The sequence below is a fragment of the Pseudomonas sp. Tn43 genome (assembly GCF_014192635.1).
In the GTDB taxonomy this organism is placed as follows: Bacteria; Pseudomonadota; Gammaproteobacteria; order Pseudomonadales; family Pseudomonadaceae; genus Aquipseudomonas.
This window is the reverse complement of record NZ_JACHYG010000016.1, coordinates 1-56,650: the sequence shown is the minus strand read 5'-3', so window position 1 is coordinate 56,650 and position 56,650 is coordinate 1. Positions and strand designations below refer to the sequence as shown.

At 58.9% G+C, this 56,650-nt stretch carries 51 protein-coding genes, 2 tRNA genes and 2 pseudogenes (1 of these 55 cut by a window edge); 30 read left to right on the top strand and 25 right to left on the bottom strand.

Going from position 1 to position 56,650, the window contains the following annotated elements:
* Window positions 1-329 carry the beginning of a TIGR01777 family oxidoreductase gene (locus FHW68_RS25245; protein ID WP_183683646.1) on the bottom strand. It extends 580 nt beyond the left edge of the window, so 329 of the gene's 909 nt are visible here — the first part of the coding sequence; the start codon lies at window positions 327-329; its stop codon lies off the left edge, out of view.
* A gap of 196 nt (window positions 330-525) precedes the next feature.
* Here FHW68_RS25245 and FHW68_RS25240 point away from each other — a divergent pair, with 196 nt between their 5' ends.
* From FHW68_RS25240 to FHW68_RS25215, 6 genes are all read left to right on the top strand, one after another.
* The gene (locus tag FHW68_RS25240) at window positions 526-1,512 is read left to right on the top strand and encodes an NAD(P)/FAD-dependent oxidoreductase (RefSeq protein WP_095630753.1); all 987 of its coding nucleotides are present in this window, start codon (window positions 526-528) and stop codon (window positions 1,510-1,512) included.
* Between the two features lie 142 nt (window positions 1,513-1,654).
* On the top strand, window positions 1,655-2,614 hold the full coding sequence (locus tag FHW68_RS25235) for a DUF523 and DUF1722 domain-containing protein (RefSeq protein WP_183683644.1): 960 nt from the start codon (window positions 1,655-1,657) through the stop codon (window positions 2,612-2,614).
* Window positions 2,614-3,555: a MerR family transcriptional regulator gene (locus FHW68_RS25230; protein ID WP_095630755.1), complete on the top strand. Its 942-nt coding sequence runs from the start codon at window positions 2,614-2,616 to the stop codon at window positions 3,553-3,555. The genes FHW68_RS25235 and FHW68_RS25230 overlap by 1 nt, the downstream gene beginning before the upstream one ends.
* 34 nt (window positions 3,556-3,589) lie before the next feature.
* The gene (gene phrB / locus FHW68_RS25225; protein ID WP_095630756.1) at window positions 3,590-5,038 is read left to right on the top strand and encodes a deoxyribodipyrimidine photo-lyase; all 1,449 of its coding nucleotides are present in this window, start codon (window positions 3,590-3,592) and stop codon (window positions 5,036-5,038) included.
* A 55-nt stretch (window positions 5,039-5,093) separates the two neighbouring features.
* Window positions 5,094-5,870 carry an SDR family oxidoreductase gene (locus FHW68_RS25220; RefSeq protein WP_183683642.1) on the top strand — a complete coding sequence of 259 codons (777 nt, stop codon included), beginning with the start codon at window positions 5,094-5,096 and terminating at the stop codon, window positions 5,868-5,870.
* Window positions 5,871-5,930: 60 nt separating this feature from the next.
* On the top strand, window positions 5,931-6,236 hold the full coding sequence (locus FHW68_RS25215) for a YkgJ family cysteine cluster protein (RefSeq protein ID WP_095630758.1): 306 nt from the start codon (window positions 5,931-5,933) through the stop codon (window positions 6,234-6,236).
* A gap of 185 nt (window positions 6,237-6,421) precedes the next feature.
* Here the strand turns inward: FHW68_RS25215 and FHW68_RS25210 are convergent, their stop codons facing one another.
* The 6 genes from FHW68_RS25210 to hemA form a co-directional block, all read right to left on the bottom strand.
* Window positions 6,422-6,940, bottom strand: coding sequence for an acyloxyacyl hydrolase (locus FHW68_RS25210; RefSeq protein ID WP_095630759.1), 519 nt, complete (start codon window positions 6,938-6,940; stop codon window positions 6,422-6,424).
* A 121-nt stretch (window positions 6,941-7,061) separates the two neighbouring features.
* Window positions 7,062-7,853, bottom strand: coding sequence for a glutamate racemase (gene murI, locus FHW68_RS25205; RefSeq protein ID WP_183683640.1), 792 nt, complete (start codon window positions 7,851-7,853; stop codon window positions 7,062-7,064).
* Window positions 7,846-8,601: a molybdopterin-synthase adenylyltransferase MoeB gene (locus FHW68_RS25200; protein ID WP_183683638.1), complete on the bottom strand. Its 756-nt coding sequence runs from the start codon at window positions 8,599-8,601 to the stop codon at window positions 7,846-7,848. The genes murI and FHW68_RS25200 overlap by 8 nt, the downstream gene beginning before the upstream one ends.
* Window positions 8,595-9,425, bottom strand: a complete 831-nt coding sequence (gene prmC, locus FHW68_RS25195) for a peptide chain release factor N(5)-glutamine methyltransferase (protein ID WP_183683636.1) — start codon at window positions 9,423-9,425, stop codon at window positions 8,595-8,597. Before prmC ends, FHW68_RS25200 begins: the two co-directional genes overlap by 7 nt.
* The gene (gene prfA, locus FHW68_RS25190) at window positions 9,426-10,508 is read right to left on the bottom strand and encodes a peptide chain release factor 1 (RefSeq protein WP_183683634.1); all 1,083 of its coding nucleotides are present in this window, start codon (window positions 10,506-10,508) and stop codon (window positions 9,426-9,428) included.
* Window positions 10,505-11,794 (bottom strand): glutamyl-tRNA reductase, encoded by a 1,290-nt coding sequence (gene hemA, locus FHW68_RS25185; protein WP_183683632.1) that lies wholly within the window; start codon window positions 11,792-11,794, stop codon window positions 10,505-10,507. Before hemA ends, prfA begins: the two co-directional genes overlap by 4 nt.
* A 234-nt stretch (window positions 11,795-12,028) precedes the next feature.
* On the opposite strand from hemA, the gene FHW68_RS25180 reads away from it, so the two are divergent.
* The 10 genes from FHW68_RS25180 to FHW68_RS25135 all read left to right on the top strand — a co-directional run bounded on the left by FHW68_RS25180 (window position 12,029) and on the right by FHW68_RS25135 (window position 20,692).
* On the top strand, window positions 12,029-13,753 hold the full coding sequence (locus FHW68_RS25180) for a tetratricopeptide repeat protein (RefSeq protein ID WP_183683630.1): 1,725 nt from the start codon (window positions 12,029-12,031) through the stop codon (window positions 13,751-13,753).
* Window positions 13,754-13,757: 4 nt separating this feature from the next.
* Entirely contained in the window at window positions 13,758-14,375 is a 618-nt protein-coding gene (gene lolB, locus FHW68_RS25175; RefSeq protein ID WP_095630766.1) for a lipoprotein insertase outer membrane protein LolB, read from the top strand.
* A gap of 2 nt (window positions 14,376-14,377) precedes the next feature.
* Window positions 14,378-15,229 carry a 4-(cytidine 5'-diphospho)-2-C-methyl-D-erythritol kinase gene (gene ispE / locus FHW68_RS25170; protein WP_183683628.1) on the top strand — a complete coding sequence of 284 codons (852 nt, stop codon included), beginning with the start codon at window positions 14,378-14,380 and terminating at the stop codon, window positions 15,227-15,229.
* A 37-nt stretch (window positions 15,230-15,266) separates the two neighbouring features.
* Window positions 15,267-15,341: transfer RNA gene (locus FHW68_RS25165), tRNA-Gln, on the top strand.
* Between the two features lie 46 nt (window positions 15,342-15,387).
* Window positions 15,388-16,329 (top strand): ribose-phosphate pyrophosphokinase, encoded by a 942-nt coding sequence (locus FHW68_RS25160; RefSeq protein WP_003171603.1) that lies wholly within the window; start codon window positions 15,388-15,390, stop codon window positions 16,327-16,329.
* A gap of 142 nt (window positions 16,330-16,471) precedes the next feature.
* A complete protein-coding gene (locus tag FHW68_RS25155; RefSeq protein ID WP_095630768.1) occupies window positions 16,472-17,071 on the top strand; it encodes a 50S ribosomal protein L25/general stress protein Ctc in 600 nt (199 codons plus the stop codon).
* Window positions 17,072-17,239: 168 nt separating this feature from the next.
* Window positions 17,240-17,824, top strand: a complete 585-nt coding sequence (gene pth / locus FHW68_RS25150; RefSeq protein ID WP_095630769.1) for an aminoacyl-tRNA hydrolase — start codon at window positions 17,240-17,242, stop codon at window positions 17,822-17,824.
* A gap of 23 nt (window positions 17,825-17,847) precedes the next feature.
* Entirely contained in the window at window positions 17,848-18,948 is a 1,101-nt protein-coding gene (ychF, locus tag FHW68_RS25145; RefSeq protein WP_095630770.1) for a redox-regulated ATPase YchF, read from the top strand.
* Between the two features lie 182 nt (window positions 18,949-19,130).
* Window positions 19,131-19,295 (top strand): hypothetical protein, encoded by a 165-nt coding sequence (locus FHW68_RS25140; RefSeq protein WP_183683626.1) that lies wholly within the window; start codon window positions 19,131-19,133, stop codon window positions 19,293-19,295.
* A complete protein-coding gene (locus tag FHW68_RS25135) occupies window positions 19,292-20,692 on the top strand; it encodes a PLP-dependent aminotransferase family protein (RefSeq protein ID WP_371916195.1) in 1,401 nt (466 codons plus the stop codon). Before FHW68_RS25140 ends, FHW68_RS25135 begins: the two co-directional genes overlap by 4 nt.
* On the opposite strand, the gene panB is transcribed toward FHW68_RS25135, so the two are convergent.
* The 9 genes from panB to FHW68_RS25090 all read right to left on the bottom strand — a co-directional run bounded on the left by panB (window position 20,693) and on the right by FHW68_RS25090 (window position 30,561).
* Window positions 20,693-21,514: a 3-methyl-2-oxobutanoate hydroxymethyltransferase gene (gene panB, locus FHW68_RS25130; RefSeq protein WP_095630772.1), complete on the bottom strand. Its 822-nt coding sequence runs from the start codon at window positions 21,512-21,514 to the stop codon at window positions 20,693-20,695. It lies immediately after the preceding gene.
* Between the two features lie 49 nt (window positions 21,515-21,563).
* Complete coding sequence (locus tag FHW68_RS25125) at window positions 21,564-22,817, bottom strand: ATP-grasp domain-containing protein (RefSeq protein WP_183683625.1); 1,254 nt, start codon at window positions 22,815-22,817, stop codon at window positions 21,564-21,566.
* Window positions 22,798-24,054 (bottom strand): methylaspartate mutase, encoded by a 1,257-nt coding sequence (locus tag FHW68_RS25120; RefSeq protein ID WP_095630774.1) that lies wholly within the window; start codon window positions 24,052-24,054, stop codon window positions 22,798-22,800. The genes FHW68_RS25125 and FHW68_RS25120 overlap by 20 nt, the downstream gene beginning before the upstream one ends.
* 3 nt (window positions 24,055-24,057) lie before the next feature.
* Window positions 24,058-25,554 (bottom strand): hypothetical protein, encoded by a 1,497-nt coding sequence (locus FHW68_RS25115; RefSeq protein ID WP_183683623.1) that lies wholly within the window; start codon window positions 25,552-25,554, stop codon window positions 24,058-24,060.
* Window positions 25,551-26,789: an acetyl-CoA carboxylase biotin carboxylase subunit family protein gene (locus FHW68_RS25110; protein ID WP_095630776.1), complete on the bottom strand. Its 1,239-nt coding sequence runs from the start codon at window positions 26,787-26,789 to the stop codon at window positions 25,551-25,553. The genes FHW68_RS25115 and FHW68_RS25110 overlap by 4 nt, the downstream gene beginning before the upstream one ends.
* 37 nt (window positions 26,790-26,826) lie before the next feature.
* Window positions 26,827-27,282 (bottom strand): cobalamin B12-binding domain-containing protein, encoded by a 456-nt coding sequence (locus FHW68_RS25105; RefSeq protein WP_183683621.1) that lies wholly within the window; start codon window positions 27,280-27,282, stop codon window positions 26,827-26,829.
* A complete protein-coding gene (locus FHW68_RS25100; protein ID WP_183683619.1) occupies window positions 27,279-28,502 on the bottom strand; it encodes an MFS transporter in 1,224 nt (407 codons plus the stop codon). Before FHW68_RS25100 ends, FHW68_RS25105 begins: the two co-directional genes overlap by 4 nt.
* Window positions 28,495-29,565, bottom strand: coding sequence for an LLM class flavin-dependent oxidoreductase (locus FHW68_RS25095; RefSeq protein ID WP_095630779.1), 1,071 nt, complete (start codon window positions 29,563-29,565; stop codon window positions 28,495-28,497). Before FHW68_RS25095 ends, FHW68_RS25100 begins: the two co-directional genes overlap by 8 nt.
* 66 nt (window positions 29,566-29,631) lie before the next feature.
* A complete protein-coding gene (locus FHW68_RS25090; RefSeq protein WP_095630780.1) occupies window positions 29,632-30,561 on the bottom strand; it encodes an asparagine synthetase A in 930 nt (309 codons plus the stop codon).
* A gap of 246 nt (window positions 30,562-30,807) precedes the next feature.
* Between FHW68_RS25090 and FHW68_RS25085 the strand changes: the two genes are divergently transcribed.
* The 3 genes from FHW68_RS25085 to FHW68_RS25075 all read left to right on the top strand — a co-directional run bounded on the left by FHW68_RS25085 (window position 30,808) and on the right by FHW68_RS25075 (window position 35,021).
* Window positions 30,808-32,121, top strand: a complete 1,314-nt coding sequence (locus FHW68_RS25085; RefSeq protein WP_183683617.1) for an MFS transporter — start codon at window positions 30,808-30,810, stop codon at window positions 32,119-32,121.
* Between the two features lie 60 nt (window positions 32,122-32,181).
* Window positions 32,182-33,585 (top strand): amidase, encoded by a 1,404-nt coding sequence (locus tag FHW68_RS25080; protein ID WP_183683615.1) that lies wholly within the window; start codon window positions 32,182-32,184, stop codon window positions 33,583-33,585.
* 98 nt (window positions 33,586-33,683) lie between these two features.
* Window positions 33,684-35,021 (top strand): OprD family outer membrane porin, encoded by a 1,338-nt coding sequence (locus FHW68_RS25075; RefSeq protein WP_409258785.1) that lies wholly within the window; start codon window positions 33,684-33,686, stop codon window positions 35,019-35,021.
* Window positions 35,022-35,112: 91 nt separating this feature from the next.
* On the opposite strand, the gene FHW68_RS25070 is transcribed toward FHW68_RS25075, so the two are convergent.
* Window positions 35,113-36,330: an MFS transporter gene (locus FHW68_RS25070; protein WP_183683611.1), complete on the bottom strand. Its 1,218-nt coding sequence runs from the start codon at window positions 36,328-36,330 to the stop codon at window positions 35,113-35,115.
* A gap of 322 nt (window positions 36,331-36,652) precedes the next feature.
* Between FHW68_RS25070 and FHW68_RS25065 the strand changes: the two genes are divergently transcribed.
* From FHW68_RS25065 to FHW68_RS25045, 5 genes are all read left to right on the top strand, one after another.
* The gene (locus FHW68_RS25065) at window positions 36,653-38,710 is read left to right on the top strand and encodes a methyl-accepting chemotaxis protein (RefSeq protein ID WP_095630785.1); all 2,058 of its coding nucleotides are present in this window, start codon (window positions 36,653-36,655) and stop codon (window positions 38,708-38,710) included.
* 115 nt (window positions 38,711-38,825) lie between these two features.
* Window positions 38,826-38,902, top strand: a tRNA-Met gene (locus tag FHW68_RS25060).
* A 150-nt stretch (window positions 38,903-39,052) separates the two neighbouring features.
* Window positions 39,053-40,897 (top strand): gamma-glutamyltransferase, encoded by a 1,845-nt coding sequence (gene ggt, locus FHW68_RS25055; RefSeq protein WP_183683609.1) that lies wholly within the window; start codon window positions 39,053-39,055, stop codon window positions 40,895-40,897.
* A 270-nt stretch (window positions 40,898-41,167) separates the two neighbouring features.
* On the top strand, window positions 41,168-41,470 hold the full coding sequence (locus FHW68_RS25050) for a type II toxin-antitoxin system HigB family toxin (RefSeq protein ID WP_095630787.1): 303 nt from the start codon (window positions 41,168-41,170) through the stop codon (window positions 41,468-41,470).
* Window positions 41,471-41,473: 3 nt separating this feature from the next.
* Entirely contained in the window at window positions 41,474-41,845 is a 372-nt protein-coding gene (locus FHW68_RS25045) for a type II toxin-antitoxin system HigA family antitoxin (protein WP_095630788.1), read from the top strand.
* A 35-nt stretch (window positions 41,846-41,880) separates the two neighbouring features.
* Here FHW68_RS25045 and FHW68_RS27610 read toward each other — a convergent pair.
* Together FHW68_RS27610 and FHW68_RS27605 are read right to left on the bottom strand one after the other, a co-directional pair.
* Window positions 41,881-42,312, bottom strand: a pseudogene (locus FHW68_RS27610) (methyl-accepting chemotaxis protein); the annotation flags it as partial.
* Window positions 42,313-42,420: 108 nt separating this feature from the next.
* Window positions 42,421-43,107, bottom strand: a pseudogene (locus tag FHW68_RS27605) (PAS domain-containing protein); the annotation flags it as partial.
* A 313-nt stretch (window positions 43,108-43,420) separates the two neighbouring features.
* Between FHW68_RS27605 and FHW68_RS25035 the strand changes: the two are divergent.
* Window positions 43,421-44,593 carry a hypothetical protein gene (locus FHW68_RS25035; protein WP_183683605.1) on the top strand — a complete coding sequence of 391 codons (1,173 nt, stop codon included), beginning with the start codon at window positions 43,421-43,423 and terminating at the stop codon, window positions 44,591-44,593.
* A gap of 180 nt (window positions 44,594-44,773) precedes the next feature.
* Entirely contained in the window at window positions 44,774-45,286 is a 513-nt protein-coding gene (locus tag FHW68_RS25030) for an SET domain-containing protein-lysine N-methyltransferase (protein ID WP_183683603.1), read from the top strand.
* A gap of 19 nt (window positions 45,287-45,305) precedes the next feature.
* Here the strand turns inward: FHW68_RS25030 and can are convergent, their stop codons facing one another.
* Window positions 45,306-45,950 (bottom strand): carbonate dehydratase, encoded by a 645-nt coding sequence (gene can, locus FHW68_RS25025; RefSeq protein WP_183683601.1) that lies wholly within the window; start codon window positions 45,948-45,950, stop codon window positions 45,306-45,308.
* A gap of 175 nt (window positions 45,951-46,125) precedes the next feature.
* Between can and FHW68_RS25020 the strand changes: the two genes are divergently transcribed.
* Entirely contained in the window at window positions 46,126-46,530 is a 405-nt protein-coding gene (locus FHW68_RS25020) for a serine kinase/phosphatase (protein ID WP_095630793.1), read from the top strand.
* A gap of 54 nt (window positions 46,531-46,584) precedes the next feature.
* Here the strand turns inward: FHW68_RS25020 and rimI are convergent, their stop codons facing one another.
* Window positions 46,585-47,037, bottom strand: a complete 453-nt coding sequence (gene rimI, locus FHW68_RS25015) for a ribosomal protein S18-alanine N-acetyltransferase (protein WP_095630794.1) — start codon at window positions 47,035-47,037, stop codon at window positions 46,585-46,587.
* Entirely contained in the window at window positions 47,030-47,770 is a 741-nt protein-coding gene (locus FHW68_RS25010) for an energy transducer TonB (protein WP_183683658.1), read from the bottom strand. The genes rimI and FHW68_RS25010 overlap by 8 nt, the downstream gene beginning before the upstream one ends.
* Before the next feature lie 206 nt (window positions 47,771-47,976).
* Between FHW68_RS25010 and mksB the strand changes: the two genes are divergently transcribed.
* Genes mksB through mksF form a run of 3 tightly spaced genes read left to right on the top strand, consistent with a single transcriptional unit; the run spans window position 47,977 to window position 52,782 of the window.
* Window positions 47,977-49,254, top strand: a complete 1,278-nt coding sequence (gene mksB, locus FHW68_RS25005; protein WP_168185053.1) for an Mks condensin complex protein MksB — start codon at window positions 47,977-47,979, stop codon at window positions 49,252-49,254.
* Window positions 49,244-49,945: an Mks condensin complex protein MksE gene (gene mksE / locus FHW68_RS25000; protein WP_095630797.1), complete on the top strand. Its 702-nt coding sequence runs from the start codon at window positions 49,244-49,246 to the stop codon at window positions 49,943-49,945. Before mksB ends, mksE begins: the two co-directional genes overlap by 11 nt.
* Window positions 49,942-52,782 carry an Mks condensin complex protein MksF gene (mksF, locus tag FHW68_RS24995; protein ID WP_095630798.1) on the top strand — a complete coding sequence of 947 codons (2,841 nt, stop codon included), beginning with the start codon at window positions 49,942-49,944 and terminating at the stop codon, window positions 52,780-52,782. The genes mksE and mksF overlap by 4 nt, the downstream gene beginning before the upstream one ends.
* Window positions 52,783-52,896: 114 nt before the next feature.
* On the opposite strand, the gene FHW68_RS24990 is transcribed toward mksF, so the two are convergent.
* The 3 genes from FHW68_RS24990 to FHW68_RS24980 are packed head-to-tail and all read right to left on the bottom strand — an operon-like array spanning window position 52,897 to window position 56,462.
* Window positions 52,897-55,200: a PqiB family protein gene (locus FHW68_RS24990; protein ID WP_095630799.1), complete on the bottom strand. Its 2,304-nt coding sequence runs from the start codon at window positions 55,198-55,200 to the stop codon at window positions 52,897-52,899.
* Window positions 55,193-55,816: a paraquat-inducible protein A gene (locus FHW68_RS24985; RefSeq protein WP_095630800.1), complete on the bottom strand. Its 624-nt coding sequence runs from the start codon at window positions 55,814-55,816 to the stop codon at window positions 55,193-55,195. The genes FHW68_RS24990 and FHW68_RS24985 overlap by 8 nt, the downstream gene beginning before the upstream one ends.
* Window positions 55,803-56,462: a paraquat-inducible protein A gene (locus tag FHW68_RS24980; RefSeq protein WP_095630801.1), complete on the bottom strand. Its 660-nt coding sequence runs from the start codon at window positions 56,460-56,462 to the stop codon at window positions 55,803-55,805. The genes FHW68_RS24985 and FHW68_RS24980 overlap by 14 nt, the downstream gene beginning before the upstream one ends.
* Window positions 56,463-56,650: the final 188 nt, after the last annotated feature.

Sequence of the window (56,650 nt, the reverse complement as noted above, 5' to 3'; positions counted from 1 at the left end):
GAAATCAATATCTGCGGTTTCTGCTCGCGACTTTCGAGCCAGGCCAGTAAAGTTTCAGTCAGGGTGATTCGGCTGCTCCACAACAACGCCTTGCGTTTGTGCGTCCAGAGCCGATCGGCAATCGGTGCCCCCGCAAGGTTGATAATGGCATCCACCGGCTCTTGACCCACGTCCTCAAGCCGTGCGATTCCACGTACTTGAGCGCCACAGACTTGAGCGACTTTGGCAGGCGTGCGACTCCACACCGTCAGGTGATGCCCCTGACTCAACCAGTGTCGGCAGAGTTGACGTCCTATCAAACCAGTACCGCCGGTCAGCAATATGTGCATGACTTCTTCCTCGCGTGGCGTTTTACCCGGATCACTAGTCTATTTTTATAAGCAGGGATCTTTTGAATCGGACAGGCTCTGTGCTTAACAATAGGCCAAGCTGCCAGAACGAGAACGCTAAAAGTTATACCAAAAAACAATATTGTACAGGTTTGAACCACGGCGTAGTCTGTACAGACAGGTAAACGAGGCCCCTATGACTGTACCTATCGCAATCATCGGCACCGGCATCGCCGGACTCTCAGCCGCCCAGGCCCTGACGGAGGCCGGGCATGTCGTTCAGCTTTTCGATAAGAGCCGCGGCAGTGGCGGACGCATGTCGAGCAAGCGCAGCGATGCGGGTGCTCTGGACTTGGGTGCGCAATATTTCACTGCTCGCGATCGCCGCTTCGTCACCGAAGTCCAGCGCTGGCAAACCAACGGCTGGGTCGCCGTATGGACGCCGCAGCTCTATACCTTTCACGGCGGCCAGCTCAGACCTTCGCCAGACGAACAGACACGCTGGGTGGGCACGCCACGCATGAGCGCGATCACACGCGGCCTGCTGGGCAAACTGGATGTGCAGTTCGCTTGCCGCATCACCGAGGTCTATCGCGGTGAAGAACACTGGCATCTGCAAGACGCCGACGGCTTCACTCACGGCCCGTTCAGCCATGTCGTCATTGCCACGCCAGCCCCTCAGGCAACCGCGCTGCTGGCCACCGCACCGAAACTCGCCGGTGCCGCCGCCGGGGTGAAAATGGAACCCACCTGGGCTGTCGCCCTGGCGTTTGACACCCCACTGGAAACCTCCATCGAAGGTTGCTTCGTGCAGGACAGCCCACTGGACTGGCTCGCGCGCAACCGCAGCAAACCGGGACGCGACACCACCCTTGATACTTGGGTGCTGCATGCCACCAGTGCCTGGAGCCGGCAACATATCGACCTGCCCAAGGATGCCGTGATCGAGCAATTGCACGGTGCCTTCGCCGAATTGCTGAACGACGCCATGCCTGCTCCCACCTTCAGCCTCGCTCACCGCTGGCTGTACGCCCGGCCTGCCAGCAGCCATGAATGGGGGGCGTTGGCCGATGCCAATTTGGGCTTGTATGTATGCGGTGACTGGTGCCTGTCCGGCCGTGTCGAAGGTGCCTGGCTCAGTGGTCAGGAAGCAGCTCGCCGGCTGCATGAACACCTGCAATGACTTGAATCGCTGCTGTCGACGCGGGCAGCAGCCTCACAAAAAAACTTATACAAAAACTTTGACTTGTACACCTTTGAATCTATGATGAAGTCATGTTGTACAGATCCAATAATCTGTACAGGTCTGGATTCGAGGCGCTCCCATGTCCCCTGCAGCCATGAAACCCAAAATCGCCATCAGCGCCTGCCTGATGGGGGCCGAAGTGCGTTACAACGGCGGGCACAAGGCGTCACCTCTGTGTAGCCGCATCCTCTCTGACTATTTCGATTTCGTCCCGTTGTGCCCGGAAGTCGCCATTGGCCTGGGTATCCCTCGCGAACCGATCCGCCTGGTCGGCAACCCCGAGCAGCCGGAGGCTGTCGGCACCGTCCACCCTGAGATCAACGTCACCCGACCTCTGGCCGAGTACGGTCAAAAAATGGCACTGGAACTGGATGACATCTGCGGCTATATCTTCATGCAGAAATCCCCTTCGTGCGGGCTGGAGCGGGTCAAGGTCTACCACGCCAACGGCGCGCCAGTGGACGGCGGTAGCCGTGGTATCTACGCACAAGCCTTCTGCGCATCACATTCTGATTTACCGGTGGAAGAAGACGGCCGCCTCAACGACCCGGTGCTGCGGGAAAACTTTCTCACCCGCGTGTTCGCTTACAGCGCCTGGCAACAATTGCTGCAGACGGGCCTGACCCGGCGCGACCTCATTGACTTTCACTCACGCTACAAATACCTGCTGATGGCCCACAACCCGGTGCAATACAAAACCCTGGGCAACTTGCTGGGCAACATGGGACAAACCGACCCGCAAGTGATCGGCCCGCGCTATTTCAGCGAGCTGATGAAAGCCCTGAAAAAGTGCGCCACGCGCCGCACCCACACTAACGTACTGCAACACCTCAGCGGTTATCTCAAACAGGCCATCAGCCCTGAAGACAAACAGGAAGTGCAGCACGTCATCGGCCAATATCGCCGGGGTATCGTGCCGCTGGTGGTGCCATTGATGTTGCTCAAACACTACTTTCGCCAATACCCGGATCCGTACATTGCGCAACAGGTTTACCTGCAACCGCACCCGGAAAACCTCAGCCTGCGAAACGCGATTTAATGAAAAATCCACCGGACACCAGCGCTAAAGAAGACCTGGGCAGCGACTTCAAGAAGGCCCTGGACGCCGGTTGGCTGCCCATTCGTGAAGTGTCCCGGCAGACCGGCGTCAATGCTGTGACCTTGCGCGCCTGGGAACGGCGCTATGGGCTGATCGTGCCTCAACGTACGCCCAAGGGGCACCGTCTGTTCTGCCCCGAACATGTGCAACGAATCCTGACGATACTTACCTGGCTCAATCGCGGCGTGGCGGTCAGCCAGGTCAAACAATTGCTCGACACGCCTCAGGGGCTTACCGACCCCATCGGCAACGATTGGCTGATGCTGCGCCAGTCATTGCTGCAAGCGGTCACTCAGCTGGCCGAACGCACCCTCGATGACACGGTAAATCAAGCGATGGCGTTGTATCCGCCACGCACCTTGTGTGAACAATTGTTGATGCCATTGCTGGCGGATCTGGAGCAACGCTGGCAAGGCCAGTTCGGCGCGCAAATGGAGCGGGTGTTTGTTTACTCCTGGTTGCGCAGCAAATTCGGCGCAAGGATCTACCATAACAATCGTCAGTTGCGCACCGCGCCGCTGTTGCTGATCAATCAGTCGGATCTGCCGCTTGAGCCTTATCTGTGGCTCACCGCCTGGCTGATCAGCAGCGTCGATTGCCCGGTGGAAGTCTTCGACTGGCCGCTCCCCGCTGGCGAACTGGCACTGGCGGTCGATCACCTGCAAGCCCGTGGTGTACTGCTGTATTCCAGCAAAGCCATGAACCTTGCGCATTTGATGAAACTATTGAGTGGCGTCAGCTGCCCAAAAATGATTGCCGGATCAACGGTGTGCATTCACCACGCCGAGTTATCCGCAAGAACTGCCGCCATTGCTGACTTGTCCCTGGCCGAAGATCCATTGTCGGCCCATCAGGGCCTGATTCAGCGCGGGCTCATTTAATGGCGTATTTTTCAGTGATCGTGCGGGTACCACCATGCAATTGATCTGGCTGCGCAGTGACTTGCGTCTACACGACAACACCGCCCTCGCGGCCGCCGCAGCCCGCGGCCCAAGCGTGGCGGTGTATTTGCTGAGTCCGCAGCAATGGCTGGCCCATGACGACGCGCCGTGCAAAGTGGATTTCTGGCTGCGTAACCTTGGCGAGTTACGTCATGCGCTGGACGCCCTGAACATCCCGCTGCTGATTCGCAAGGCATCCCGCTGGGATGACGCACCCAAGGTGTTGCTCGAGCTGTGCCAGCAATTGAAAATCGACGCAGTGCACGCCAACGAGGAATACGGCGTTCATGAAACCCGTCGCGATGCGGCGGTGGCCCAAGCGCTGAAAGCCCAAGGCATCGACTTTTACAGCTATCTTGATCAATTGCTGCTCAAGCCCGGCACGGTGCTGACCAGAACCGGCACGTATTTCCAGGTCTTCAGCCAATTCCGCAAGGTCTGTTACGAACGTTTGCATGCTTCATTGCCACCGTTGATTTCGGCCCCTTCCATGCAGGCTCCGCTGGGAATCGCCAGCGACGAAGCGCCCTCGCGCGTCGATGGTTTCGACACGCCCAGCGACAGCTTGCGTGCGCTCTGGCCAGCCGGCGAAACCGAAGCCCGACGCCGTCTCGAGACTTTTGTCGACACACGGATCGACGATTACCACAACGAGCGGGATTTCCCGGCCAAACCCGGCACCAGCCAGCTCTCGGCCTATCTCACCGCCGGGGTCATCTCCCCTCGTCAGTGTTTGCACGCCGCACTGCAAAGCAATCAGGGCGAGTTCGAAAGCGGCAAAGTCGGTGTCGTCACCTGGATCAACGAGTTGCTGTGGCGCGAATTCTATAAACACATTCTGGTGGGCTACCCACGCGTTTCCCGGCACCGCGCCTTTCGCCCGGAAACCGAAGCCCTGGCCTGGCGTGATGCTCCGCAAGACCTGCAGGCCTGGCAGCAAGGCCGTACCGGCCTGCCGATCATTGATGCAGCCATGCGCCAATTGCTGGAAACCGGCTGGATGCACAACCGCTTGCGCATGGTAGTGGCAATGTTCCTCACCAAAAACCTGCTGATCGACTGGCGTGAAGGCGAGCGATTCTTCATGCGGCATCTGATTGACGGCGATCTGGCGGCGAACAACGGTGGCTGGCAGTGGAGTTCGTCCACCGGCACCGATTCGGTGCCCTACTTCCGCATTTTCAACCCACTGAGCCAGTCGGAAAAGTTCGACGCCGAAGGGGTTTTCATCAAGCATTGGTTGCCACAGATCAATGGAATGAACAAAAAAGACCTGCACAATCGCGCGAGACAACACGGATTATTCGACGTGACGGATTATCCATCGCCGATTGTCAACCTGAGCACTTCCCGCGAACGGGCCTTGGCCGCTTTCAAGAACCTGCCGTCGCGACAGGGTTTATCGCCGCCGGAATCACTTTGATACCGCAGTTTTACGTATGAACACGGAATTGAATCAGGAAGATAGGGAGATTGAGATGAGCCGTACACCTCCAAGGCGATACTGGTTGACCGGCGCCAGCAACGGTATCGGGACCGCGCTGGCCGAAGAAATACTCAAAACCGGTGCCCACCTGGCCGTCAGCTCCCGCTCATTGGCGCCCTTGAAAGCCTTGTCTCAGCGTTATCCAGGCCAAGTGCTGGTGGTTGCCGGCGATTTGACCAACAGCCAACAGGTGCGCGAAATCGGCGAGCAGATTGCCAGGCAATGGGGCTCTCTGGATACCATGATCCTCAACGCGGGGACCTGCGAATACGTCGACGTCAATCAGCTCGACTCATCAATCATCGAGCACATCGTGCGCACCAACCTGCTTGCCAGCAGCTATTGCAGCGAAGTCGCTCGCCCTCTATTGCGAGCAGGCACTGCGCCGCATCTGGTGGCCCTGGCCAGTTCAGTGACCTACCTGCCCTTGCCCCAGGCCGAGGCCTATGGCGATTCAAAACCCGGATTGCGTCAGCTTTTCGAATCCTTGCGCAATGACATGGCGTCGGAAAACATCGAAATGACCATCGTCAGCCCAGGCTTTATGGATACCCCCCTGAAAACTGACGTTCCACAATACCTCGACTGGTCGGCGAACAAAGCTGCGCGGCGTCTGTTCGACCTGCTCAAGGATCGTCCACAGGAACTCCCTTTACCGGAGCTGCTCATGCCTGTCCTCTGGCCTCTGCCGCCAAATCCCGGCCAGAGGGGGCTGGAAATCGGCAAACGCAGGGAGCGAAGCAATCCGCCAAGCGAAGATCTGCCGTAAAGCCTGAGCGTCCGTCAGGGCTTTCACACAGTGTGACCCCACTGGCTTACACTGCGCGCCATGAAAACCATTCCCCACAAGCAAATCGCCGAACCGGTGGTCACCTGTTCGACTTGCGCGGCCTGCTGCTGTCAGCTTGAGGTCATGTTGATCACCGACACCGGCGTGCCCGAGCGTTACATCGATACCGACGACTGGGGTGGGGAAGTCATGCTGCGACTGGATGACGGTTGGTGCGCCGCGCTGGATCGCGACAGCATGATGTGCACCATCTACGAAAAACGTCCGCTGATCTGCCGGGAATTCGAAATGGGCGCACCGGAATGCATCACCGAACGCCAGGGGATTGCGACGGCGTATCGGTGACGACCAAATCACCCGATACCTATGTGGAAGCGACCTGTGGCGAGGGGGCTTGCCCCCGTTCGGCTGCGAAGCAGTCGTAAATCCTTTACATGCGGTTTAACTTTGAAATGCCGGGGTCGCTTCGCAACCCAACGGGGGCAAGCCCCCTCGCCACAGGTTGTCCCAACATTTAAAACATCGCGGGCTTACAACGGCATCGTGTAATGCAGCGAGTAACTCTCTACGCCATCGTTCGGGCTGCTGATCCCTGCATTGGAATAGTGCGTGGCGCGAACCCCGACCTCATGTCCACCGGTAAAGCGCAGACCAAACCCGAAACGGTCTTCGAACTGAAAGGCACTGCCCAGCTTGTTGTCTTCGACCTCAGTGTTGGCGAACACTGCGATACCGATACCCGCTTCAATGTAGGGTTTGATGGTCTGACCGGCAAACTCGTACACCAGCACCGGCGAGAACGACACACTGTGATTGCTCGACGTTTCATCCCCCTCCCAGTAGGTGTAAGCGCCGCTCCAATAACCGGTCAAGCGACCTATATCGCTTTGCAGCCAACTCTTGTCCCAGTCGAATTGCATGCCCAGTCGGTAAGTCATGGTCGAATCGCTGGTCTGGCCGACCGCGAATTCCACCCCTGCTGCCTGTGCGGTAAAACTGTGCCCCATCAATGCGGTCGCAATCGCGGCCAAGCAGAATAGTCGCTTCATTAGAAACATCCTTTTCCGAAACAATTTCGTATGGTTTTTCAGGCTGTCCAACAGACAAAGCTATAGAAGTTGAAGCTTGATCGGAAGTTCAGCTCAATTATTCGTGTCATCACTTTTTTGTCTACAAGTCGAAGCTTTGCACAACACCCGTCGAATGCCACAAAACCGGCAAGATATTTCTGAAATGTTCCGGATCCGCACTCGACCAGAACCGGGCAGCGCGAGCAGGTCCCTCGGCCAGCAACTCACGCTCGGCCAACAATCGTTGAAGCTGCCGCGCCACAGCGGCACCGGTATCGATCAGGCTGATGTTCTGGGGGAGCAGCTGCTTAAGCAGAGGCTTTAGGAAAGGATAATGCGTGCAGCCAAGAATGATCGTATCTGCACCTTCAGCTAGCAGCGGATCGACATACCCTTGCAGCAACTGACGCAATGTATCGCTGTGCAAATCGCCATTTTCAATCAGCTCCACCAGCCCGGGGCATGGCTGGGTGATGACTCGCACATCGGCGGCGAAACGGTCGAGCAAGGCGGCAAACTTCGCGCTCTGTAACGTGCCAGTGGTGGCGAGTACACCCACTACGCCACTGCGCGTCGCCGCAGCCGCCGGCTTGACCGCAGGCTCCATGCCGACGATGGGCCACTCGGGGAAATCACGCCGCAAGTCCGTAACCCCCGCAACGGTCGCGGTATTGCAAGCGAGCACCAGTGCCTTGGCGCCCTGCTGCTGAAAGAACTGCGCCATGACACTGCAACGCTGACGGATGAATGCCGGGGTTTTCTCGCCGTAGGGAATATTCCCGCAATCACCGAGGTACAACAGAGATTCGTTGGGCAACAACTGCTGGATCTCGGCCAGTACGGAGAGCCCACCGACGCCGGAATCGAATACAGCAATCGGCGCTTCACGCATGGCTTGACCCGCAGACACTGCAGCCCGGATCACGCTTGACCCGCAATTCACGGAAGCGCGAGCCCAAGGCATCGATCAACAACAGACGCCCCACCAGTGGCTCGCCAAACCCTGCCAGCAATTTCAGCGCTTCGAGGGCTTGCAGGCTACCGACCAGGCCCACCAGCGGGCCAAGGACGCCGGCCTCGCTGCAAGTCAGCTCGGCTTCGCTGCCGTGCCCATATAAACAGTGGTAGCACGGGCTTTCCGGACGACGGGGGTCGAAGACCGACAATTGCCCTTCCAGCCGAATCGCCGCGCCGCTGACCAGCGGTTTGCGCGCCGCCACACACGCGGCATTGACTGCTTCACGGGTGGAAAAGTTATCGGAACAGTCCAGCACCAGATCCACCGCCGCCACGGCTGCCGCCAGGGAATCTTCATCGAGGGCGATGCGATGGGCGATCAGCTGAATCTCTGGATTGATCGCAGTCAGGCGTCGGATCGCCGAATCGACTTTGCTCAAGCCGACGCTGTCGGTGTCGTGAATGATCTGGCGTTGCAGGTTGGTCAGGTCGACCGTATCGAAATCCGCCAGATGCAACTCACCGACACCGGCCGCCGCCAGGTACAGCGCCACCGGAGAGCCAAGACCGCCAAGACCGATAATCAGGACACGGCTTTCCTTGAGCCGTAACTGGCCGTCGATGTCGACGTGTTGCAGCAGAATCTGCCGGCTATAGCGCAGTAATTCCTGATCATTCAGCACGGCAAGCGCCCCAGACTGATACGTTCGTGACCGCCCAGATCGGTGCGGCTGTGGACCTCTTCAAAGCCACGGGTCAGCAGCAAATCGCGCACGGCTTCGGCTTGATCGTAACCATGCTCGAGCATCAACCAGCCACCCGCCTCAAGATGATCCGGTGCCTGATCGACGATCAGACGCAAATCGTCGAGCCCATCGACGCCAGCCACCAGGGCACTGGCTGGCTCGAAGCGCACGTCGCCCTGCGCCAGATGCGGATCGGTCGAAGCAATGTAAGGCGGGTTGCTGATGATCAATTCAAAGCGTTGGCCGTCCAAAGCGCTGAACCAATGACTGCTCAGCACCGTGGCGTTGTTCAGATGCAACCGTTGACGATTGCGCTCGGCCAGGGCTACGGCTTCCAGTACGCGATCCACGGCGGTAACTTTCCAGGCCGGACGCTCGCTGGCCAACGCCAGGGCAATGGCCCCGCTGCCGGTGCCCAGATCAAGAACCCTGGCCGGGGTCGCCGGCAACAACTGCAACGCGGTTTCTACCAGCAGTTCGGTGTCGGGACGCGGAATCAGCGTGTGGGGCGCGACCTCCAGGTCGAGCTTCCAGAAGCCCTGCTGCCCCAGAATGTAAGCCACTGGCTCACCACTACGGCGGCGTTGCAGGTACTCGGCAAATTTCAGTGCCGCTTCGCTCGGAACGATACGCTCAGGCCAGGTGTGCAGAAAGCTGCGGGATTTACCCAAGGCAGCCGCCAGCAGCAATTCGGCATCCAGACGCGCGGTAGGCGAGTCGGGCAAATCAGCGGCGCGCAACAAACTGGCAATGATCGTCATTTACTCACCTATCGCTGCCAATTGGTCGGCCTGATATTCAGCCAGCAGCGGTTCAATCACCGCCTCCACGCCACCGGCGAGAATTTCGTCGAGCGAATACAGCGTCAGGTTGACCCGGTGGTCGGTGACCCGGCCCTGGGCAAAGTTATAGGTGCGAATCCGTTCGGAACGGTCACCGGAACCTACCAGCAATTTACGCTCGCTCGCGATAGCGTTCGCGGCGGCGCTGGTCTGCTGGTCGTTGAGTTTGGCCGACAGCCAGGACATCGCCCGGGCGCGGTTCTTGTGCTGGGAACGCTCTTCCTGGCACTCGACGACAATACCGGACGGCAAGTGCGTGATGCGGATTGCCGAGTCGGTCTTGTTGACGTGCTGACCACCGGCGCCGGAGGAGCGATAGGTGTCGATCCGCAGGTCTGCCGGGTTGATCTCGATCGCTTCCTGCTCGTCCGGCTCGGGCAACACGGCCACGGTGCAGGCCGAGGTGTGGATGCGGCCTTGGGATTCAGTGGCCGGAACCCGCTGTACGCGATGGGCGCCGGATTCGAATTTCAGCTTGCCGTAGACGTTCTCGCCTTCGACACGGGCAATGACTTCTTTATAGCCACCGTGTTCGCCCTCGTTCTCCGACAGGATTTCTACCCGCCAACCACGCCGTTCGGCATAACGCGAATACATGCGGAACAGATCGCCGGAGAAAATCGCCGCTTCGTCACCGCCGGTGCCGGCACGGATTTCGAGGAACACGTTGCGCCCGTCATTCGGATCCTTGGGCAGCAGCATGCGTTGCAGGCTGGCTTCGATCTCGATCAGTTGCTCTTTGGCTTCGCGGACTTCTTCCACCGCCATTTCGCGCATGTCCGGGTCGCTGTCCTTGAGCAGTGCCTGCGCGCCTTCGAGATCGCTCTGCACTTTAAGCAGCTGTTTATAGGTGCCAACGATCGGCTCGACTTCCGCATATTCCTTGGAGTAGGTGCGGAACTTGTTTTGATCAGAAATGACTTCGCCGTCGCCAAGCAGGGCGGTCAGTTCCTCGAAGCGGTCCTGGAGGATGTCCAGCTTATTGAGCAGTGACGCTTTCATTGCGGTTTCTTATCCGAAAAGCTATCCGATGAGCCCTCACCGAGGGCAAAGAGTTCCTGGGCCATGGCCAGCGCATCGAGGCGGCCTTCGGCAGAGAGCTTTTTCAATTGCACGCTCGGGGCATGCAACAGTTTATTGGTCAAGCCGCGGGCCAACTGCACCAGCACGTCTTCGGCGCTGCTGCCATTGGCAAGCATGCGCTGGGCTTTTTGCAACTCTTCGTCGCGCAGACGCTCGCTTTGTTGACGATAGGCCTTGAGCACATCCACCGCCGCCAGTTCGCGCAGGCGAACCATGAAATCTTCGGCACCGACCGACACCATCTCTTCGGCGGCCTGGGCAGCGCCCTGACGGCTCTTGAGGTTTTCGGCGACCACCTCGTGGAGATCGTCGACGCTGTACAGGTAAACGTCGTCCAACTCGCCGACTTCCGGCTCGATATCCCGAGGAACAGCGATATCCACCATGAAAATCGGTTTGTGCTTGCGCAATTTCAAGGCACTTTCCACCGCACCTTTACCGAGAATCGGCAGCTGGCTGGCGGTGGAACTGATGACAATGTCACTGCGCACCAGCTCTGCCGGGATATCCGAAAGCAGCACGGCGTGGGCACCAAACTGCTCGGCCAGGATGCTCGCGCGCTCCAGGGTGCGGTTGGCGACCACGATTCGCTTGACCCCCAGGTCATGCAGATGGCGGGCGACCAGGGTAATGGTCTCGCCGGCGCCGATCAGCAAAGCCTGGCTGCGTTGCAAATCACTGAAAATCTGTTTCGCCAGGCTGACCGCGGCAAACGCCACCGACACCGGGTTCTCACCGATGGCGGTGTCGGTTCGCACCTGTTTGGCCGCATTGAAGGTGGCCTGGAACAGCCGCCCTAGCAGCGGTCCGATGGTGCCGGCCTCGCGAGCGACAGCGTAGGCCGATTTCATCTGACCGAGAATCTGCGGTTCACCCAACACCAGCGAGTCGAGCCCGGAGGCAACCCGCATCATGTGACGAACTGCCGCATCATCTTCATGCACATAAGCGCTCGCGCGCAGCTCATCGAGGCTCAAATGATGGTAATCAGCCAGCCAGCGCAACACGATGTCAGCCGAAAGGTGATCCTGTTCTATATACAATTCACTGCGATTGCAGGTGGAGAGGATCGCAGCTTCGCGGCTGTCGGTGAGTCGGCAGAGCTGCTGCAAGGCCTCAACCAGCTGCTCAGGAGTAAAGGCCACGCGCTCGCGGACGTCTACTGAAGCAGTCTTGTGGTTAATACCGAGTGCAAGGAAGGCCATTCAAGGTCGCTGATGGTGACGTGAAGCCGACAATTGTCCTACTTCGACAGAGCCAGAACAACCATTCGATCTCTATCGCTTATGTAGGAGCTGCCGAAGCTGCGATCCGTTCTCGTTTACCAGGGCGCCGGGCCTGCGGGGATTGCCCGTGCGGGTAAATTGGCCGGGCGGTTATGTTTGGCCCAAGGCTTGTGTCATGATGATCCGACCGCAGGTTAGTCGTCCTTTTCCTATATGAATAGATCTTCCGCGTTGCTTCTCGCTTTTGTCTTCCTCAGCGGCTGCCAGGCCTTGGCGCCCGTTTCGTCGGACGGTACGCCGCCGGTCGAAGACAGCACTCCGGCCCCTGAAAAGCCCAAGGTTTACAGCTCGTTCAGCGAAGAAACCATCTTCAGCCTGTTGAGCGCCGAACTGGCTGGCCAGCGCAATCGTTACGACATTGCTCTGGACAACTACGTGACCCAGGCCATCAATACACAGGATCCGGGCATCTCCGAGCGGGCATTTCGCATTGCCGAGTATCTGGGTGCCGATCAGGCCGCCCTCGACACCGCATTGGTCTGGGCGAAAAACGCCCCGGACGATCTCGAAGCGCAACGGGCGGCCGCTGTGCAACTGGCCCGCGCCGGGCGTTACGACGACTCCATGGTCTATATGGAGAAAGTCCTGCAAGGCAAAGGCGACACGCATTTCGATTTTCTCGCCCTGTCCGCAGCCGATACCGACCAGGAAACGCGCAACGGTCTGATGAAAGGCTTTGACCGCTTGCTGCAGCGCTATCCGCACAATAACCAGCTGATTTTTGGCAAGGCCTTGTTGCTGCAGCAGGACGGCGATGCCAAGGGTGCCCTGACCCTGCTCGAAGACAATCCGCCGGACGAGGGCGAAATAGCGCCGATCCTGCTGCGCGCGCGCTTGCTGCAGGGGCTCAACCGTGGCGATGAAGCTTTGCCGCTGTTACAAAAAAGCATCAAGAAATACCCGGAAGACAAACGCCTGCGCCTGACTTACGCACGCATGCTGGTTGAGCAGGACCGCATGGACGACGCCAAGGTCGAGTTCTCGAGCCTGGTGCAGCAATACCCCGAAGACGATGATTTGCGTTATTCCCTGGCGCTGGTCTGCCTGGAAGCCAAAGCCTGGGACGAGGCCAAAGGCTACCTGGAAGATTTGATCGCCCGGGACAGCCATGTCGACTCGGCACACTTGAACCTGGGGCGCATTGCCGAAGAGCGTAACGATCCGCAGGGCGCATTGATCGAATACGCCCAGGTCGGGCCGGGCAACGATTACCTGCCGGCGCAATTGCGTCAGGCCGATATCCTGATGAACAACGGCAAAACCGCCGAAGCCCAAAGTCGTCTGGCAGCGGAGCGCGGCGAGCAACCCGATTACGCGATCCAGTTGTATCTGATCGAAGCCGAAACCTTGTCCGCCAACAAACAGGGCGACAAGGCCTGGGCGGTCTTGCAGCAAGCCCTGCAGCAATACCCGGACGATCTGAATCTGCTGTATACCCGGGCCATGCTGGCAGAAAAACGCAATGACCTGGCGCAGATGGAAAAAGATCTGCGACTGATCATCGAGCGCGATCCAAACAACGCGATGGCGTTGAACGCCCTCGGCTATACCCTGTCCGACCGCACCACACGCTACGCCGAAGCCAAGGCCTTGATCGAACAGGCGCACCAGATCACTCCAGAAGACCCGGCAGTCCTCGACAGCCTCGGCTGGGTGAATTTCCGCCTGGGCAACCTCGATGAAGCCGAGCGCTATTTGCGCCAGGCGCTGGAACGCTTCCCCGATCAGGAAGTTGCCGCGCACCTGGGCGAAGTCCTGTGGGCCAACGGCAAACAGCGCGAAGCCAGAAAAATCTGGAGCAAGTTCCTCAAGGAACAGCCCGACAGCCCTACCCTGCGCGGCACCATCAAGCGCTTGACCGGATCAGAGACTCTTTAAGATTATGTTTTTGCGCCACCTCATTATTTTCAGCTTCATCGCCCTGCTCGCCGGTTGCGCGGGCTTCGTTGCCCGCGAATCGGTACAGGGTCAAGGCAACAAGGCCCAATGGCGCGAGCACAAACAGCAACTGACCGGCCTCGACGGCTGGCAGATCAATGGCAAAATCGGCATCCGCGCGCCAAAAGACTCCGGCAGCGGTACGTTGTTCTGGCTGCAACGCCAGGATTACTACGACATCCGCCTTTCGGGCCCGCTGGGTCGAGGCGCGGCCCGTTTGACCGGTCGTCCGGGTAAAGTTTCGCTGGAGGTAGCCAATCAGGGCCGCTATGACGCACCGACCCCGGAAGCCCTGGTTGAAGAACAACTGGGCTGGAAATTGCCGGTATCTCATCTGGCATGGTGGGTTCGCGGCCTTCCGGCCCCGGACAGCAAAAGTCGCCTGACCCTCGACATCGACAGCCGCCTGGCCAATCTCGAGCAGGATGGCTGGCAGGTCGAGTACCTCAGTTATGCCGAGCAAAATGGCTATTGGCTGCCCGAGCGGATCAAACTGCATGGCACCGACCTTGATGTCACGCTGGTGATCAAGGACTGGCAACCACGCAAGCTGGGGCAGTGAACATGACTGCACCACGCCTGACGTTGCCCTCGCCCGCCAAGCTCAACTTGATGCTGCACATCCTCGGTCGTCGCGAAGACGGTTACCACGAGTTGCAGACGATTTTTCAGTTCCTCGATTACGGTGATGAAATCAGTTTCGCTGTTCGCGACGATGGCGTGATTCGGTTACACACCGAGTTCGCCGACGTACCTCACGACAGTAACCTGATCGTCAAAGCCGCAAAAAAACTTCAGGCACAATCCGGTTGTTCACAAGGTGTCGACATCTGGATCGAAAAAATCCTGCCCATGGGCGGTGGAATCGGTGGCGGCAGTTCGAATGCTGCGACCACGTTGCTGGGCCTCAATCATCTTTGGCAACTGGGTTGGGATGAGGATCGATTGGCCGCGCTGGGACTTACGCTTGGCGCCGACGTGCCGGTTTTCGTGCGTGGCCACGCAGCTTTCGCCGAGGGCGTGGGGGAAAAACTCACCCCTGTAGAACCCGAAGAACCGTGGTATCTCGTACTGGTGCCGCAAGTATCTGTAAGTACAGCAGAAATTTTTTCAGATCCACTGTTGACACGTAACACTCCTCCCATTAAAGTGCGCCCCGTTCCCAAGGGAAACAGTCGAAATGACTGCTTGTCGGTGGTAGCAATGCGTTACCCAGAGGTACGTAACGCATTGAATTTGCTAGGTAAATTTACCGAAGCAAAACTCACCGGAACTGGAAGTTGTGTGTTTGGGGGCTTCCCAAGCAAAGCTGAAGCTGATAAAGTCTCGGCCCTTCTGACAGAGACCCTTACAGGGTTTGTAGCAAAAGGAAGCAACGTTTCGATGTTGCATCGCAAGCTGCAAAATCTGCTCTAAAAGGAATCGGGTACTGGGTACTCGTTGCAACAGATACAGGGGCGTCGCCAAGCGGTAAGGCAGCAGGTTTTGATCCTGCCATGCGTTGGTTCGAATCCAGCCGCCCCTGCCATTTTCCTATACTCATCCAGGTTACCCTCAGCCTTCAGGTACTGCGCGTGTCCAAGATGATGGTCTTTACGGGGAACGCTAACCCCGATCTGGCTCGGCGTGTTGTACGTCAGCTGCATATCCCTCTCGGTGACATCTCTGTCGGTAAGTTCTCCGACGGCGAAATTACTGCCGAGATCAATGAAAACGTTCGCGGTAAAGACGTTTTCATTATTCAGCCGACTTGCGCTCCGACCAACGATAACCTGATGGAACTGGTAGTGATGGCTGATGCCTTCCGCCGCTCCTCGGCTACTCGTATCACTGCTGTTATTCCTTACTTTGGTTATGCCCGTCAGGATCGCCGTCCGCGTTCCGCACGTGTGGCTATCAGCGCGAAAGTCGTTGCTGACATGCTTACCGTAGTCGGCATCGACCGTGTTCTCACGGTTGATTTGCATGCTGACCAGATTCAGGGCTTCTTCGATATTCCGGTAGATAACATCTACGGCTCCCCGGTATTGGTGGATGACATTGAAGATCAGCGCTTCGAAAACCTGATGATCGTGTCCCCGGACATTGGCGGCGTCGTGCGTGCACGGGCTGTTGCCAAATCCCTGGGCGTGGATCTCGGGATCATCGACAAACGCCGTGAGAAAGCCAATCACTCTGAAGTGATGCATATCATCGGTGATGTCGAAGGGCGCACCTGTATCCTGGTCGATGACATGGTCGATACCGCCGGCACTCTGTGCCACGCGGCAAAGGCCCTGAAAGAGCATGGCGCGGCCAAGGTTTTCGCCTACTGCACGCACCCTGTGCTGTCGGGTCGGGCGATCGAAAACATTGAAAATTCCGTGCTGGACGAGCTGGTGGTGACAAACACCATCCCGCTGTCCGCTGCAGCACAAGCCTGTGCGCGTATCCGTCAACTGGATATCGCACCGGTAGTTGCCGAGGCGGTCCGCCGCATCAGCAATGAAGAATCGATCAGTGCGATGTTCCGTTAAGGGCCCTGCCCTTTTCATTACATCTCGTTGACGAAAAGCGCCCCGCCCCGGCATTCCTGTCGGGGCGGGGCTTTTTTGCCCATATCGCCTTTAGCGCTGGTCGCAAACGCTGGGGCGAATGTGGTTATTTTGGAGATACAACATGAACGATTTTACTCTGAATGCTGAAGTGCGTTCCGACCTGGGGAAAGGTGCGAGCCGCCGCCTGCGTCGTCTCGCAAGCCTGGTTCCAGCTGTAGTTTACGGTGGCGACAAAGCCCCTGAATCCATCAGCATGCTGGCTAAAGAAGTTGCCAAACTGCTCGAAAACGAAGCGGCTTACAGCCACATCATCGAGCTGAACGTTGGTGGCACCAAGCAAAACGTAATCATCAAAGCTCTGCAGCGTCATCCGGCTAAAGGCCACGTGTTGCATGCTGACTTCGTACGCGTAGTAGCTGGCCAGAAACTGACCGCTATCGTTCCAGTGCACTTCATCAACGAAGCTGCGCCGGTCAAGAAAGGCGGCGAAATTTCGCACGTTGTTTCTGAAATCGAAGTTTCGTGCCTGCCGAAAGACCTGCCTGAATTCATCGAAGTTGACCTGGCTAACGCCGAAGTCGGCTCGATCATTCACTTGTCCGACCTCAAAGCCCCTAAAGGCGTTGAGTTTGTTGCTCTGGCTCACGGTAACGACCTGGCTGTTGCCAACGTTCACGCTCCACGTGTTGCTCCAGAAGCTGCAGAAGGCGCTGCAGAGTAATTTCACTCTGTACGCCGGAGTGACCGGAACATCGCGGACTAGAACGTAGCGAGAAAGCGGGCGAGAACGCGGAGTTTACATCATGGTAAATGAGCACTTGTCGTCCACTTACGCCGCACACCCTGATCGCGGCGATGTTATCCATCACTTCAAGGAAGGGCCCCTATCGTGACTGCCATCAAACTGATCGTTGGCCTGGGAAATCCAGGTGCCGAATACGAACAGACCCGGCATAACGCAGGGGCCCTTTTTGTTGAGCGCATCGCGCAAGCACAGGGCGTCAGCCTTGTGGCCGATCGCAAATATTTCGGCCTGACCGGGCGCTATTCGCATCAGGGTCAGGATGTTCGTCTACTGATTCCCACCACCTATATGAACCGCAGCGGCCAGGCCGTCGCGGCACTTGCCGGCTTCTTCCGCATCAAGCCTGAAGAAATCCTGGTGGCGCATGACGAACTCGATCTGCCTCCGGGCGTTGCCAAGCTCAAGCAAGGCGGCGGCCATGGCGGTCACAACGGGTTGCGCGACATCATCGCGCAACTGGGCAATCAGAATACCTTTCACCGCTTGCGGCTTGGCATTGGCCACCCAGGCGTTGCCAGTATGGTTTCAAATTTCGTCCTGGGTCGTGCGCCACGCGCCGAACAGGAAAAACTCGATGCCAGCATCGACTTTGCCCTCGGCGTGCTGCCGGATATCCTCGCCGGTGAATGGAACCGCGCGATGAAAAACCTGCACAGCCAGAAGGCCTGACTCTAACTCCTCGGGGAACCACCATGGGATTCAATTGCGGCATCGTCGGCCTGCCTAACGTCGGCAAGTCCACCCTGTTCAACGCCCTGACCAAATCCGGGATCGCGGCCGAGAACTTCCCCTTCTGCACTATCGAGCCGAACACCGGTATCGTGCCGATGCCGGATCCGCGTCTGGAAGCCCTGGCAGCCATCGTCAATCCAAAGCGCATCCTGCCGACCACCATGGAATTCGTCGACATCGCCGGTCTGGTTGCCGGTGCCTCGAAAGGTGAAGGCCTGGGCAACAAGTTCCTCGCCAACATCCGTGAAACCGATGCCATTGCTCACGTGGTCCGCTGCTTCGAAGACGAGAACGTGATTCACGTCTCCAACAGCGTCGACCCGAAACGCGACATCGAGATCATCGACCTGGAACTGATCTTCGCCGACCTCGACAGCTGCGAGAAGCAACTGCAGAAAGTCACCCGTAACGCCAAAGGGGGTGACAAGGACGCCGTGGTCCAGAAAGGCCTGCTGGAGCAATTGATCGCTCACTTCACCCTGGGCAAACCAGCGCGCACGCTGATGAAGAACATGGGTGCCGACGACAAGGCAGTGATTCGTGGTTTCCACCTGCTGACCACCAAGCCGGTCATGTACATCGCCAACGTCGCTGAAGACGGTTTCGAGAACAACCCGCTGCTGGACATCGTCAAAGCCATCGCCGAAGAAGAAGGCGCCATGGTGGTGCCGGTCTGCAACAAGATCGAAGCCGAAATCGCCGAACTGGAAGACGGTGAAGAGAAAGACATGTTCCTCGAAGCCCTGGGCCTCGAAGAGCCTGGCCTGAACCGCGTAATCCGCGCTGGCTACGAAATGCTGCACCTGCAGACCTACTTCACCGCCGGTGTCGAAGAAGTCCGCGCCTGGACCGTCCGTGTTGGCGCTACCGCACCACAAGCCGCCGGCGTGATCCACACCGACTTCGAAAAAGGCTTCATCCGTGCCGAAGTCATCGCTTACGACGACTTCATTCAGTACAAGGGCGAAGCCGGCGCCAAGGAAGCCGGTAAATGGCGTCTGGAAGGCAAGGATTACATCGTTAAAGACGGCGACGTGATGCACTTCCGTTTTAACGTGTAACGGTGACCGTGGATTTACACGGAACTCGATAGACACAAAATCCCCGTAATCATTCGCTGATACGGGGATTTTGCATATTGGGAGCACCACCCTCCTCCATCCGCAGCCTGTCCGGCAACGCGGGAAGGCTGCCCGGTTATGCAAGAATAGTTTTATTGGCAATCACTACAGGGATGAAGAGCATGCCATTTACTGTCGAACGTCATCCGGTTCTGCTGGATGTCATTGCCGCCAGGTCCCAGATCATCGCTGGACTTGAACACCTGGAAAGACAAACCTCAGCCTTGCCGCTCCAGGTTGCCAGCGCTTTCGCGCAATGGGCAGTACACAGGAACTTCAGCAAGTGAGCCTGGATACAAGTAAAGACGCCTCTTTCGCCTATCAGGCGGTGTACCGCTATCTGGTCGAGTTGATCGAAACCGCCAACTCGGAACGCGAACAGAAATTACCGTCCTTGCGGCAACTGGCCCGACGCCTGAATGTGTCGGTGTCCACGACCAAGTATGCCTATTCGCTTCTCGAGGACGAGGGGCGGATCTATGCCAAACCCAAGTTCGGTTATTTCACCAAGGCGATGCCGGCCCCCTTATTGAACGAGGGCTCGCCCAATTTGCTGGACAACGTATTCTCCAACGCGCGCCAGCCGGGGATGCTGGCCCTCAGCAGCGACGCACCGGCGATGCTGTTGTCGCTGGAAAACCCATTGTTGATGATGGAGCGCGAACTGGCCCGGCAATACCCACGCTCCCATGCACCACTCTATCAGCCGTTCGGCGAGCCCGAGTTGCGCAGCGCTCTGGCCGACCGCTATACCAGTTCCACTCACTGTTATTGGCAAGCCGAGCACGTATATATCGGCTCGGACCTGCGCAGTGTGCTGGAGTTGTCCCTCAGCGCCCTGAATCTGGGGGGCACTGTGGCACTGGTGGAGTCGCCGTGTTCGTGGGCAATCCTGCGCCAGTTGCAGGCGGCAAAGATTCGTGTGATCGAAGTACCTCTCGGCGAGGATGGACGTTTCAACCTGCCCGCACTCAATGAGCTGCTCAGGCGTGAGCCCATCCGGCTGGCGGTGCTGTCGTCGACCATCAACATTCCCCAAGGCAACTTGATGCCGGCGCAGGATAAACAGCAAATCTGTCGCTGGCTGGCAGAGCGGGATATCTGGTTGTTCGAAAACGACAGCTACGGCGAATTCTATTTTTCTCCCCAGCCTGCCCGCTATCGTGACTTTGCCGATCCGGAAAAGCTGCTGGTGTTCTCGACCTTCGACAAGATCATCGGCTCGGAAGCCCCCTACGGTTATGTGCTGTGTCGCCGACATGGGCTTCAGTTGCATCGGCTATTCCTGGAACGGGCATTTCGTCTGTCACCGATCCGTCAGAAAGCGATCGCCAAACTCTTCAGCTCCAAGCGCATCGATCAGCATCTGATGGTACTGCGGGCCATGCTGCTGGACCGGATGAAACGGATGAAGGCCTTGCTGGAGGAACACGGCGATGGCCAGTTACGAATTGTCGCCCCGCAAGGCGGCGCGACTTTCTGGCTCGAGGCCAGACACTCAGTGGACATGCGGCGGGTGTTCGAGCGCTTGCTGGCCCAGCGCATCGTTATCGCCCCCGGGGAAATCTTCAGCCAGCAAGGGGCCTGGCGGCATCATGTGCGCCTGAGTTACACCCTCGACTGGAGCAAGGACATTCCCTTGGCCCTGAAGAAACTGGCCCAGGCTATCAATGATGAGTCCTAGTTATGCCTGAAGCCCATAGCAATGCCGTGGCTCAGGGAATCGGCCATCGCGTACTTCTTCGGCATAACGCGCACAAGCGTCGCGAATTACCGCGCCGACATCGGCGTATTGTTTGACGAATCGAGGTACCTGCTCGCCGCCCAGGCCCAGCACGTCTTCGGTCACCAGCACTTGGCCGTCGCAGGCCGGTGAGGCGCCAATGCCGATGGTGGGCATTTTCGAATCCAGCGTAATTTGCCGGGCTACGCCTTCGGCCACACCCTCGAGCAACAGACTGAAAGCTCCGGCTTCGAGATTGGCCCGAGCATCTTCGGCAATTGCCGCGCCGGTTTCGGCGGTCAGGCCCTGGGCCTTGAATCCCCCCATGACATTGACGAACTGCGGCATCAGCCCGACGTGGGCCATGACCGGAATACCGCGCGCCACCAGAAACTCGACGGTACCCGCCAGAGCCTTGTTGGCTTCCAGCTTGACGGCATCACAACCGGTGCGCGCCAGTACCTGGGCGCAATTGCGAAAAGCCTGCTCGCTGGATTCCTGATAGCTGCCAAAAGGCATGTCGGCGATGACACAGGACAGACGTGTACTGTCGACCACGGCCCGGGTGTGGCCGATGATTTCTTCGAGCTGCATGCTCAGCGTCGAGGCCCGACCATAGCCCACCATTGCAGTAGAGTCACCGACCAGAATGAAGTCGACGATAGGGTCGATCAGCCTGGCAATAGAGCTGGAGTACGCCGTCAGGGATACGATTTTCTGTTGGCCCTTCATTGCGACCAGTTGCGGAACCGTCAATCGTTTAGTACGGGTATGAGCGCTCATAAGTGTCTTCCTGTGATGATTGAAAACCCCATGGATGGGGCGTCTGTCATTACAACCAGTCTTTCTCCCATTCACGCCAGGCCTCATGGTCCTGGCGGATTCTGTCGGCGCTCGGGTGCACCAGGAATACGGCACCCGGCGAGCTGTTGAGGTCGATGGTCGGTGTCTTTTGCCGACCTTCGGTGAAACGAAAACGTGCGCTGTGAAAGCTCGGCAGGGCTTCCAGATGCTTGCGTACATCGAGCTGGGCGAAGGCCCCGCTGTGGCGCGCGATCAGGTTCATTCCGCGGGCGTGCTGCTGCAGGCGATAGCGCTTGGGAAATGACGCCAGTCGGGCCGGCTCCAGGTAACTGGTGCAGGTCAACGCCACCTGGTCGTTGCCGGTGGCCGCTTGCAGCGCTGGCGGATTGGCCAGCCCGGAGAGACGGGCACCGGTTTCCAGCAGGCGTGGGCCGCAAGCCGTGAGGATGACTTCGGTATGGGCCGGGCCGTGGGTAATGGCCAAGGCATCGAGCACGCCTTCGACGTAATCGATCAGCCCATCAAGCTGCGGCGCATCGGCGGGCAGCAGGTCTTCACGGTCATAGATCTTGCGACCGTCGGCGCTCAACGTCTTGGTGCATTTCCAGACATCAGTGATCCAGTGCTCGCCCTGATGACTGACACTGTTGATAACGTACTCGTCGCCTTCCAGGTATTCCTGCAATAACAGCGCCCGGTTACTGCGCATCATCAGGTTGGTCGCGCCGAGAATGCAGCCGATGGCTCCATGCAGTTGCCCGGCATCGTGGCAGATGAACACATTATCGGAGCCTGCGCTGTCCAGTGGCTTGGCTACTACCGTCGACTCGCCTCGCGCCTTGAACCAGGCCAGAGCCTCTGTGCGGGACGCAGTGCGCAACTGCGCCGCCACCGGTAAACCGGCAGCGGCAACCTGTTCGGCCATCAGCGATTTGTCACGACGGGCATTAGAGTATTCAGGATCGTTGCCAGGCAGGCCGAGTCGGGCAGCCAGCAAATCCGCCAGTTCGACACCGAATTCGCTGCCAGTCAGCACCGCCGCCGGCGCCTGGGCCGCGAGCTTTTCCAGCAACGGCTCAAGGCCTTCTTCATGCACGCCATAGTGCTCGCGGAACAGTGTCTGCGGGCAACTCGCGGCAAAGGCTGATGGCATGTCGTTACGCGAACGCACATGCAACAGTGGGCGATGCTCGGCCAAAGCCTGGGCTAGCAGAGCACCAGTGGAATAGGCGTCTACCAGGATCAGCGGCGCCAAAGAGGAGTCAGTGCAAAGGTTGATCATAACGGCTCACCGTGTAATGCAACATCTGGAATAGCTCGGACGAGCTGATACCCGGTCCGATCGAAGAAAGGCCGCAGCTCTGCGGCAGCGGCAGGCCACCGACATTGGCCCAGCGCAAGGCGCCGTGCTCGTCAATTCGGGTGGTGGCGCGGCCGGGGTTGTCGGGGTGCAGGCAGTAAGGAATGTCGAGCCGCCCACGGGCGAAAGCCTGGAGTAACGCGATGCCAATATCGGGGTGCAGGTCCAGCACGCTTTCCACCAGTTGTCGCGCCTCGAACAACACTTCCTGGCGATAGCCTTCACTGGCCGGGTCCACCATCAGTGCATCGCCAGCGGCGGCTTCGGCCGCCATCGCCAAGGCTTCGAGGTTGTCCGCAACCGATGGAATCTGCCGGGATTCGGCAACGGTCTTGACGATCAATCGCTCACAGCCGGCAGCCTGGGTCAGACGCGCACTGTCATAGATCAGGCGGCGAGCACCATGACCGGTGGTGGGAAAGACGCCCATGTAGGAATACACCACGACATGCCAGTGGGCGCCGTCCAGGTAGTCGGCGGCCAGTTCGCGCAGGGCTTGCAAAGCTCCGAAGTCCTGGGCCATGGACGTGCCTTGGGCGTAGCTTAGCGAGACGCTGCGAATGCCCTGCTGGCGAAAGAACAGGGCCTCGAGCAACGTCATCGCGATCAGCATCGACGGCGGGCACAGTTGGCCCAGCAAACAACCGCCGAAGCTCTCGATATGGCCATGGGCGGTGGCATCGGCCAGCAACTGGCAACTTTCTGCCCAGGCCTCGACCGCTCGTGCCAATGGCAAGCGACTGTAGGGCATGCAATAGGACACCGGGCCGCCTTCGGTGGCATCCAGCCCGAGGGCCGCCAAGCGCTTGAAAACATTCTGCGGTTGGGCAGTGCCATGGCGGACCTGGATCGGGAACGACGGGCCGTAGAGCCCATCGAGCATGCCACGCACCGCTTCCAGCGGATGACTGATGATCGGGAAACCGTTCAACGGGCTGTCGCTGTTCAGGCACTGCAGCGCGCTCTGGTAATCACCGACCCGGGTGTAGCTGTCCAGGGTGATGGTCCCGAGGGTGGCGCAGGGCAACCCGGCCACCGCGGCCAACCCGGCGCGCATCGGCGCCAATCCGCCGAAGCCCATGCGGGGTTGCACCACCAGTTCGCGCCGTTCCCGGGCCTGCTCGATAAAGCGCTGGAAATGACCTCCTGTCATGTTCATCACTCAGCGTCCCGACACCAGTTCGACCACGTTTTCACCCGTGGCCGGGTCGAAGCGGGTGATCCGGCCCTTATGCGGATCACCGGCACGAACCCGGGCGATCAGGCTGCTGTCGCTATCGAAATCGATCTGCTGATGGGCGTACAGGCTGCGCAGCGCCGGCAATGGCAGGCCGCTGACCTGATTCAGCCACAGGCTCAGGACGCTGTCCTGACGACTACCGGCCAGAACCCGATGAAGGTCCTCCAGATCTGCCAGGCGCTCAGGGTGACAGGTCGTGATGAAGCTTGACAGTTCGCGGCCACGCTCAACGAAGGGCGCGAACTGCAGGCAGGTCATCTGTGTCTCATCGAGCCCGAACGCCTCGCTGGCGAAGCGATTCGCCAGCGCCCGGCGAGCGTCTTTGCCTTCGGCACCGGCGTAGGCCGACAGTGCCAGGTCGATCAGGCGCTGGGGCATTTCCTTCTTACGCATCAGGCCCTGGGCCAGTTCCAGGTATTCGCTGATACCGTCATGGTAGTGACGGCCCTGCACGTACTGCGCCTTGAGCCCGCGAAAGTGCGCCATCAGCATGGGGTTGGCACAATCCGATTCGGTGAAGCTGAACGCCAGCTCTTCGAAACGAAAATCGAGAAACTCGGTAATCAGCTCCCAGTGGTCTTCCACCCGGTAGCTCACCAGGTCATAGATACTGATGAAGTCCGGGTCGGCGCTTTCGCTGCCGCTGGCCACCCGACGCTCAGCTCGCTGCTCGTCGAAGCCCTCGCCGAACAGTTCGACGAAATACACTTGGGCCACGCCATCGAGGGCCTGGAGCAGGCCGCGAAATCCCTGGCGCCGACACTCATCGACGTTCAGCCCCAAACGCTGGGCCAGACGCATGATCCAGGTGAAGTAGTGTTTCTGTTCCTTGCGCGAATCGCCGGTTACCACGGCATCGACGCCGCCTTGCCACCAGGCCGCGCGTCCATAGAAATCGGCGACTGCCAGATTGCAGCTGTTACAGAATGTCGGGCGGCCGTCGCCAGCGGTACGATGGCCGTTCATCAGCACATCGAAGCGGTTCATCGCACGCACCTGCTCGGGGAATGGCAAGTGGCGTTCGAACGGGCGGATCTGCTGATGATCGACCACCAGCATCTCGACCCGAGGATCGTCATACAGGTGCAGGGCCCGGTATACCCGGTCAATGTTCGCCATGACCGCATCCGGGACCCCAGCGTGGCGCATGTTGGCAATGCGCAGGAAAAAGGTGCGACCGTGCAATACGTTCAGGTGCAATTGGACGGCGCGGATCAGCGACACGGTGTAGGAACTGTCCTTGCCGCCACCGTAAGCCACCATCAACTTATAGTCCGCGAGCCCCTCAAGACCGCCGGCGGCATCGATCAACCGGTCCCCCATTATGGCAACGGCACGCCGGTCTACCGCACTGAGGTAGCGATTCAACTCGCCGAGCAAGGGGACGTCGGCCATCTCAGAGGTAATGGCAATGTTCATACGGGTTCGGCCTGGAAGTGAAAGTTCTTGATCGCATGGTGGATGTCGCTCTCGATATCCGTTTCGCTCGCGTCGATGAATATGAAGCGACCGCTGTGCAGGGCGTCGTAGCTGCCGCCGGCTTCGAGGATCTGTCCGGGCCGGGGCAGCAGCTCTCGCCAGAGCGAGTTCAGGTGCGGTCGCAGCGATTGTGCCTCGATCACTCGGCATGGCAGTTGTGCCGGTTTGGGGACGACCAGCCAGCCGCCGCTGGGATCAGCCTCGATTGTCGGCAAAGGTATGTGTTCACCGGCCAGGCCTTTGAGCCAATGCTCATAGAGGTTCACGCCGAAGACTTTATTGATCAGGTGTGGCACTTCACTGCCGCCCACCCGGGCTCCCACTTCAAGGAACACTAGCGAGCCATCCGCCTCGACGAATATCTCCAGGTGGAAGGCACTGTTGCGCAGGTTCAATGCCCGCAGGCACGACTCGCTGAAGACTTCGATCCGGGCACGCAGCGCCGAAGACTGGAGAATCACCGATCCCAACGGTTTGGCACTGGCGAAGTCCAGGCAGCTGTTGATATAGCGTGACACCACCTGGAAAGGCACCGTGCCGCTGTCATCGGTGAAACCGTCGATGTGATAGGTCTGGCCCCGGATGAAAGCCTCGACTTCATAGCGTCCCAGGTCCACTTCGCTGAGTATCGCGCGCAGGGCCTGGGCGTCTTCGACCCTGGCCACGCCGATGCTGGCGGCGCCATCCACCGGTTTGACGATCACCGGATAGCCGACGGCATCGGCGAAGTGCAGCGCCTGCTCCACGTCAGTGCAGCGAATGAACGGTGGCACCGCCAGCCCGTGTTCCTGCAGGACTTCTTTCATCCGCGCCTTGTCGCGATAGACCGCCACCTGTTCCGGGCCGTGGCCGGGAATGTGCAGGGCCTGGCGTACCCGCGCCGCAATTTCCAGAGTGAACTCCGACAGCGCGATCAATTGGTCCACAGGGCCGACGCGTTCGATGATGTCCTGAACGCCTGCCAACAACTGAGGGTATTGATTGACGTCATCGACCTGTACCAGGTGGGCGATGTGCTCCCGGGGGGCCAGTACGCCCTCGGCGCCAGGGCCGTCGACCACATAGCTGATCCGGTGCCGCTGATGATCGAAGAATTCTTCGTAGCGGGTCAGCTCATTGTCCCAGCGACTTGGGTCCTGGAAACGCGGCCAGCGATTGACGATAACGATATGCATCGATTCGATCCTGTGAAAAAGAAAAAGAGGGCTGGACTCAGGTCCAGCACGGCGCGGTGCCGGTACCCAGGACGAGTGCAGGTTTCGAGCGCTCGAGGGTGTTGAGGTAGTTTTCGAAGTCTTCGATGGCGTCGGGGCCGATGAACACGTCATTGAAACCGGCAGCCAGCAGCTCCTGGCGAGCGGCCCGCGTCTGGTCTTCCGAGGTGGTCAACTTGCCGCCGATGACACAAGGCAGATCCGGATGTTGCTGACGCACTTGGCGAATCAGTTCCAGCCCCTGGAAATGGCCATGGCCGTTGACGCTGCTGACCACCAGCAATTGCGTGCGCCGCAGTTCCAGGGTGGCGAGGACCACCTCCACCGGGGTGCAACTGCCGAGGTTCTTGACGTTGAAACCGTGCTCCGCCAGCCACAGCTGCAGATAAACCAGGTTCCACATATGCGAATCCGATTCGACGGTTGCAATCAGGCAGTGTTGAGATCCTTTCATTGCGTTGCCTCCATGGCTGAGGGGGGAAAGTCCAGGGCGGCGCGAAAACGCCGGGTAGTCAGGTGGAACAGCAAGGCACCGGGAAGAGTGAGCAGCAGCGCTATGGCCAGAATCAACGTCTGGACCCCATATTCATGGCCGATGCTGGCGGTCAGCAGGCCCCCCAATGGGTAGGACAGCAAGTTGACCAGGTAGAACGGGCCCATCACCTTGCCCAAGTGGTCGGCGGCGATCGCCTTGATGCGCTGGGTTCGGTTGAACACGTTGAACAAGGCGCAGCCGGCCATCGCCAAGAGAAAACTGATGGCATAGAGCACCACGCCACTGGCCATGCCCATGCAGATCAGGCCCAGGCACAGCAAGGCAAAACCCAGTGTGCCGAGGCGGTAGATCGACATCCGCGCCAACAGCCTTGGCACCAGAATGAAATTGAGCAGGCCCAGTGCACCGGCGCCAGCGTTCATCAGACCGAAGACCCCGTCGGCGGCACCAAACACACCACTGATGACAAAGGCGTTGGCGCTCAGGACGCAGGCGAACGCCAGGTTGATGGTGAAGTTGAGCAGCGCCAGGGACAAGACTGGCGGATTGTTCAATAACAGGCTCCAGCCCAGAGCCAGGTCCTTGCGAATGCTTTTTGGCGGGCTGGCTGACTGGGTATTGGGCAGGCCTTTCCAGCACACACCGGCGACGGCGAATGCCAGCGCCGCCAGCCCCAGAAGCAGGCGCTTGTCGGCGTACATCGCCAGCAATGCCGCCAGCGCCGGACCCAACGCCATGGCCAGCAGCTCCATGTTTTGCACCAGAGACTGACAATGGGCCAGGCGTTCGGGGCCGGCGATCAGCGGTACGCTCTTTTCCACCGCCATGCGCACTGGAGCCATCAGCAGCGAGAGCACGATACCGTTGCCGATCAGGGCCCAGACAGTGAGCGTTGGCGCATACCAGCAGACCCCGACGGTCAATCCCAGGCTCAGCGCCCGCGCTGTATTGGCGTGGCGGAACAGCAAGCGCCCGCCGAAGCGATCCGCCAGCAATCCGGCGAACGGATAAGCCAGCAGTGCCGGTAGCCACTCCAGTGCGAACGCCACACCGGAGTAACGGACATTGCCGGTGAGCTGGAAGATCAGCAATGGCACGGCGAACAGCACCGTTTGCTCCGCCAGCAAGGCGAACAGCAGGCCGGCACCGAAACGACGCAGCCGGACGGTTTCATGCATGCTGGCTTTCCAGCTCTGCCTCGAGCTTGCGCAGGCGTGGCAATACATGACGGCAGAAACCGCGCATTTCGTCACGGGTAGGCCAGCCGGAAAAAATGAACTCGCTGACCCCGACTTTCTTGTATTCCAGCAGATACTCGGCCACTTCCTGATAGCTGCCGACCACGCACAGCGCCGGGCCGCCACGGTAGGCCACGGCACCAGACCAGAGCATTGGCGACAGCCAATCATGCTCGGCCTTGTCGGCCAGGCGGAACGAGGTCTTGACGGCTTCGGAGTCGCAACGCCCGACGAATTGACGAACCCATTCGCGATGCTGCTCATCGGGATTTTCCATCATGCTTTCCACAGCCGACAGAGCTTCCTCGCGGGTTTCGCGAGCCAGTACGTGCATACGAATCCCCACCGAACAACCGGCCTGGAGCACTGCCCGACTGGCCTCGGCAATACCCTGCGGCGTGTCGCCGTAGCGTAACCAGCAATCACTGTGTTTCACGGCGATCTGCTGGGCGATCTGCGAAGCGCCGCTCAAATAGATGTGTGGGCGTTCGTTGTCCTTGTAAGGCAATCCCAGTTGCGCCTGCTCGATACGGTAATGAGCGCCGTGATGGGTCAGGGGCGTTTCGCCTTTCCAGAAACGATGCAGGATCTCGAGAAATTCGCTGGTGCGTTCATAACGTCCGTCATGGGCCACGAAGTCGCCATAAAAGGCTTGCTCATCAGGGGAAATACCGGCGACCAGGTTCAATGCGATGCGCTTGTCGGACATCCACGAAACAGTATTGACGATCTGCGTGAACAGCGTTGGCGGCAGCAGGCCTGGGCGATACGCCAGGATGAATTTGACTCGGCTGGTCTCTCGGACCAGGGCGCCGATCATGGGCAGTGGGTCGGGCATGTGGTAGCTGATGCCCATCAGCAACGAGTCAATCCCCAACTCATCGGCTTCCTGGGCGAAGTCGACGATACCGGCAAAGTCCAGGGCACCGGTGTTGTATTTCTCGGAAGCCTTTTGTTGACCGCTGTCGAGCGGTGAGCACCAGTGGATACGCAACGCGGGCATGGTTTTTCTCCAGAGCAGCGCCTGCCGCCGCCTGAAAGGCGGGGCAGCGCAAAAAATGACGATGGGTCAGAACAGGAAGCTGGTACCGACGGTGCGGTCGAACAGCGCGACATCGCGGATGCGACGTTTGCCGCAGATAAACTTCAGCAGTCGCTCGATCCCCAGCCCGCCGCCGGCGCTTGGGTGAAGCAGGCCGCGTTTGGCGACTTCGAGGTAATTGGCGAAGGGCGCAAGGTCCATCGACAACTCTTCCATGCGGTAGAGGATCTGCTCGTACTCGAACTCACGTTCGGCACCCGACAGCGCTTCGCCATAGCTGTCGGGATAGATCAGATCGTAGTTGTTGTACTGGCCGCGCTTGCCGGGGGTTTCACGGTCATAGAATTCCCGGCGGTAGTTGGTGACGAAAAACGGCGTGTGGGCCTTGGCCGACATGATCTTCTCGAAGTCGTCGCCATATTCGGCGCGCAACTCGTCCGAGCTGTAGATCGGAAAGTGCGTGTCGTAGTGCGGCAGCTGGCGGTCGAGGTGGGCCAACTGGGCCGAGCAGTGTTGCCTGACCTCGGCGAAGGTGTGTTTGATCAAGCCTTCGATCAGCGCCATGACCTGTTGCATGTTGCCATCGCGTATTTCGAAGTCGAATTGGGAGAATTCCAGCAGGTGGTTTTCCGAATCCTTGATTTCGGCTTTCTCCAGGCGAATGTTCGGCGCCACGATAAAGATCTTGTCATGACCTTTGGCGGTCAACGCCAATTGTTTATGGAAGATCATGCTGGCGGTCAGTTTCAGGCGCCGCGCTTCATATTGGAGTTCAGCGGGGTAGACCGCATGGTTCAAGGGGTCGGTGATGGGCGACATGAGAATAGGCATCAACTGTTTGAAGTCGCGCTCCAGCAAATACTGTTGCAATGCCTGCAGCACACGACCGCGGATAATCGCAATCGCTTCAACGTCCGGGTGATTAAAATCGTCGAAACTACGCTGAATTTCTTCCATGTTGCGCTCAATGTCCAGGGTGAGGAAGTGCCCGATTATTGGTTAAACCCAGGAAAACTCAATGTACAGATTTGCCCTAAAAAGCAACCCAGATGCATTGTCTGGTTGTCCCGCCCGGAAATTGGATGGACCATTGCCGGCCAGATGCCTGATGGCATCATTCGGACGACATGGCCTGCTCAAGAGCCAGTTTTCGAATGTTGTTTCAGTCGCAAGCGTCCATGAATACCTGTTTCGAGTCCCTCTATGACGGCCCAAATTAATTCGCAACCCGGTCGCTTTTCCCGGTCTGACTACAAGACCCTGGGTCTGGCGGCGCTGGGTGGCGCACTGGAAATCTACGACTTCATCATCTTTGTGTTCTTTGCTCTGACTCTCAGTCAATTGTTCTTTCCGCCAGAAATGCCTGAGTGGCTGCGCTTGCTGCAAAGCTTCGGGATTTTCGTCACCGGCTATCTGGCACGCCCGCTGGGCGGCATCCTGATGGCGCACTTCGCTGATCGGGTGGGACGCAAACGGGTGTTCAGCCTGAGCATCCTGATGATGGCTTTGCCCTGCCTGTTGATCGGGATCATGCCAACCTATGAACAGATTGGTTACTGGGCCCCCTTGATCCTGCTGCTGTTGCGGGTGCTGCAAGGTGCCGCGGTGGGCGGCGAAGTGCCTAGCGCCTGGGTGTTCGTGGCCGAACATGCTCCGGTCGGGCATCAGGGCTATGCCTTGGGTGTGTTGCAGGCCGGGTTGACGTTCGGCTATTTGCTGGGGGCATTGACTGCGACCCTCCTGGCTCGGCTCTACAGCCCCGCCGAGATCCTCGACTTCGCCTGGCGCTTCCCTTTCCTGCTCGGCGGTGTATTCGGGGTGATCGGGGTCTGGCTGCGGCGCTGGCTGAGCGAAACCCCAGTGTTCATGGCCTTGCAGGCCCGACGTGAGCGGGATGCGGAGTTGCCGTTGCGCACGGTGTTTCGCGATCACCGCAAGTCCATCCTGCCAGCGATGCTTTTGACCTGTGTGCTGACGTCGGCGGTGGTGGTGCTGGTAGTGATCACCCCGACCGTCATGCAGAAAAGCTTTGGCATGAGCGCCGGTCATACCTTCGCCCTGAGTAGCCTGGGTATTGTGTTCCTGAATATCGGCTGTGTGCTGGCGGGATTACTGGTGGACCGGATTGGCGCCTGGCGTGCGGTGCTGGTTTATAGCCTGCTGCTGCCGGTGGGGACTGCGGTGCTTTACGCCAGCCTGATCAATGGTGGCTACTGGATCAGCGTGGCCTATGCGGTGGCCGGCCTGACCTGTGGCGTGGTGGGCGCGGTGCCTTCGGTAATGGTGGGATTGTTTCCGGCCCGGATCCGGGTGTCCGGCATCTCCTTTACCTACAATATTGCCTATGCACTCTGGGCCAGTACCACACCGTTGCTGCTGATCGGGCTGATGCCATGGAGCCCTTGGGTCTGCGTAGGCTATTGCATAATCATGGGTACCGTCGGGGCCCTCATGGCAGGGTTCTACGGTTTGCGCTCATCGTCATCGGCAGAGGTTTGCGTGGTGACGGGCGCCTGAGCCTGGCCCTTTCGCGCCGCCGCGGCGCTTGCCCATGAATATCAAAGGACGGCTATCGGCATGAGCTGCGTCAACGATTTGCATGATCTATCGGCGGTGCAACTGTTGGTCTTGTTTGCCAGCAAGGAACTGTCACCGCAGGAGTACTACGACCATTTGCTGGCCCACATCGAGCGCTGGGAACCTCACATTAATGCGTTGTACGCCTTTGACCCGCAACGGGTCCGGGAACGGGCCGCCGCCGCCAGTGAGCGCTGGCGCCGTGGCCAGCCCCGTGGCCTGCTCGATGGCTTGCCCGTGACACTCAAGGAATTGATAGCGACGCAAGGCGACAGCATTCCTCTGGGTTGCGCCGCGACCGAGTTGATCCCGGCCACAGTCGACGCGCCACCGGCGGCGCGGATGCGAGAGGCCGGGGCGATTGTCCTGGGCAAGACAACGGTGCCGGACTACGGCATGTTGTCCTCAGGGTTGTCGAGTTTTCACGGTGTGACCCGCAATCCGTGGAACCTGGCGAACAATCCCGGTGGCTCCAGTGCCGGCGCGGCGGCGGCAGCAGCGGCCGGCTATGGTCCGCTGCATGTCGGCACCGACATCGGCGGGTCGGTCCGTTTGCCCGCCGCCTGGTGCGCTCTGGTGGGGTTCAAACCGACACTCGGGCGCATCCCCATCGACCCGTATTACACCGGCCGTTGTGCCGGGCCCATGACCCGCACCATGGACGACTGCGCACTGATGATGCGCTACCTGTCCCGCCCCGATGCGCGGGATGCCACCAGCCTGCCACCGGAACAAGGCGATTGGGCACTGGGACGGTTGTCGGTCCAAGGGCTGAAAATTGGTCTGATGCTCGATCCCGGCTGTGGCATTCAACCGGACGAACAGGTGTGCTCAGCGGTTCTGGAAGCGGCTCGCCTGTTCGAAAGCCAGGGCGCCCAGGTCCGTCAGATCAAGCCACTGATGGATCGCGCTGTGCTTCAGGGTCTGGATCATTTCTGGCAGGCGCGACAGTGGAGTCAATTGCAGGCCCTGAGCGCCGAGCGGCTCGACCAGGTCTTGCCCTACATTCGCGACTGGGCGGCAGCGGCCCAGAACCTGAGCGCCGTGCAGGCAGTTGAAGGGTTCAACCAGACGTTCGAAATCCGGCGCCGGGCAGCCGAGGTCTTTCATGAAGTCGACCTGGTGTTGTCACCGACCAACCAGGTCAGTGCCTTTGCGGCTGAATGGGCTTCGCCCACCAATGACCCGCGAATGCCGTTCGAGCACATCGTCTTTACCGTGCCGTGGAACATGGGTGAGCAACCGGCACTGTCGATCAACTGCGGCTTTACCGACCAAGGCATGCCAATCGGCCTGCAGATGATCGCCCCGCGCTTCGCTGACCAGTGGTTGCTTCAGCTCGGCAAGGCTTATGAAAACTGGCGCGGAACGATTCGACACTGGCCCAAACCGCCATCTCTCTGAAGCGTTTTGGTCCTCGCGATAAACGGTGCCTGGGACTGGCAGCGTGCCTGTTTTTTTTCCTCTAGAGACTCATCGAAATGGATTTTCGTGTATTTCTGATGGCCGGCGTAGCCATCGGCAGCCCTTTGATTGCCACCGCGGACGAAGCGATGGCCACGCAAGCCCAAGCGCCGGGTTTTGTCGAAGGCAGCCATTTGGGGCTGAACTTGCGCCATTACTATGCCAACCAGCACACCCGACGTTCTACCTACCTGGCGATCAAGAAAGCCGATGGCCTGGAGCGCACCCGCCTCCGTGAAACCTGGGTACAGACCGCGATGCTCAACTACAGCTCCGGATATACCCAAGGGCCGATCGGCTTCGGGCTGGACGCCTCGTTGTTCAGCGCTGTCAATCTGGAGCGCGGGCATGGGCGTGTCGCCAATGGTGGTGATCGGGTGCTGGTGGACAGCGATGGCGATGCGGTGCCGACCTGGAGCCGATTGGGTGTCGGTGATCTGCGGCTGCGTTATTCCAGCACTGAAATCAAGGCTGGTCGCCTGCTTACCGACAACCCGATTCTGCGCTACAAGGACAATCGCGCCCTGCCCTCGAGCTTTCAGGGCGTGGGACTGTTCAGCAATGAACTCGATTGGCTGTCATTACAGGCTGGCAGCTTCGAACGGGCGATTCCACGCACCGGTACCGGCAGCGAGAAACTCACTACCACCTTCGGCAACCGGGCGTATTCGGGGTCGCGTATTTCCTATCTCGGCGGGATGGCCAAAACCCCTTACGACCTGGACATCAGCCTCTACGCTTCACGCTTCGAGGACATGTGGCAGCAGACCTATCTGGGATTGACCCAATTGATCGGGGATCGGCGGCAGATAGCGCTCAAGACCGCACTGAATTACTACCACACCGAGGACCAGGGCGAGCAGCGCCTGGGCTATATCGACAACGACGCCTTCAGCCTGGCATTCACGGCGTCACATCTGGCCCACAGCCTGACCCTGGCCTGGCAACGAGTGTTCGGCGACGAATACTTCGATTACGTCTGGGAGTCCACGGGCAATTACATGGCCAATTCGTTGTATTCGGATTACAACGGGCCGAACGAGAAGTCCTGGCAACTGCGCTACGACCTGGACCTGGCGTCCTTCGGTGTGCCAGGCCTGACGACCAGCCTGTGGCACGCCAAGGGCTGGGACATCGATGGCACCCGGTACAGCGGCGATCGTAACGGGCGCAATACCGGTTACAACGTGCGCGGCCTGGACAACGCCAAACACGATGAAAACGGTTTAATGGTGGCGTATGTGGTGCAATCTGGCGCACTGAAAAACGCGGTGTTTCGCACTATCGTCTACAACCATCGGGCCACGGGCGGGCAGATTGACGGTAGCTACGACGAGGTCCGCCTGGTGGCGAATTTGCCGGTGTGGCTTTTTTGAAATGGGCTTTTCATACCGAACAGAATCATCGGCCACTGGCGACCTCAGTGGGATCGCCGCCTCGTCGCTCCCACATTCGAATAGTGTCGGTTCAGGCTTTTTGGGTTCTGGGCAGAAAGATCGCCAATACCCCAAGCAACGGCAGGAACGAACACAGGAAGTACACGTACTCGATGCCGTGGACGTCCGCCAGATGCCCGAGTAACGCCGCACCAATCCCGCCGAAGCCGAACATCAGGCCGAAGAACACGCCGGCAATCATCCCGACATTCCCCGGCACCAATTCTTGTGCATACACCACAATGGCCGAGAAGGCCGAGGCGAGGATGAAACCGATCACCACGCTCAGGACGCTGGTCCAGAACAGGTCCACATGGGGCAGCAGCAGCGTGAACGGTGCGACGCCAAGGATCGAGAACCAGATCACCGCCTTGCGCCCGATCTTGTCGCCGATCGGCCCGCCGAAGAAGGTCCCCGCCGCTACCGCCCCGAGAAACAGAAACAGGTGCAACTGTGAGCTGGCCACCGACAGGTCGAATTTTTCAATCAGGTAGAAGGTGAAGTAACTGGTGAGGCTGGCCATGTAGAAATACTTGGAAAACACCAGAAGCCCGAGCACTACCAGTGCGCTGATCACCCGTCGTTTCGACAAGCCGTGAGTCGCTGCCTGACCTTGTTTGAGCTTGAACAGACTCAGATGGTTGGCGTACCAGCGACTGATTCGATACAACACGAACAGCGCAAACAACGCGAACAAGCCGAACCAGGCCACATGACCCTGACCGTAGGGAATGATGATCGCCGCCGCCAGCAACGGCCCGAAGGCCGAGCCCGCATTACCGCCGACCTGAAATGTCGACTGTGCCAAGCCAAAACGTCCGCCCGATGCCAATCGCGCCACCCGAGAAGCTTCCGGGTGAAAGGTCGATGAGCCGACACCGATCAACCCCGCCGCCAGCAGAATCATCGGAAAACTTCCGACCACGGACATCATCAGAATGCCGATCAAAGTGCACACGGTACCGGCCGGCAACAGCCAGGGTTTGGGATGACGATCCGTGTGGTAACCGACCCATGGCTGCAACAGCGACGCTGTCAGTTGAAACGTCAGGGTGATCAGGCCGATCTGGGTGAAGGTCAGGCCATAGCTGGCCTTGAGCATCGGATAGATCGACGGCAATACCGCCTGAATCAGGTCGTTGATCAAGTGCGCCAGCGCCACCGCGCCGATGATGCGCATGACCAGCGGACTGCTTTGTGATGTCGCGGGCGCCGACGTCGTGGCGGACTGAACGTTGCTGATGGCCATGAGAGTTTCCGTACTGCGGATGGGTGCGCACAGGCAGGTCGGCCAATGTGCCATTTTTCGGTGCGGTTGCGCCATCCCCTTAGCCTGCTAACGACCTTAATAAAAAGTGATAGCGCAACGCCATGGTCTGAATCTTGCCTTGTTCATTCGCTTCAACGCGGCCCCTTACAAAGGGGACCGAGAATGGGAAGTTTCGCTACAGAGTCGGCCTACAGAGCGGACCAAGGGTGAACTTTCGAGGCCTTTTAGAAGGGCACCAGTCGCGGTCGCAACGACCCCGACGCACGCCAATGGTGCGTGGTGTCCAGAGGAGTCATGGGGCATGCAGGCTTTTTTATCACCGGGGATCGGACTGCTGGGGCGGTTCGGCTTCGCGCGCAAATTTCAGCTGCTGTTTCTGCTGTTTATTTTGCCGCTGGCGGGCAGCTTGTGGATGATCGGCCAAGACTATCGTGACAAATTGAACCTGATCTCCGGCGAACGCGCCGGGGTTCGTCAATTGCTCGCCCTGGATGCGCTCGACAACCTGCTCGCCGCCCAGCGTGATCGTGCCGCTCGTTGGCGCGCCACCGAAACCAATCGCCAACCGACACCCGCAACCATCGCGGCCATGGCAGCGTTCGACGCGGTTCAGCCGGCTGTTGCTCAAGCCACCACGGACTTGGGCAATGCCCTGAAAACCGAAGGCGCAGAAGGTCAAACCCTCACCCGCTATCAGGCTCTGCAATCGGCCCTCACCGGCCTGGACTCGAAAAGCCTGAGCGGCGTCGGTTGGTGGCCAGACGGTTATGATCGCTTCACCCATGCCTTGGGTGCTCTGCAAGCCTTGCGCGAACAAATCGCCATGGACACTCGCCTGACCCTCGCTCCGTGGCTGGAAACCTGGTTGCTGACGCAGATTTCCACGCAACACGCACCGGACCTGATCGAACGGGTCGGTCGTCTCGCCGCAGTCGGTCAAGCCTCAGTGGTGTCCGGGCAATTCACCCTGCAAAGCCGCTTGCAACTGCGGGACTTGCGCAGTCGCATCGGCGATGCGCGGGAGCAGCTTGTTAAAACCGCAGGCCTGCTGGAAACACGCCTGCCCAGCGCCCTGCAAACCTGGGCCGGGCAATACCACGACAGCCTCAAGCACCTGGACGCCGGTTTGAAAGTGCTGGACGAGGGCGTATTCGGCGGCAGCATCAACCTCAAGCCGGAAGACTTTGAACGCAGTCTCGACGCCCTTCTTGGCGATCTCGCCAAGTTGCGTCAGCAATCGTTGGTTTCCCTGGATCAACGGCTGGATCATTACCACGGCTCGGCCATTCGCCAGTTCATTTTGGTGGCGATAATTTTTGGCTGCCTGCTACTGGCCGCGCTGTACCTGTTTATCTGCTTACAGGCCTCGATCCGTCATAGCGCCAGCGGTATCACGCTCCTGGCCGAAGCATTGCGTGACGGCAACCTGAGCGTGCAAGTACCGGTGCAAGGCCGCGACGAACTGGCGGCGATCAGCACCGCCTTGAATGTCGCCGTGGTGCAACTGCGCAACAGCTTGCTGGGGGTCGATCACGAAACCCTGCAACTGAGCAACGCGGTGCGCACGCTCAACGATCACTCCAGCGGCGCTCTGGGCGAAGTCGAGGCTCAGCAGTCGCAGATCAGCCAGATCGCCGCTGCGGCCACGCAATTGGCGGCGACCTCCCAAGGGGTCGCCCAGAGTTGCGAACAGGCCTCAGGCAGTGCTCAGCACACTCAGCGCATCGCCGCCGACAGCAGCCGTGACAGCCAACGCACGACCGCGAGTATTCAGCAGCTCAATCAGCGTTTGAACGACACGGCGGCAGCACTGGGCCGGGTCAGCGAGCAAGGACAGCAAATTCAATTGGTGGTCGATACCATTCGCGGCGTCGCCGAGCAGACCAACCTGCTGGCCCTGAACGCTGCCATCGAGGCTGCACGGGCCGGCGAACAAGGTCGTGGTTTTGCCGTAGTGGCCGATGAAGTGCGCAGCCTGTCGCAACGCACCCAGTCCTCCACCGCGCAAATCGCCGGTACCGTCGACAGCTTGCGCAGCACTGTCAACGAAGCGGTAAGCCTGATGGAAGCCGCCTGCGGCCAGGCACAATCGGATGCGCAAGCCGTCACCGGTCTCGGCGAGCGCCTGGGGGAAATCGCCAGCGCGGTGCAGAGTGTCACCGACACCCTGGCGCAAATCGCCACCGCTGTCGAAGAACAAGCGAGCACCGCCGATGAAGTCAGCGCAAACATCCAGCAAGTCGATCAGGCGGCAGTACGCTTGCTTGAAGGCGCACGGGCGGTGAACCTCGCGGCAGACACCTTGAGCCAAGGCAGTAAAGCCCTGAGTGCCAATACCGGCAGATTTCAGCTCGGTTGACGCCCTTCGCCGCCCGATTTTTCGGGCCTGCGGGATAAGCGGTTGAAAGTGTGGAGAAATATTTTAGATTTACGCTTGACGCATCTTCGTTCCAGGTGAATAATGCGCGCCACTTGGCTACATAGCTCAGTTGGTTAGAGCATAGCATTCATAATGCTGGGGTCCGGGGTTCAAGTCCCTGTGTAGCCACCAAGTACTAAAAACGGCTTACCGAAAGGTAGGCCGTTTTTTTATGCCTCGAGAAAAGTGGCATCGCTTCAAGACGATGGGCCTGATTTGCGTACCGCTCCCCCGGCCGATAAAGTCCCCGGATCTTTTTATCCCATGGATGGAGTGCCCCGCGTGTTCTCAGCCTTCCACTTGAGTCGCTATCGCCTGTCAGCCTTTTCGTTGATTGCCACCGCTTTAACCCTCGCCGCGTGTAATACCCTGCCCTCTTCACCGCCAGTCTCTACGCTGCCAGTCGCGCCGGAAATCGCTTCCGGGTATCGCACCGATCTGCAGACCCGGTATGCCTCGAAACACATGGCCGCAGCCGCCAACCCGCTGGCCGCCGAAGCCGGGCGCAAGATGCTGCGTGAGGGCGGTTCGGCGATTGATGCGGCCATTGCCATGCAAGCGGTGTTGACGCTGGTCGAACCGCAATCATCGGGCATCGGCGGGGGCGCCTTGATTGTGCTGTGGGATGGCAAGGCTGTACGCACCTATGACGGGCGCGAAACCGCTCCGGCCGGTGCCACCGAGAAACTGTTCCTGCAAGCCGACGGCAAACCGATGCCGTTCACGCAGGCACAGATCGGCGGACGCTCGGTGGGAACGCCGGGTGTATTGCGGGCGCTGGAGCTGGCCCATCAAAAGCACGGTCGCCTGCCGTGGGCGAAGTTGTTCGAGCCGGCCATCGAACTGGCGGAACAAGGCTTCACCATTTCGCCACGCCTGCATCAGCTGGTCGCGGCAGACGCGTTCATACAACGCTCCCCAGACATGGCCGCCTACTTTCTGAATGCCGACGGCAGCCCGAAAGCCATCGGTACACCGCTGAAAAACCCGGCACTGGCCGCCGTGTTCAAGCGCATCGCCAAGGAAGGGCCCGATGCCCTGTACAAAGGGCCCATCGCAAACGAGATCATCGCCAAGGTTCAGGGCAACGCCAACCCCGGCCGCTTGTCGCTGAGCGACCTCCAAGGCTACAAGGCCAAGGAACGCGCGCCGTTATGCACTGACTACAAACGCTGGCAGGTTTGCGGCATGCCGCCACCGTCGTCGGGCGGGATCGCCGTGGCGCAAATTCTCGGCACCTTGCAGGCGCTGGAATCCCGCGACCCGCGTTTTGCCCTGGCCCCCCTCAAACCGCTCAAGACCAGCAAACCGGCAGGCATCGAACCTGCCCCGGAAGCTGTGCACCTGATCGCCGAAGCCGAGCGTCTGGCTTACGCCGACCGAGCGCAGTATGTCGCCGACACCGACTTCGTACCCGTGCCGGTAAAAGGTCTGATCGACCCGACTTATCTGACCCGCCGCGCCGCCTTGATTGGCGACCGCAGCATGGGCCTGGCCAAACCCGGTACCCCGCCGGGCATTCGCGTTGCCTATGCGCCAGACCGCTCGCCACTGCGCATTTCAACCTCGCAAGTGGTAGCGGTCGATGATGCAGGTGGCGCCGTGTCCATGACCACCACCGTGGAGGCAGCGTTTGGCTCACACCTGATGGTCCAGGGTTTCCTGCTCAACAACCAGATGACCGATTTCTCGTTCATACCCGAAGAAAACGGACAAAAAGTCGCCAACCGGGTCGAACCGGGTAAACGCCCGCGCTCGTCAATGGCGCCCACGCTGATCTTCGACCGCCAGAACGGCGAGTTCCTGGCCACCGTAGGCTCCCCTGGCGGCTCGCAGATCATTGAGTACGTGGCCAAATCCACCATCGGCCTGCTCGACTGGAACCTCGACCCGCAAGCGGCCATCAGCCTGCCCAATTTCGGCAGCCGCAACGGCCCGACCGAACTGGAACGGGAGCAGTTCAGCGAACAGCTGATTCAGGCACTGAAGGACAAAGGGCACAACGTGAACGAGATCGACATGACCAGCGGGACTCAGGCGATTGTTCGAGTCAGGGATGCGCAAGGGAAAGCGGCGTTGGCCGGCGGGGCCGATCCACGACGTGAGGGAGAAGCGTTGGGGGATTGAGTCGTACGCAGGAACAAGAAAAGGCTTACCGGGAGGTAGGCTTTTTTTATTGGTGAAGAATCCTGATCAAGTCTCTCGCGTAGCCTTTTCCTACCCTCAAACTGCTATCCCTTGGATAGAGTGTGGAAACCATTTTTATCTCGTCTGCTCATCCACCTCATCAGATCAGCTATCGGGAGTGCCTGATTACAGGAGGCGAATTTACTCCCCACATGTCGGCTACTTCGCCACAAACTTGCACAAGTCCCACCGCGGGACTAGGATCACACCATGAGAATTATCGCCATCAGTCATCTGAAAAATTTTTGGGAGAAATACCCGGACTCAGAACAACCTTTCCTGGCCTGGATTGACGAAGCGAGGAAAGCGGACTGGAAGACGCCTGCTGACATCAAGGCGCACTTTGCCACCGCCAGCATTCTCAAAAGCCGCAGAGTCGTGTTTAACATCAAGGGCAATGACTTTCGGCTAATAGTCGCGGTGGCCTATCGTTTCGGCGCCGTATACATAAAATTTGTCGGCACCCACAAGCAATACGATGGGATCGACGCTGATGCCATCGAAATGGAATAACCCATGAACATTCATCCGATTCACACTGACGCGGACTACCGTGCAGCCCTCAAAAGCATATCTGCACTATTCAACAATGAGCCTGAGCCGGGTACCCCCGAAGGCGATTACTTCGAGATCATGATTACCCTCATCGAGGCTTATGAATCGAAGCAGTTTCCTGTCGATCTGCCCACACCGATCGACGCTATCAAATTTCGCATGGAGCAGTCCGGTCTGTCAGCGGCTGATCTGGCACCTGCCATTGGCCGGACAAACCGGGTTTATGAAGTGCTCAACGGTAAGCGTGCGTTGACGCTTCCGATGATCTGGAAGCTTCATGATCTATTTGGGATACCGGCCGAAAGCCTGATCAAACCAGTGAAGCAGGCCTGATTTTTTTTAGGGCTACCGACACCGGATTCAGGACATCAACTCGATAACTGATTGGCAAACTGCCCAACCGCGTTCACCACTTTCTGCGCCCCGTCCTGGATTTCGACGATCACTGTGCCCGCCTCCGCTGCCAGCGCCAGCCCCTGTTCGGCCTGGAGCCTGCCATCGGTCATCAGGGCCACGGCATTGCGCGCCATGTCCTGGTTCTGACGCACAACGCCGACAATTTCGTCGGTTGCCTGGCTGGTTCGCGAGGCCAGTTGCCGGACTTCATCAGCCACCACGGCAAAACCTCGGCCTTGCTCACCGGCGCGAGCCGCTTCGATGGCCGCGTTGAGCGCCAGCAGGTTGGTTTGTTCGGCGATACCACTGATGGTTTTGACGATGGTGCCGATCACCAATGATTGCTCGTTCAGCGCCTCGATGCCTTCGCCAGCGGTTTGCATGTGTTTGGCCAAGTCACGCATGACGTCCACCGCTTGAGTCACTACGGTGGTACCGCGTTGGGCGCTGCTGTCGGTTTGCAACGAGGTGCTGTAGGCGATGTTGGCCGCTTCGGCGACGGCCTGCTCCTGATTGACCTGGTCGGTTATCACCGTCGCGAACTTGACCACTTTGTAGAGTTTGTTGTTGGCATCGACCACCGGGTTGTAGGACGCTTCCAGCCAGACCACGCGACCGTGGCTATCGATACGCTTGAAACGATCGGCCACAAATTCGCCGGCGTTCAAGCGGCGCCAGAAGTTTTGATACTCGGCGCTGTTGTATTCCTCAGGCTCACAGAAAATGCGGTGATGCTTGCCTTGGACCTGCGCCAGACTGTAACCCATGCCATTGAGAAACCGCTCGTTGGCCATCAGCACGTTGCCATTGAGGTCGAACTCGATGACCGCCGTCGAGCGCACTAGCGCACCGATCAGGTTCTCATGTTCACGAGACGCTTCGATGGTGCGGGTCAGGTCGCTGGAATAAATCGAGAAATTTTTGATCCGGCCATCCCCGGAGCGCACCGGCTGCATGATCGACCGCAGCCAGGCTTCGGTACCAGTGCCGCGTAATAAACGAACCGTGCCGGCAAAATGCTCGCCACGGGTCAGCGCAGCCTTGAAGCGGCGGTGGAACTCGTCCGACTTCACATGAGCCGGGACGATGTCTTCGAGGTGCCGGCCGATCAGTTCGTTGCCCTTGTAGAGCATTTCACCCATGAAGTTCTGGTTGGCCGATTGAATCCTGCCATCGGAATCAAGAGTCAGGACCAGCATTTCACTGTCCAGGCTCTCCTTGACTTGCTGAAGGCTGGAGAGTTCTTCGCGAAGAGCCGACAGCTCCTGCTTCAAGCGTTTGTTGAACATGGGAAGCACCGATGGACAGAGATAAAAAGCTGCATACAGCCTAGCCATCGGCCTTGGAGATATTTTCTGAAGAGTGTTTCAGGGTTGTCCTACAAAAATAGTCGCGAGGTATCGGGATCAATGAAGCGGTGATCTTTCACATGAGTACTGGACCGTTCGACACAACTAGTTTCAGTATGTAGCCGCCCCGCCTCCGAGGGCTCACGCTGAAAAGGATCTGAGCATGTTCAAACTCACAGGACTCACCCTGGCCGCACTGACCCTGAGTGCCGCCGCTCACGCCGATGTCGATCTGAATCTGGGCAGCACCGAACGTGTTACCCGGCTGTTCGCCTACCCCAACAACTGCAACGTCATCTGCTATCGCAACTGGACACTGGAACAGACCGTCGAGCACTACCTGACCCAAAGCGTACAACGCGATGGCTACAACACCGCAAAAGTAGTGGTCAAAACCGACAACAACCAACTCTACGCCGCTATCAGCGGTGTGCCCGAAGGCTATGACAAGCCACTGGCCGCGTTGCTCAATGCCGGAGATCTGGCTTACAACGGCGCCAGTAAATTGAGTGCCGATGGCAAATGGACCTATAACTGGTACTTGTTCCTGCCGCTGGGCATGGCGCTGGAAAATCGCAAAAGCATCGAACTGCTGCACTTCCCCCCGGATTATTCGCTGACCCAAGCCCAGGACTACCTGGAATCCAAGACCACCGACCGTTGGGCCACGCTGCTGACAGCCAACGGCATCCCCGCCGACCAGACGCCGGGCTATCAGACCATCATCGACATCGCGCCGATTGCCGCGCCATCCAGCGCCGGTAAGGACCTCGAAGGCGTTTATGGCTACTTCAACGATTACCAGACCACCATGGTCAAGGAAGTCAGCCAGAACGCCAGCGGCGCTGTATTGCCGATGGTCGCCTTTGGCGCCCCCGTACGTAACTGGATCAAACAACAATATGGGCCGACCGTAGACGTGCTGGGCCTGGCAACCATCATCCCAAGCAAGGGTGTAGCGGTACCGGTACTGGGTTCCAATCACCCGAGCTACATCTGGTATGCCGCCGACCCAGAGGCTTATAGCGGCGACGATGCACAGGCCAAAGCCGATGCCGCGGGGCTGAAAGTCATGGGGCAGGATTTGAGCGCAGCGTGCTGGCAGGCTGGAATGGGCAGCAAGCCGGGTACTGACCCTGACGTTCAGCTGAAAAGCTGTACTCAGACCTGGCAAGTGACCCAGAAAGAAAAAACCTGCGAACTGTTCTACACCTCAATCCGCAACCTGACGCCTGAACAGGCCGTGGCGAAATGCACAACAACGGCCGTCAAATCCCAGCTGAAACAGCTGAAGAGCCCGTCTCTTGCGACCTCCGCCCCTGCCCCACACTTGTAAACGAAGAAAGTCCTCCCCGCGTGAGCCATGGCTGACGCGGGGAAGAGCCTTTTTCGCTGTCATATCTGACAGTAGACCGTTTGTTTCATTTGCGAGAGGCTTGGAGCGTACCCAATGTGCTGCAGGGCTGACAGGATGTCAGTAGACAGCGGTCGTAGCACTCGACTGACAAGGATTGTTATGAGAACCCATGCAGAACAGGCAATACCCCCACCGCCATCAAATGGCATCTATCCGTTTGTAGAGTTGCCCCTTCGCCTTGGATTCCCCTCCAAAGATGACTTTGAAATCATCTGCAACGCCCAGGGATCAGCAATAGCTGTCATGGCCTTGCGCGAATTCCCCCGCATCAGCCGAATCTGCAGGGTTTCTGGACATCTGTTGCCCTATCGCTGCCGACACACCCGTCAGATGGCACCAGGGATCCACGTTTACGATCCGCGTTTTTGCGGTCTACTGAGCCATTCCTGCGACCCCAACGTCTTTCTCGACATGAGCGAGCTGTGGATATGGGCCCTCAAGGACATCAAAAAAGGTGACCGGCTGACGATGGATTTCGCCGCGACAGAAGACAAGCTGCTGCGGCAGTTCGCCTGCCGCTGCGGTTGTCCGTACTGCCGTGGCTGGATCATCGGTTATGACGAGTCGCCGAATGCCAATGGCGAACAGTTTTTCCAACACTGGCGTCGATGAAGCGTCATCTGAGAGGTTTTTACAACGCCTCGACCGGACGCAAACGGTACTGCGCAGGCAACTGTTCGAAACCGCTGATGGTGGCGTTCAGGCTTTTCCAGCGACCATCCTTGATGCCATAGATGCATCCATGGACCGATAGTTTCTGACCGCGGTGCCAGGCGTTTTGCACAATGCTGGTATGACCGACGTTGGCTACCTGCTGAATCACATTGAGTTCACAGAGGCGGTCGACCCGCTCTTCTTCGGTGGATAACTTGGCCAGCTCTTCGCGTTTTTCGTAATAAAGGTCACGAATCGAACGCAACCAGCCGTCGATCAAGCCGAATTGACGGTCCTGCATCGAGGCGCGCACACCGCCGCAACCGTAGTGGCCGGTGACCAGGATGTGTTTGACTTTGAGTACGTCAACCGCGTACTGAATCACCGACAGGCAATTGAGGTCGGTGTGCAGTACAACGTTGGCCACGTTGCGGTGTACAAACAGATCGCCCGGCAGCATGCCGACGATTTCATTGGCCGGCACGCGGGCATCGGAGCAACCGATCCACAGGTATTCCGGGGTTTGTTGACGGGCCAGCTTAGCGAAGAAATCAGGATCTTCCTGGGTGATCGCGTCGGCCCAGCGCTCATTGTTATCAATCAGATCTTGTAATTCGTTCATGCAATGAAGCCTCGATAATGATGCGCTGCTTTGACAGACAACCGTCTATCCGGGTCACGCGCAAGATGAATATCTCCCATGCTGCAGTTAATGGCTATCCGATGCTTCATGCAGGTGGAATTCTCGCCAGCCCAGCGGGTCAACTGTAGCAAGGCCTACAGTATGAGGAAATGCCATGACTGACTCACGACGTCCGTTCGATAAGGCGCAACCCGAGCCCATCGACGACAACGAAGACCGCATGGGCTCAGTGCGTGAGCTGGATTTCGACGAGGAAGAACCGGGTTCCAGAATCGGTGACCTGATTCCCGAACGCGAGCGTGCGCAGAAGATGCCCGAGGAACGCGTCCGTGAAGCTGGCATGACCGGCGGCTCGACCGATGACCATGAGTCCACCGACGATGACATGAGCCCGGAAACCTTGATCCGCGAAGATGGCGCGCGGGATGCCCATGAAGAAGGGGAAGGCGGCCAGGCGGATTGGGATTTGAGCATTGTCGATGAAGACGACATCGGCGGAGGCGATGGGCTGGATGAAGCGGAATTGGCGCGGCACGATCCAATGGATGGCAAGCGTTGATCTAAGATCTGACCAGGTTCCAATGCAGGAGCTGCCGAAGGCAGCTCCTGCATTTCAGTCAACCAAGGTACAGGCCATGACGACCGCATCCTCACGCCCACCCACTGCCGGGTAGTAATCGCGCCGACGTCCGATTTCGTTGAACCCATACCGCTCATACAAGCGAAATGCCGCCCGGTTGCTGTCGCGCACTTCCAGAAAACATTCCCGTGCCTCGGCCTTGCAGGCAACCGACATCAAGTGCTCCAGCAACGTCAGACCCAAGCCTCGGCCCTGGTTTTCCGGTTTGACGGTGATGTTCAGCAAATGCGCCTCGTCGAGAATGATCTGCACCACGCCGTGGCCGACCTGTTGCTGCCCCTCGAACATCAGCCAGATCTGGTACTTGCCCAAGCCGTCGAGAAAAATCCCGCGGGTCCAGGGGTGGCTGTAAGCCGCGTATTCAATCTTCAGTACAGTGTCCAGGTCCGCCTCGGTCATCGGGCGGAACGATACGGCGTCACTCATTCGATTCTTTCCAGCGCGCCATCAGCCGACGCATGGCTTGCCAGACTTCAGCCTTACGCTGTGGCTCTTCCATTAATAATTCCAGACCCGGCAGGGCCCAGACCGAACCCAGGCCTTCGACCTGCAGTTCACGGTTGAAGGATTCGGCGTTGGCTTCACCGGCAAAACGCACCGCCGGCAAGCCGATCAGCCACAGGCAGACGCACGGCGCATCTTCGAGACGGGCTGACAGAAAGCCTTGTACGAAATCCCGAGCCGCTTCCGGCCCTTGATCCAGAGTGCCGCGAGCCAGCAGCGGCCAGCGCACCGGCTCGCCGACGATCTGCGGGCTGTCTGGCAGACCGGCGGCGCGCAGCATGTCCTTGAGCAAAAGATAGGCCGGGTCGCGGGTCTGGAAGCTTTCGCCTGTGGGTAACTCCACCAGCAACAGGCAACGACCTGCGCGCAGCAATTGAAGGGCGAAGCGCGGTGGCGGAACGACCGGCGCCTTGACCGCGACCGGAGCCTGCTCCTCTTCGACCTTGGCGTTCGTGCGGGTGCTGGCCAACGATGGCCGCGGCACTTCGATTTTCACCCGCTCAGCCGGTTTGGCCGCAGGTTCCACGGGCGCCGGCGCCACCGGAGCAGGCGCAATCGGGGCGACGACCAACGGCTCGGGCATCTCCAGCAGTTCGGGCCGCGAGGGCGCAGCAAAGGGCAATTCGGTACGCGGCAGCCAGTTGACCACCTGCATGGCGGTCAAATAAGCGCGGCGACGGGACTCGATAAGCAAAGGTCGGCCACTTGTGGATAACTAAAGTGCAATGATTCTACCGCCCTTCGCTCAAGATCGCCCGCGCTTGATCGATAGAAAGCCAACTGTCCGTCCCGAGAGTGAATCGACACGGCTGCGATGCAGTACAATCGCGGCTTTTAATTGCCAACCAGCCGGCCATTCCGATGATCGAACCCAAGCGCGTCTTGCGCGCCCTCGCTGAACACTGGGCACTTCTGGAGCCACTGTGCGAGCACTTCGACCAAGGCACCCTGAGCCTCAACGAACTGCGCACGCAACTGGCCGCCCAGCAACTGGATAGCACGCCGCAGGACATTACCAGTTTGCTGGACGTGTGGATCCGCCTCGACATTCTGGTTCCCGTGGCGAAAAGCCCGAACCGTTTCGAGCTCAATGCGCAGATCCACGACTTCCTCGCCTACCTGCGCCGTGAGCACCGTCTGGGCCTGTGCCTGGAAATCGAAGCCTATTTGCGCCATCTCGAGCGCCTGGCCGGTTACATTCAGGACGCCTTCGACATTCGCGACGGCAACGATCTGGCACGTCAGTTGCGTTTGCTCGACATGCGCGTGCGGGATGTCCTGAAAAAGCTCGCCAACGACGAACAGGCCCTGGTGGCCGTCGCCGAGCGGGCCAAGACCAGCGACCGCCAGATCCCGCTGCGTCAGCGCTACGCTGAAGTACTGGCGACCTGGGATGAATACGTCGAACCGATGATTCAGTTGGTAAACGCCGACGGCGCCTTCGAACAAGGCGTGCGCAAGGTCGAAAACGTTCTGTTGAAGATGCTCACTGAACAGCAGCGCCTCGGCCATCTGGTCGACGATGACATGCTGTTGCGTACCCACGCGCGCATCCTCGAAATGCAGACCAGCGCCCAACTGACTCTGCGTCATGCCCGTGAACTGTTGCTGCCGCTGCGTGAAGAAGCCCGTCGGCACAACGCCGTGACTCGTGGCGCGGCGCTGGCCTTGTCGGCGATTCGTCGCAAAGGTATCGATGCGGTACCGCAAGCCGCGATGCCCCTGTTCACCCGTCCGCAAAGTACCTTCCTCGGTAACGCCAGTCAGGTCGAAGCCTACGTATACGCCTTGGCCCGTTTCGAGCCCAAACCTGCGCGTTTTCCCAAGGCTCACAAGACTCAGAAAGGCGAAGCCCCGCGCGCGCCACGTACCGTTCGGGAGATGCTCGAGCGCTGCGAAGACGCCCTGCCGATGCCGGACCTGATGACCTGGCTGCTGGAGCAGGAGCCGGACGGCGCTACCGACGAATTGCTCTATTGGTTCTCGCGTCTGTCGCGGGAGAAACGCTTCAAGCGCGAGCGTCTGGAACGCCGCGATTACCATACTCACGAGCATCAGGTCAGCCTGTGCTCCTTCGCCCTGCTCTCGGCCGGCGACACCGCCACCGAGAATTCTGCGAGCATCCCACATGCATCTTGATCTATCCGAACTGTCCCAGCTGGCGCCGATTTTTCGCGAGCTGTTCAAGGGTTACCACGTCAGCCGCCGCGACCCGGAGCTATACGCCCAACTGTCGAACTTCCAGGACCAGTACCGCACGCTGTTCAAGGCGCTGGGCTTTGAACTCATCTGCGACACCCGCGGTTTTTACTACTTTGTGCCGGACCTTGCCGCTGCCGCGGTGAACAAGACTGCACAGCGCCTGGCACTGTTTACTTTCATCCTCGTCGAGCACTTGGCCGACCAGGGCCGCGACCCGATCGCGGTGCTCGACGGCGGCAGTCTCGGCCGCGATGAATTGCCCTCGTTACTGGAAAAGTACCGCGATCTGTTCATTCAGGCTGAAGTGCAAACCGTCGAAGAACTCGAGGAAAAAATCATGCGCCGCATGACTCAGCTCGGTTTTGCCGGTGAAGAAAACGGCGTTTACCGTTTCCTGCCACCGATGCACCGCTTCCTCGACGTGTGCCTGTCGGTTCAGCAGGACCGTGATCTGGCAGCCAGTCTGCACAGCGTCCTGCCGTTGCCGGTGCCCGTGCTGATCGATGACGACAGCGATGAAAAACTGCTGCAAACAGACGATCCGCTGGATCTGAGTGACTTCGCTGAAGAAAGCGAAGAAGACGCCCTGGCCCGTGCCATTGCCGAAGAACAGGAGACCGACGCATGAGCAAGGAACGCTACGGCATCCGCCGCTTTGCCCTTTTGAACACCGCCGGTTACAGCCTCGGCCTGTTCCCGCTGGAAGAGCCGCTGTCGGTTTACGGAGCGAACAACCTCGGTAAATCCGCCTCGATCAACGCCTTGCAGTTCCCGATTCTGGCGCGCATGTCGGACATGAGTTTCGGCAAGTACAGCCTGGAGCAATCCCGACGCTTCTACTTCGCCTCGGACACCAGTTACATCCTGGTGGAAGTCTCCCTGCCCCACGGCCCCCACGTGATTGGCGTGGTCGGTCGCGGCCCGGGCGGCGGTTTCGGTCATCAGTTCTTTGCCTACGCCGGCAAACTCGATCTGGCCCATTACCAGAAAGACGACACCTGCCTGCGGCAAAAAGAGCTGTTCACCAACCTTGAGCGCGAAGGCCTGAAAGCCTATGAACTCAAGCCGGATGAACTGCGTCGTTTGCTGGTGGGCGGCCACACCTCGATTCCGCTGGACCTGACGTTGATCCCGCTGCGCTCCACCAGCGAGCAGAGTCTGAAGACCTTCCGCGCACTGTTCATCAACTTGCTGCACATGCGCGAAATCACTGCAGCCAAACTCAAGCAGCTGTTCCTCGATGCTTTCGAACACAGCCTGCGTTCCGGCAGTGTCGATTACATCGCCGCGTGCGAAGAAGCCTTCCGTGATGTTCGCCGCATGGAGCAGGACTACAACTCGCTGGTCGCTGCCGGCCCATTGGTTGAAGCGTTGGCCAACGGCGTGAAACAGCGGGACATCCTGCGCGGCAAACTGCATCGCCTGTCGCCGCTGCTCGACTCCCTGCTCGGCACCTGGTCGGACTACGCCAGTGCGCGCAAGGAAGAACTGACGATTCAGGCCGAGCACTACCGCAACGAGCAGGACGCGCTGCAAAACGATCAACGCGGCGGCACTCAGGAGCTGATGCGTCTGGAGCGGGAAATCACCGGAATCCAGCGCTGGCTCGGCGAGTTGTCGGTACTCAAGCATCGCTTCGCGCTGGTCGATGACGTCAAAGTCCTCGAGCAGCAGCTGCTCGCCGCCAAGGACGCGCACGACGAACTGGCTGGTGCGCTGGCGCAGTCGCGGCAATTCAGTGCTGAAGACCTGGAAGAACGCCTGCGGGATCTGGAAAAACGCCTGAAGTCGGTCAAGCAACAACTCGATCACGCCGACAACAACAGCTACGCCCGTCTGCGCGAAGAATTCTCGCAACAGGATGTCGAACGCCTGATGCGCCTGTTCAACAGTGCGTTGTTCAGCCTGCCGTTGGGTGAACACGGCATTACGCTGGACGAGGACGGTCAGTGGGTCAAATCCATGGAACTGATCCTCGATGGTTTCAAAGGCGAGCGCTTCGAAGTGCCGGGCCTGTCCATCGACATCTCGCACATCGAGCCTCCAGCCCTGCAAGCCCTGGCTGACCGCGCGGCACTGCGCGATCAGAAAGACCGCCTGGAAAAAGAACTCAAGCAGCTGAAAACTCAAGCTGCGGTGGCAGCCGACCGCGCGGCCAGCAAAACCCAGACTGAAGCGCTGTACCAGCAAGTGCTGGATGCGCAGAAAGCCCTGGAAGACTTCCGCCGCACGCAAACCCTGAGCGCCGAGGAAGGCGACAAGCTAGAGCAACTGGCGCAGATGGAAGCGGCTCAGGACGAATTGAAGCGTTCCAGCGATGCCTTCACCGAACGGGTCCAGCAACTGTCGGCCAAGCTGCAACTGGTCGGCCGGCAGATCGGCGACATGGAAGCCAAGCAACGCACCCTCGACGACGCCCTGCGCCGTCGTCAGCTGTTGCCGGCGGACCTGCCATTCGGCACGCCGTTCATGGACCCGGTCGATGATTCCATGGACAACCTGTTGCCGCTGCTCAACGACTATCAGGACAGCTGGCAAGGTTTGCTGCGCAGCGACGGGCAAATCGACGCGCTCTACGCACAGGTTCGCCTCAAGGGGGTGGCCAAGTTCGACAGCGAAGACGATATGGAGCGTCGCCTGCAACTGCTGATCAACGCGTACGCACACCGCACCGATGAAGCGCTGACCCTCGGCAAGGCCCGTCGTGCAGCCGTCACCGACATCGCCCGGACCCTGCGTAACATTCGCAGCGACTATGACAGCCTCGAACATCAACTGGCGCTGTTCAACCGCGAGATCAACAAGCGCCAGGTCTCCAACCTGCAAAGCTTCCGCATCGTGCTCGCGCCGAACAAGGAAGCGCTCAAGCACATTGACCAGATCATCCACAGCGCCGGTCAGTACGAAGAAGGCGAAACCCTTTCTGTCTTTGACCTGAGCCAAAGCGCCGATCAGGACAACAAGAACGAAGAGGCCAAGGAATACCTCGCGCGGCTGGTGGCGGCGAACCACAACCAGCTCGGCCTCAAGGATCTTTTCGAGCTGGCCTTCGAGATCACCAAGGTCAACGGCCAGCCGGTGATCCACACCGACATCGATGGCGCGGCGTCCAACGGCACCACCATGACCATCAAGGCGCTGACCAACATGTACTTGTTGCTGCACTTGATGGACCGCGACCAGGCCGGTCGCGTGCGCCTGCCGTACTACCTCGACGAGGCGGCGGACATCGACGAGAAGAACCAGGCAGCACTGCTGGAGACCAGCCTGCAATTGGGCTTCGTGCCGATTCTGGCGAGTGTGAAGCCGCAAGTTTGCGCCAGTGTCGCCATCGACCTGGAAGGCGGCAGCGGCCCGAACGGCATCTACATCGACGAAGCAGACTGGAAGTACATTCGTCGCCACGATGAAGTGAAGGCAACCGTTGTTGTACATACTGATGAACCCGAGCTGGATGCGGTCTGATTTGACTTGAATCCAACAAAAAAGGCCGCGATCCCATGGGATCGCGGCCTTTTTTTATCTTTTCATTGTAGGAGCGAGGCTTGCCCGCGAAGGCGTCTTCTCAATCGACCAGGATTACTTTCCGAGAGAAATCTTCGGCGCCCAAGTCAGCCATTCATCTTCGAACTGGTCGAACAATGGGAAGGTTTGCTCAGGCCTCGCCGGCACACCCATGCGGTCGCCATCCGGTGTGGCAAACGCAATACCGCCCTGGACCAGCGTCTCCAGCGATTCGGTGCGTATTGTCGCGCCTTTGAACAAGCCATAATCAAAACCAAAACCACTGGTGTTCCAGAACCGCGTGCCACTGCGCACCAGCGGCGCATACTTCGGTTCAATCAGAATGTGCACCAGCACGCGATCAGCCGTCTGGCCCAGTTCATAGCCGGTCACCTTGCCTACCGTGATTTCGCGATAGGTGACGGGGACGCCAGCCTTCAGAGACCCCCGACGAGCAGCGCTCAACACCAGGCTTAAACCAGCCTCTTCCTTGGCAATTTCCGGAGGATTGGTCAAGGCCACGAAAGTCTTCTGTGGACCGAGGTTCTTCGGCGCCGGTTGTACTTCGATGTATTGCCCGGTGACCAACGTATCGAGGTTCGAGGTTTTAATCAGACCGAGCTCAGGTTTAACCACCCAGAACTGACTGCCGACTCGAGCGATACGCTCCGGCACTTCGGTGATTCGTGCGGTCAGCAGTACCGATTGCAGGTCATCACTGAGGTCGACGTCCTCGATCTTGCCAACGTCCAGGCCTTTGAATCGAACCGGCGTGCCATTGCGCAGGCCATCGGCGCGATCGACCTTGATCGTGACCATAGTGCCTTTCTGCGTTGCCTCATCGTAATTGGCATGCAGGCGGAAACGTGGAATTCGCTTTTGCAACGGCGCCTTGGCTTCCGGGGTTTCGAAGGCGATGCCGCCAGCCATCAGGCTCTGCAACGACTCACTTTTGACCTGGATGCCGCCGGTTAGCCCACCGGTGAGCGTAATGCCACTGGCATTCCAGAAACGCGTTGAGGCGTTGACCAGTCCTTCGTATTCCTTCTCGATATGCACCCCGATCACCAACTGCTTTTTGGTGCGGGAGAATTGATAGCTTTGAACCGAACCGACCTTGACCTGTTTATAGAGAATCGGACTGCCGACTTCCAGAGAACCCAGGTTTTCGGTGAACAACACCAAATGCAGGCCTGGCGAACGCAGATCCAGCGGCGGCGCCTTGGGCCGCGCTTCAAACTCGCGCTGCGGCGCACCGCCCTTGTCGCCTGGGCGCACGGCGATGTAGTTGCCTTTGACCAGCGCTTCCAGGCCTGTAATACCGGCGAGCGAAATCGATGGTTTTACCACCCAGAATTGAGTGCCGGTGACCAGGTAGTCCTCGGCCAGCGGGTCGAGCGTCAACTCGGCGGTCGCGCTGGACAGGTCCGGATCCACCTTGAGCGTTTTCAAATTGCCGACCTGGATGCCTTTGTACATTACCGGCGTACGACCAGACTGCAGGCCTTCGAAATCGCTGAGTTTGACTTTGACCCGAATACCCGCTGCGGCGGCATCGAAATCCTCATAGAGACGGAACGGCAGGCTTGGATCGGTAGGCGGGCTGTCCTTGCGATTTTCCGGAGTGGCAAATGCAATACCACCGGCGACGATGCTGGCGAGGGACTCGCTACGTACTTTCACGCCAGAAAGGTTGGCATCGATACTGATGCCGCTGGCATTCCAGAAACGCGTGTGTTTACGCACCAGGCTGGCGTAGGTCGGCTCGATGAAGACTTTGAGTTCGACAGTGCTTTGGTCTGCGGACAGCACATAGCTTTTGATTTGACCGACCTGGATCTGTTTATAGAACACCGGGCTGCCGCGATTCAGCGAGCCGAGGCGATCAGCCTTGATGGTCAAGTGCAGGCCTGGTTGCGCATCTGATAGCGGAGGCTCCTGGGCCAGGGCTTTGAACTTGCGGGTCGGCTCGCCTTCGCCCGGGCTGACGGCCACGTAATTACCCGAAACCAACGTCTCCAGCCCCGTGATGCCAGCCAGGCTCACGCTCGGCTTGACCAGCCAGAAACGCGTGCTGGTTCTCAGGTATTGCTCCACGTCTTTATTCATTTCGATGGTAGCAATCACTCCCTTGGAGCTGCCTTCGTCATCGAGCTTGAGAGCTTTCACCTTTCCGACCGACATGCCTTTGTAGACAACTTCGGTCTTGTTGGCCTGAATGCCTTCACCGCTTTCGAAACGCACCTGGATCTCGATGCCCGTCTCGGTATAGGCACGCCAGCCCAGCCAGCCGCCGATGATCAAGGCGATCAGTGGCAACACCCAAATGGCTGACCAGTTTGAGGCCGGTCGGGTTTTAGCTTTAGGCAAATCAGTCATGGTCGTCGTCCGACTCCGTGTTATCCCAAATCAGTCGGGGATCGAAAGTTACTGCGGCAAGCATCGTCAGAATCACCACACTGGCGAAGGCGATGGCGCCAAGATTGGCTTCAATGCTGGCAAGCCGTCCAAAATTCACAACCGCCACCAGGATGGCGATTACAAAGATATCCAGCATCGACCAGCGGCCGATGAACTCGATAAAGCGGTACATCAGAATGCGCTGGCGTGCCGAGAGCGGCTGACGGCGCTGCACCGAAAACAGCAGCAATGCGATGCCTACCAGCTTGAACGTGGGGACCAAAATACTGGCGATAAAAACCACGGCGGCGATTGGAATCATGCCGTGCTGAACCAGCTGGATCACACCGGACATAATGGTGCTCGGATCGCCCTGCCCCAGGGAGTTAATGGTCATGATCGGTAGCACGTTGGCCGGTATGTAAATAATCGCCCCCGTGATTAGCAATGCCCAGGTCCGCATCAGGCTGTTTGGGCGGCGGGCGTGAACCAACGCACCGCAGCGAGTGCATACCTGCTCGTCAGTATCGGCTTCCTGTTTATTCAACTCGTGGCATTCGGCACAAACAAGAATGCCTGCATCAATCGCCCGCATGGGCATCTTCTCCTGATAACGCCTGCCAGATCTGATGCGGTGACATCACCACTTCCAGCCAGACCTGAACCAACAACAAGCTGATGAAGCATGCCAGACCAAGACCTATGGTGATCGCCGCCATATCGGCCAATTTGACGATCGCAACCAGTACGCCCATGAGGTAAACCTCGAGCATCCCCCAGTCCCGTAGATGGTGATAAATGCGGTAGAGCAGCAGGCCATAACTGCGTCCAATATCGAAGCGAATACTCAGCAACACGAACAACTGGCAAAGTAGTTTGAGCAGCGGAATCCCCATGCTGCAAAGGAATACCACTGCCGCTACGCCTCGCATGCCGGTATCGAACAGACCGACAACGCCACTCCAGACAGTATCGTGCGACGACTGTCCGAGTAGATGGAGCTGCATGATGGGTAAAAAGTTCGCCGGGATAAACAACAACAGCGCGGCAATGACCAAGGCGAGACTGCGCTGCACGACATTGTGTCGATGGGCATACAGCTCATATCCGCAGCGTACACAGATGGCTTTCTCACCATGAGCAAGCTCAGGCTTGCGCATCAGCAAGTCGCACTCATGACACGCAACCAACTCGTCCAGCGGTAAATCTGACAGCCCTGGGGTGTCAACCGGATCTGGCATAAAGACTCTGGCTCCAAATAAGTTGGACCTATTCTAGTGTCCTGACTCGAAAATAACTGTGCAAATTTGTGCTGTGTCGTAAGGGTTGGTTCTTTTCCTGCGGACAAAACAAAACCCCTACCTGCAGATGCAGATAGGGGTTTCGGAATTTGATCTTGACGATGACCTACTCTCACATGGGGAAACCC

What these genes read in the sequence shown, in the direction of transcription:
- FHW68_RS25240 (WP_095630753.1), top strand. Translation starts at nt 526, where the DNA reads ATGACTGTACCTATCGCAATCATCGGCACCGGCATCGCCGGACTCTCA.
- FHW68_RS25235 (WP_183683644.1), top strand. Translation starts at nt 1,655, where the DNA reads ATGTCCCCTGCAGCCATGAAACCCAAAATCGCCATCAGCGCCTGCCTG.
- FHW68_RS25230 (WP_095630755.1), top strand. Translation starts at nt 2,614, where the DNA reads ATGAAAAATCCACCGGACACCAGCGCTAAAGAAGACCTGGGCAGCGAC.
- phrB (WP_095630756.1), top strand. Translation starts at nt 3,590, where the DNA reads ATGCAATTGATCTGGCTGCGCAGTGACTTGCGTCTACACGACAACACC.
- FHW68_RS25220 (WP_183683642.1), top strand. Translation starts at nt 5,094, where the DNA reads ATGAGCCGTACACCTCCAAGGCGATACTGGTTGACCGGCGCCAGCAAC.
- FHW68_RS25215 (WP_095630758.1), top strand. Translation starts at nt 5,931, where the DNA reads ATGAAAACCATTCCCCACAAGCAAATCGCCGAACCGGTGGTCACCTGT.
- FHW68_RS25210 (WP_095630759.1), bottom strand. Translation starts at nt 6,940, where the DNA reads ATGAAGCGACTATTCTGCTTGGCCGCGATTGCGACCGCATTGATGGGG.
- murI (WP_183683640.1), bottom strand. Translation starts at nt 7,853, where the DNA reads ATGCGTGAAGCGCCGATTGCTGTATTCGATTCCGGCGTCGGTGGGCTC.
- prmC (WP_183683636.1), bottom strand. Translation starts at nt 9,425, where the DNA reads ATGACGATCATTGCCAGTTTGTTGCGCGCCGCTGATTTGCCCGACTCG.
- prfA (WP_183683634.1), bottom strand. Translation starts at nt 10,508, where the DNA reads ATGAAAGCGTCACTGCTCAATAAGCTGGACATCCTCCAGGACCGCTTC.
- hemA (WP_183683632.1), bottom strand. Translation starts at nt 11,794, where the DNA reads ATGGCCTTCCTTGCACTCGGTATTAACCACAAGACTGCTTCAGTAGAC.
- FHW68_RS25180 (WP_183683630.1), top strand. Translation starts at nt 12,029, where the DNA reads ATGAATAGATCTTCCGCGTTGCTTCTCGCTTTTGTCTTCCTCAGCGGC.
- lolB (WP_095630766.1), top strand. Translation starts at nt 13,758, where the DNA reads ATGTTTTTGCGCCACCTCATTATTTTCAGCTTCATCGCCCTGCTCGCC.
- ispE (WP_183683628.1), top strand. Translation starts at nt 14,378, where the DNA reads ATGACTGCACCACGCCTGACGTTGCCCTCGCCCGCCAAGCTCAACTTG.
- FHW68_RS25155 (WP_095630768.1), top strand. Translation starts at nt 16,472, where the DNA reads ATGAACGATTTTACTCTGAATGCTGAAGTGCGTTCCGACCTGGGGAAA.
- ychF (WP_095630770.1), top strand. Translation starts at nt 17,848, where the DNA reads ATGGGATTCAATTGCGGCATCGTCGGCCTGCCTAACGTCGGCAAGTCC.
- FHW68_RS25140 (WP_183683626.1), top strand. Translation starts at nt 19,131, where the DNA reads ATGCCATTTACTGTCGAACGTCATCCGGTTCTGCTGGATGTCATTGCC.
- panB (WP_095630772.1), bottom strand. Translation starts at nt 21,514, where the DNA reads ATGAGCGCTCATACCCGTACTAAACGATTGACGGTTCCGCAACTGGTC.
- FHW68_RS25125 (WP_183683625.1), bottom strand. Translation starts at nt 22,817, where the DNA reads ATGATCAACCTTTGCACTGACTCCTCTTTGGCGCCGCTGATCCTGGTA.
- FHW68_RS25120 (WP_095630774.1), bottom strand. Translation starts at nt 24,054, where the DNA reads ATGAACATGACAGGAGGTCATTTCCAGCGCTTTATCGAGCAGGCCCGG.
- FHW68_RS25115 (WP_183683623.1), bottom strand. Translation starts at nt 25,554, where the DNA reads ATGAACATTGCCATTACCTCTGAGATGGCCGACGTCCCCTTGCTCGGC.
- FHW68_RS25110 (WP_095630776.1), bottom strand. Translation starts at nt 26,789, where the DNA reads ATGCATATCGTTATCGTCAATCGCTGGCCGCGTTTCCAGGACCCAAGT.
- FHW68_RS25105 (WP_183683621.1), bottom strand. Translation starts at nt 27,282, where the DNA reads ATGAAAGGATCTCAACACTGCCTGATTGCAACCGTCGAATCGGATTCG.
- FHW68_RS25100 (WP_183683619.1), bottom strand. Translation starts at nt 28,502, where the DNA reads ATGCATGAAACCGTCCGGCTGCGTCGTTTCGGTGCCGGCCTGCTGTTC.
- FHW68_RS25095 (WP_095630779.1), bottom strand. Translation starts at nt 29,565, where the DNA reads ATGCCCGCGTTGCGTATCCACTGGTGCTCACCGCTCGACAGCGGTCAA.
- FHW68_RS25090 (WP_095630780.1), bottom strand. Translation starts at nt 30,561, where the DNA reads ATGGAAGAAATTCAGCGTAGTTTCGACGATTTTAATCACCCGGACGTT.
- FHW68_RS25085 (WP_183683617.1), top strand. Translation starts at nt 30,808, where the DNA reads ATGACGGCCCAAATTAATTCGCAACCCGGTCGCTTTTCCCGGTCTGAC.
- FHW68_RS25080 (WP_183683615.1), top strand. Translation starts at nt 32,182, where the DNA reads ATGAGCTGCGTCAACGATTTGCATGATCTATCGGCGGTGCAACTGTTG.
- FHW68_RS25075 (WP_409258785.1), top strand. Translation starts at nt 33,684, where the DNA reads ATGGCCGGCGTAGCCATCGGCAGCCCTTTGATTGCCACCGCGGACGAA.
- FHW68_RS25070 (WP_183683611.1), bottom strand. Translation starts at nt 36,330, where the DNA reads ATGGCCATCAGCAACGTTCAGTCCGCCACGACGTCGGCGCCCGCGACA.
- FHW68_RS25065 (WP_095630785.1), top strand. Translation starts at nt 36,653, where the DNA reads ATGCAGGCTTTTTTATCACCGGGGATCGGACTGCTGGGGCGGTTCGGC.
- FHW68_RS25050 (WP_095630787.1), top strand. Translation starts at nt 41,168, where the DNA reads ATGAGAATTATCGCCATCAGTCATCTGAAAAATTTTTGGGAGAAATAC.
- FHW68_RS25045 (WP_095630788.1), top strand. Translation starts at nt 41,474, where the DNA reads ATGAACATTCATCCGATTCACACTGACGCGGACTACCGTGCAGCCCTC.
- FHW68_RS25035 (WP_183683605.1), top strand. Translation starts at nt 43,421, where the DNA reads ATGTTCAAACTCACAGGACTCACCCTGGCCGCACTGACCCTGAGTGCC.
- FHW68_RS25030 (WP_183683603.1), top strand. Translation starts at nt 44,774, where the DNA reads ATGAGAACCCATGCAGAACAGGCAATACCCCCACCGCCATCAAATGGC.
- can (WP_183683601.1), bottom strand. Translation starts at nt 45,950, where the DNA reads ATGAACGAATTACAAGATCTGATTGATAACAATGAGCGCTGGGCCGAC.
- FHW68_RS25020 (WP_095630793.1), top strand. Translation starts at nt 46,126, where the DNA reads ATGACTGACTCACGACGTCCGTTCGATAAGGCGCAACCCGAGCCCATC.
- rimI (WP_095630794.1), bottom strand. Translation starts at nt 47,037, where the DNA reads ATGAGTGACGCCGTATCGTTCCGCCCGATGACCGAGGCGGACCTGGAC.
- FHW68_RS25010 (WP_183683658.1), bottom strand. Translation starts at nt 47,770, where the DNA reads ATGCAGGTGGTCAACTGGCTGCCGCGTACCGAATTGCCCTTTGCTGCG.
- mksB (WP_168185053.1), top strand. Translation starts at nt 47,977, where the DNA reads ATGATCGAACCCAAGCGCGTCTTGCGCGCCCTCGCTGAACACTGGGCA.
- mksE (WP_095630797.1), top strand. Translation starts at nt 49,244, where the DNA reads ATGCATCTTGATCTATCCGAACTGTCCCAGCTGGCGCCGATTTTTCGC.
- mksF (WP_095630798.1), top strand. Translation starts at nt 49,942, where the DNA reads ATGAGCAAGGAACGCTACGGCATCCGCCGCTTTGCCCTTTTGAACACC.
- FHW68_RS24990 (WP_095630799.1), bottom strand. Translation starts at nt 55,200, where the DNA reads ATGACTGATTTGCCTAAAGCTAAAACCCGACCGGCCTCAAACTGGTCA.
- FHW68_RS24985 (WP_095630800.1), bottom strand. Translation starts at nt 55,816, where the DNA reads ATGCGGGCGATTGATGCAGGCATTCTTGTTTGTGCCGAATGCCACGAG.
- FHW68_RS24980 (WP_095630801.1), bottom strand. Translation starts at nt 56,462, where the DNA reads ATGCCAGATCCGGTTGACACCCCAGGGCTGTCAGATTTACCGCTGGAC.